Source organism: Pseudomonas sp. GW823-FHT04A03, assembly GCF_058796615.1.
Window position 1 is genome coordinate 311,450 of the sequence record NZ_JBXAIV010000003.1, and the last position, 56,875, is coordinate 368,324.

Genomic DNA, 56,875 nt, shown 5'->3' on the forward strand with positions numbered 1-56,875 from the left:
GGTGCTATGATCCGAACCCTGCGCCGCAAAGAGTAAAAACTCGCCGGTGCATTTCTGGCCGCCCGTGATCGGCCTTGCGCTCACCGCAACAGACCTGATTAGGAGAATCATCATGGCTTTCGAATTGCCGCCGCTGCCTTACGCACACGATGCCCTGCAGCCGCACATTTCCAAGGAAACCCTGGAATTCCACCACGACAAGCACCACAACACCTATGTCGTGAACCTGAACAACCTGGTGCCAGGCACCGAGTTCGAAGGCAAGACCCTGGAAGAAATCGTCAAGACTTCCTCGGGCGGCATCTTCAACAACGCCGCTCAGGTCTGGAACCACACCTTCTACTGGAACTGCCTGGCGCCAAACGCCGGCGGTCAACCAACCGGCGCACTGGCTGAAGCCATCAACGCGGCTTTCGGTTCGTTCGACAAGTTCAAGGAAGAGTTCAGCAAAACCTCGATCGGCACCTTCGGTTCCGGCTGGGGCTGGCTGGTGAAAAAGGCTGACGGTTCCCTGGCTCTGGCCAGCACCATCGGCGCCGGCAACCCGCTGACCAGCGGCGACACCCCGCTGCTGACCTGCGACGTGTGGGAACACGCTTACTACATCGACTACCGTAACCTGCGTCCTAAGTACGTCGAGGCGTTCTGGAACCTGGTCAACTGGAAGTTCGTGGCCGAGCAGTTCGAAGGCAAGACCTTCACCGCTTAAGCTGCACGCCAGACAAAAAACCCGGCATTGCCGGGTTTTTTTATGCCCGCAGAAATCATCGTGGGTGCGTTGCATCACAAACAGGGCCTTTTCCCACACGCAAAGCAGCCCTTCTCGCCTTGCTCCCAAGCCACGGCGGACTAACATCAAAAGAGGAAAAATTGTCAGACTCCCCTCAAGTTGGAGAGCGAAACTACCGACACAGTACAACCAGGGCAAATACTCCAGACAGCAGCATTTCGGCCAAGGCCACGGACAAATTTTCCGCGGCTCGATTGTCCCTTTGACTGCCAACACGGGATTGCCAATACTCATGGCAACTTGACGCTACCCGCACGGAACAAGGAATAACCCTTTGAAGCTGGAACTCAAGAACAGCTTGTCGGTGAAGTTGCTCCGGGTCGTGCTCCTGTCGGCATTGATCGTCGGCGTGGTCTTGAGCTGCGCGCAGATCGTTTTCGATGCCTATAAAACACGCCAGGCCGTCGCCGGCGATGCCGAACGCATCCTCGACATGTTCCGCGATCCCTCAACCCAGGCGGTCTACAGCCTGGACCGGGAGATGGGCATGCAGGTGATCGAAGGCCTGTTCCAGGACGACGCCGTGCGCCAGGCCTCCATCGGCCATCCCAACGAAGCGATGCTCGCGCAGAAATCCCGTGAGCTGCAGCATTCCAACAGTCGCTGGCTGACCGACCTGATCCTCGGCCAGGAACGCACGTTCACCACCCAACTGGTGGGACGCGGCCCCTACAGCGAATATTACGGTGACCTGAGCATCACCCTCGACACGGCCACCTACGGTCAGGGATTCATCGTCAGCTCGGTGATCATCTTTATTTCCGGCGTGTTGCGCGCCCTGGCCATGGGCCTGGTGCTGTACCTGGTCTATCACTGGCTGCTGACCAAACCGCTGTCGCGGATCATCGAACACCTCACCGAGATCAATCCGGACCGCCCCAGCGAACACAAGATTCCGCAGCTCAAGGGTCACGAAAAAAACGAACTCGGTATCTGGATCAACACCGCCAACCAGTTGCTCGAATCCATCGAACGCAATACCCACCTGCGCCACGAAGCGGAAAACAGCCTGTTGCGCATGGCCCAGTACGACTTCCTCACCGGCCTGCCGAACCGCCAGCAATTGCAGCAGCAACTGGACAAGATTCTGGTGGATGCCGGCAAACTGCAGCGTCGGGTTGCGGTGTTGTGTGTCGGACTGGATGACTTCAAAGGCATCAACGAACAATTCAGCTACCAGACCGGCGACCAGTTGCTGCTGGCCCTGGCTGACCGCCTGCGCGCCCACAGCGGTCGCCTCGGCGCCCTCGCCCGTCTCGGCGGCGACCAGTTCGCGCTGGTGCAGGCCGATATCGAACAGCCTTACGAAGCGGCGGAACTGGCGCAAAGCATTCTCGATGACCTGGAAGCGCCGTTCGCCCTCGATCATCAGGAAATCCGTCTGCGCGCGACCATCGGCATCACCCTCTTCCCGGAGGATGGCGACAGCACCGAGAAGCTGTTGCAGAAAGCCGAACAGACCATGACCCTGGCCAAGACCCGCTCGCGCAACCGTTATCAGTTTTATATCGCCAGCGTCGACAGCGAAATGCGCCGCCGTCGCGAATTGGAAAAAGACCTGCGCGATGCCTTGCTGCGCGATCAGTTCTACCTCGTCTATCAGCCACAGATCAGCTACCGCGATCATCGCGTGGTCGGGGTCGAAGCCCTGATCCGCTGGCAGCATCCGGAACACGGTCTGGTGCCACCGGACCTGTTCATCCCGCTGGCCGAGCAGAACGGCACCATCATCGCCATCGGCGAGTGGGTGCTGGATCAGGCCTGCAAGCAACTGCGCGACTGGCACGACCAGGGCTTCGTCGACCTGCGCATGGCGGTCAACCTGTCCACCGTGCAACTGCACCACGCCGAGCTGCCACGGGTGGTCAACAACCTGTTGCAGATGTACCGCCTGCCGCCGCGCAGTCTGGAGCTGGAAGTCACCGAAACCGGCCTGATGGAAGACATCAGCACCGCCGCCCAGCACCTGCTGAGCCTGCGCCGCTCCGGTGCGCTGATCGCCATCGACGATTTCGGCACCGGCTATTCGTCGCTGAGCTATCTCAAGAGTCTGCCGCTGGACAAGATCAAGATCGACAAGAGCTTCGTTCAGGACCTGCTGGACGACGACGATGACGCGACCATCGTTCGTGCCATCATTCAACTGGGCAAGAGCCTGGGCATGCAGGTGATCGCCGAGGGCGTGGAAACCGCCGAACAGGAAACCTACATCATCTCCGAAGGCTGCCACGAAGGTCAGGGCTACCACTACAGCAAGCCGCTGCCGGCGCGCGAGTTGAGCGCTTATCTCAAGCAGGCCCAGCGCAGTAACGCGGCCATCCTCTGAAACCTGCCTGCGAAGCCAGGCAAACCCCTTGATCCGTCGGGCGTGGTCTACGCTGTTGATCCAGCGCAAACCCTGCGCAAATAGGAAATATTTCCAGCTACAACCCTTTACACATAATGCGAAAGATTTGCATTATGTCGCAGCTTTTGCGCACCCCCGCGCCTGTCCACTCAATTACCGAAGCAGGATGTTCGCCATGATTCGTATGCCTCTGGCTACCGCCAGTCTGCTGGCCATCGCTATTTCCCTCGCCGGTTGCGGCGAAGGTAAAGACAAAGAAAAGGCCGCCGCTCCTGCGCCGACTCCGGCTGCGAGCACCGCTGCACCGGCTGCGCCTGCTGCTGCCGGTAAAGTCGACGAAGCCGCCGGCAAAGCCGTTGTCTCGCACTACGCCGACATGGTCTTCGCCGTTTACAGCGATGCCGAATCCACCGCGAAAACCCTGCAAACCGCCATCGACGCGTTCCTCGCCAAGCCGAACGCCGACACCCTGAAAGCCGCCAAGGCTGCCTGGGTTGCCGCCCGCGTTCCTTACCTGCAGAGCGAAGTGTTCCGCTTCGGCAACACCATCATCGACGACTGGGAAGGTCAGGTGAACGCCTGGCCTCTGGACGAAGGCCTGATCGACTACGTCGACAAGTCCTACGAGCACGCACTGGGCAACCCGGGCGCCACTGCCAACATCATCGCCAACACCGAAGTACAGGTCGGCGAAGACAAGGTCGACGTCAAGGACATCACCCCGGAAAAACTCGCCAGCCTGAACGAGCTGGGCGGTTCCGAAGCCAACGTTGCCACCGGCTACCACGCCATCGAATTCCTGCTCTGGGGCCAGGACCTGAACGGCACCGGCCCTGGCGCCGGCAACCGTCCAGCATCGGACTACCTGGAAGGCGCCGGCGCCACCGGCGGTCACAACGACCGTCGTCGTGCCTACCTGAAAGCCGTGACCCAACTGCTGGTCAGCGACCTGGAAGAAATGGTCGGCAACTGGAAGCCGAACGTGGCCGACAACTACCGCGCCACCCTGGAAGCCGAACCGGCTGAAAGCGGCCTGCGCAAAATGCTGTTCGGCATGGGCAGCCTGTCCTTGGGCGAACTGGCCGGCGAGCGCATGAAAGTGTCCCTGGAAGCGAACTCCCCGGAAGACGAACAGGATTGCTTCAGCGACAACACCCACAACTCGCACTTCTACGATGCCAAGGGCATCCGTAACGTGTACCTGGGCGAGTACACCCGTGTCGACGGCACCAAAATGACCGGCGCCAGCCTGTCGTCGCTGGTGGCCAAGGTTGACCCGGCTGCCGACACCGCGCTGAAAGCCGATCTGGCCGCCACCGAAGCCAAGATCCAGGTCATGGTCGATCACGCCAACAAGGGTGAGCACTACGACCAGTTGATCGCGGCCGGCAACACCGCCGGCAACCAGATCGTCCGCGATGCCATCGCTTCGCTGGTCAAGCAGACCGGTTCGATCGAAGCCGCTGCCGGCAAACTGGGCATCAGCGACCTGAACCCGGACAACGCCGATCACGAGTTCTGATCACAGCGTCCGCGTTAAAAAAGGCGACCTTCGGGTCGCCTTTTTCGTTCTGGCTGACCTGACGTGCATCAAGCAAACGATAATTCCTCTTATTCAAACCCCCTCGCCCTGTTAGACTTTGCGCCTTTAAATTCGCCCCTCTTGCAGGAAGTCTGATGCCCTCGCTGCCTCTTCGCTTGTCCGCACTGTTTCTGGCCCTGGGCCTGAGTGCCTGCGATGACGCCCCGCGTTTCACCAAGGCCGAGCCGGGTGAGGCCCGTTCCGGCGGCGCGGCGACCGTGCGCAAGAGCGATCAGAACGCGTTTTCCCTGCCGTCGGCCAACCTGCCGCCCTCGCGGCGGGTGGACTTCAGCGTCGGCAACAGCTTCTTCCGCAGCCCGTGGGTGATCGCGCCGTCGACCACCACGGCCCGCGATGGCCTCGGTCCGCTGTTCAACACCAACGCCTGCCAGAACTGCCACATCAAGGACGGCCGCGGCCATCCGCCGACGCCGGACGCGGCCAACGCGGTGTCGATGCTGGTGCGCCTGTCGATTCCCGATGCGCCGGCCTATGCCAAGGTCATCGAACAGGTGGGCGTGGTGCCCGAGCCGGTGTACGGCGGCCAGTTCCAGGACATGGCCGTCCCCGGCGTCGCGCCGGAAGGCAAGGTGCGGGTCGATTACACGCCGGTGCCGGTCCGCTTCAAGGACGGCACCGAGGTCGAGCTGCGTAAACCAGTCTTGCAGATCACCCAGCTCGGCTACGGCCCGATGCACCCGGACACACGTTTCTCGGCCCGCGTTGCGCCGCCGATGATCGGCCTGGGCCTGCTCGAAGCGATCCCGGAAGAAGCGATCCTCGCCAACGCCGCCGCGCAGGCCAAAGAGAACAACGGCATCAACGGCCGGCCAAACCGGGTCTGGGACGATGAGCAGCAAAAGACCGTCATGGGCCGATTTGGCTGGAAAGCCGGCCAACCGAACCTCAATCAACAAAATGTTCACGCGTTTTCTGGTGATATGGGCCTCACCACCAGCCTGAGACCGTTTGATGACTGCACCGACGCGCAAACCGCCTGCAAACAGGCGCCGAACGGCAATGGCCCGGACGGCGAACCGGAAGTCAGCGACAACATCCTGCGCCTGGTGCTGTTCTACAGCCGCAACCTCGCCGTTCCCGCCCGCCGTGGCGTCAACGATGCGCAAGTGCTGGCCGGCAAGAATCTGTTTTTCCAGGCGGGTTGCCAGTCCTGTCACACGCCGAAATACACCACCGCCGCCAACGCGGCCGAACCTGAACTGGCCAATCAAGTGATTCGCCCATACAGCGATCTGCTGCTGCATGACATGGGCGAAGGCCTGGCGGACAACCGCACCGAATTCCAGGCCTCCGGCCGCGACTGGCGCACCCCGCCGCTGTGGGGCATCGGCCTGACGCAGACGGTCAGCGGCCACACCCAGTTTCTGCATGACGGCCGCGCCCGCAACCTGCTCGAAGCCGTGCTCTGGCACGGCGGCGAAGCGAAGGCGGCGCAGCAACAGGTTTTGTCTTTCAACGTCGAGCAGCGTGCCGCGCTGCTGGCGTTCTTGAACTCACTTTAAACACTTAAAAGAATCGGGAGCCCGACATGTTCCGTCCCAAGCTGTTGTTCACCAGCCTTGCCGCACTGGCCCTCGGCGCGTGCTCGCCGCAGGATCCGCAAGCCGTCACCTCGGCGGCCATCGCCAAATCGGTGATCCTGCCGACCTACACCCGCTGGGTCGAAGCTGACAAGCAACTGGCCGTCAGCGCCCTCGCCTACTGCCAGGGCAAAGAGTCGCTGGACACCGCCCGTGCCGACTTCCTGCACGCGCAGAAAGCCTGGGCCGAGTTGCAACCGCTGTTGATCGGCCCGCTGGCCGAGGGCAACCGTTCGTGGCAGGTGCAGTTCTGGCCGGACAAGAAAAACCTGGTCGGCCGTCAGGTCGAGCAGCTGGTCACCGCGCAGCCGCAGATCGATGCCGCCGCACTGGCCAAGTCCAGCGTCGTGGTTCAAGGCCTGTCCGCTTACGAGTACATCCTGTTCGACGCCAAGCCTGACGTCGCCAACGACGCGCAGAAAGCCAAATACTGCCCACTGCTGGTGGCCATCGGCGAGCGTCAGAAACAACTGGCCGAAGAGATCCTCAGCAGCTGGAACAACACCGACGGCATGCTCGCGCAAATGAGCAAGTTCCCGAACCAGCGCTACGCCGACTCCCACGAAGCGATCGCCGATCTGCTGCGGGTACAGGTCACCGCCCTCGACACCCTGAAGAAAAAGCTCGGTACGCCGATGGGCCGTCAGAGCAAGGGCGTGCCTCAGCCGTTCCAGGCCGATGCATGGCGCAGCCAGTCGTCCATGGAGTCGCTGGAAGCCAGCCTCGCAGCGGCCAAAACCGTCTGGGAAGGCGTCGACAACAAAGGCCTGCGCGGCCTGCTGCCGGCTGAGCAAAAGCCGCTGGCGGACAAAATCGATGCAGCCTACGCGGCGTCGCTCAAACTGTTCGGCAGCACTCAGCGCTCGCTGACCGAAATGCTCAACGATGACGCCGGTCGCCAGCAGCTCAACGACATCTACGACAGCCTCAACGTCGTCCACCGCCTGCACGAAGGCGAGCTGGCCAAGGCGCTGGGCATCCAACTGGGCTTCAACGCCAACGACGGTGACTGATGAGGGCACGTGCCATGCTGCGACGCCAGGCTCTGACTTTAGGTAGTTTGCTGCTGGGAGCAGTGACACTGGGCGGCTGGACGCTGTTCAAACGCAAGGACCAAAGCCCGCTGCTGCTGTCGGCGCGGGACGACACCGACGGCAAGCATTACGCCGTCGGTTATCGGCTGGACGGCACTCAGGTGTTTGCCACCGAAGTCGGCCAGCGCTGCCACGACATCATCAATCACCCGACGCTGCCGATCGCGCTGTTCGTTGCTCGCCGGCCGGGCACCGAGAGCTACCTGATTGACCTGCGCAAAGGTGCATTGCTGCAAACCGTGACGTCGCAGCCGAACCGGCATTTCTACGGACATGCGGTGATCCACCACAGCGGCGACTACCTGTACGCCACCGAAAACGACACCACCGATCCGGGCCGTGGCCTGCTCGGGGTGTACAAATTCGAAGGCGAACGGCTGGTGCACAGCGGCGAGATTTCCACTCACGGTCTCGGCCCGCATCAGGTGTCGTGGATGCCCGACGGTGAAACCCTGGTGGTGGCCAACGGCGGGATCCGCACCGAGGCCGAAAGCCGGGTCGACATGAACCTCGACGCCATGGAACCGAGCCTGGTGCTGATGCAACGCGACGGCACCCTGCTGAGCAAGGAAACCCTCGCCCAGCAGATGAACAGCGTGCGCCATCTGGGGATCGCCAGCGACGGCACCATCGTCGCCGGCCAGCAATTCATGGGGCCTTCCCACGAGCGCTCGGAGCTGCTGGCGATCAAACGTCCCGGCCAGCCGTTCGTGGCGTTCCCGGTGCCGGAGCATCAGTTGCAGTCGATGGGTCATTACACCGCCAGCGTCGCCGTGCACAGCGACCTGCGTCTGGTGGCATTGACCGCACCGCGCGGCAACCGCTTCTTCATCTGGGATCTGGACAGCGGCGAAGTGCGCCTCGACGCACCGTTACCCGACTGCGCCGGCGTCGGTGCGGTGAAGGACGGGTTTGTCGTGACCTCCGGTCAGGGACGTTGCCGCTACTACGATTGCCGCCAGGACGATCTGCTGGCCAAACCGCTGGATTTGCCCGCAGGGCTCTGGGACAACCATCTTCATCTGATGGCCTGAAATTCGCCGCCGACCGTTCGGTCGGCGGCCCCGCTTTTCTCCACCTTCTTCCCTTACACCCGGTAAAAACTGGCAGTTGGAATCCCTGCCGGACTCGGGGTAATGTGCCCGCCTGTCTCGCCTGATTTTCTCCAAGGAACTGGAAATATGCTGCGTCGCCGCATGCTGATCATGTTGGGTGTTGTACTGCTGATCGTTCTGCTTCTCGCCGGTTACAAGGCCTTCTCGATCTATACGATGATCCAGGGCTTTTCGAAACCGAAGCCGCCGATCAGCGTCGCCGTGGCCACGGCCGTCGAGCGCCCGTGGCAGATGCGTCTGCCCACCGTCGGCACGCTGAAGGCACTGCAAGGCGTCGACCTGAGCCTGGAGAACGCCGGCACCGTGACCGAGCTGAAATTCGAATCGGGGCAGAAGGTCAAGGCCGGCCAGCCCTTGCTGCAACTGGACAGCGCCGTCGAAGCGGCCTTCCTCGAAACCGCCAAGGCCGATCTCGGCCTCGCGCAGCTGGATTACGGTCGCGGCAGTCAGCTCGTCGGCAGCAGCGCCATCTCCAAAGGCGAATTCGACCGGCTCTCGGCGCAGTTGCAAAAGAACAAGGCCACGGTCAATCAACTCAACGCGGCGCTGGCGAAAAAACGCATCGTCGCGCCCTTCAGCGGCACCATCGGCATCCGCCTCGTCGACATCGGCGACTACCTCGCCAGCGGCACCAAGATCGCCACCCTGCAGGACCTGAGCAGCCTCTACGCCGATTTCTACGTGCCCGAACAGTCGGTGCCGAAACTGGCCATCGGTCAGCCGGTACAGATCACGGTCGCGGCGTACCCCGGCCAGAGCTTCACCGGCGCCATTACCGCGATCAACCCGATCGTCGAAAGCACCACCCGTAATATTCTGGTGCGCGCCACGCTGGCCAACCCCGACGGCAAGTTGCTGCCGGGCATGTTCACCAGCATCGAGGTGCTGCTGCCGGATCCGCAGAAACACATCGTGGTTCCGGAAAGCGCGATCACCTATACCCTCTACGGAAACTCGACGTACGTGGTCACCCAGAAGAAAGCCGAAGACGGCACCGTCGAGAAAGACGACAAGGGCCAACCGGTGCTGATCGCCGAGCGTCGGTTCGTCGAGACCGGCGAACGCCGCGATGGCCAGGTGATGATCAACAAGGGCGTGCAGAGCGGCGAACAGGTGGTGACGGCCGGCCAGATCAAACTGGACAACGGCGCCCACATTGCCATCAGCGACGACAAGACCCTCGGCGAGCAGAACAGTCCGCCCCGCGCCGACTGATCAAGGAAACCCCATGGCTTTTACCGATCCGTTCATCCGCCGCCCGGTGCTCGCCACCGTGGTCAGCCTGCTGATTGTGCTGCTGGGCTTCCAGGCCTGGAGCAAACTGCCGCTGCGCCAGTATCCGCAAATGGAAAACGCCCTGATCACGGTGACCACCGCATACCCCGGGGCCAACGCCGAAACCATTCAGGGCTACATCACCCAGCCGATGCAACAGAGCCTGGCCAGCGCCGAGGGCATCGACTACATGACCTCGGTCAGTCGCCAGAACTTCTCGGTGATTTCGATCTACGCACGCATCGGCTCCAACAGCGACCGTTTGTTCACCGAACTGCTGGCCAAGGCCAACGAGGTGAAGAACAAGCTGCCTCAGGACGCCGAAGATCCGGTACTGAGCAAGGAGGCCGCCGACGCCTCGGCGCTGATGTACATCAGCTTCTTCAGCAAGGAGCTGAACAACCCGCAGATCACCGACTACCTGTCGCGGGTGATCCAGCCGAAACTCGCAACCCTGCCGGGCATGGCCGAGGCGGAGATTCTCGGTAATCAGGTGTTCGCCATGCGCCTGTGGATCGACCCGGTGAAACTCGCCGGTTTCGGCCTCAGTGCCAGCGACGTGACCAACGCAGTGCGCCAGTACAACTTCCTCTCCGCCGCCGGCGAAGTGAAAGGCGAGTACGTGGTCACCAGCATCAACGCCAACACCGAACTGAAGTCCGCCGAAGCCTTCGGCAAGATCCCGCTCAAGGTCAGCGGCGACAGCCGGGTGTTGCTCAGCGATGTGGCGCGGGTCGAGATGGGCGCGGAAAACTACAACTCGATCAGTTCGTTCGGCGGTACGCCTTCGGTGTACATCGGGATCAAGGCCACGCCCGGGGCCAACCCGCTGGACGTGATCAAGGAAGTGCGCAAGATCATGCCGGAGCTGGAAGCCCAGCTGCCGCCCAACCTCAAGAGCGAAATCGCCTACGACGCCACGCTGTTCATCCAGGCCTCCATCGACGAAGTGGTGAAAACCCTGTTCGAGGCGGTGCTGATCGTGATCGTGGTGGTGTTCCTGTTCCTCGGTGCCCTGCGTTCGGTAGTGATTCCGGTGGTGACCATTCCGCTGTCGATGATCGGCGTGATGTTCTTCATGCAGATGATGGGCTACTCGATCAACCTGCTGACCCTGCTGGCGATGGTGCTGGCCATCGGGTTGGTGGTCGACGACGCGATTGTGGTGGTGGAAAACATCCACCGGCACATCGAGGAAGGCAAGACACCGCTGGACGCCGCGCTCGAAGGCGCACGGGAGATCGCCATGCCGGTGGTGTCGATGACCATCACCCTGGCGGCGGTGTACGCACCGATCGGTTTTCTCACCGGGCTGACGGGGGCGCTGTTCAAGGAGTTTGCATTGACCCTCGCCGGGGCGGTGGTGATCTCCGGCGTCGTCGCCCTGACCCTGTCGCCGATGATGTGCGCCGTGTTGCTGCGCCATGACGAAAACCCCACGGGTCTGGCCCACCGCCTCGACCGGATTTTCGACAGCCTCAAGCGGCGCTATCAGAGCATGCTCCACGGCACGCTAAACACCCGGCCCGTGGTGCTGGTGTTTGCGGTGATCGTGCTGTGCCTGATTCCGGTGCTGCTCAAGTTCACCAAATCGGAACTGGCACCGGATGAGGATCAGGGCATCATCTTCATGATGGCCAACGCCCCGCAACCGACCAACCTCGATTACCTGAACACCTACACCGACGATTTCATCAAGATCTTCAAGGAGTTTCCGGAGTACTACTCCTCGTTCCAGATCAACGGCTATAACGGCGTGCAGAGCGGCATCGGCGGTTTCCTGCTCAAGCCGTGGAACGAGCGCAGTCGCACGCAAATGGAAATCCTCCCCGAAGTACAGGGCAAACTCGAGGGCATTCCGGGCCTGCAGATCTTCGGTTTCAACCTGCCGTCCCTGCCCGGCACCGGTGAAGGCCTGCCGTTCGAGTTCGTGATCAACACCGCCAACGACTACGAGCTGTTGCTGCAAGTGGCCGACCGGATCAAGAAGCGCGCCATGGAGTCGGGCAAGTTCGCTTTTGTCGACCTCGACCTGGCTTTCGACAAACCCGAAGTAGTGGTCGACATCGACCGCGCCAAGGCTGCACAGATGGGCGTGTCGATGCAGGATCTGGGCGGCACCCTCGCGACCTTGCTCGGCGAAGCCGAGATCAACCGGTTCACCATCGAAGGCCGCAGCTACAAGGTCATCGCCCAGGTCGAACGGGCCTACCGCGATAACCCGGACTGGCTGAACAACTACTACGTGAAGAACACCCAGGGCGAACTGTTGCCGCTGTCGACGCTGATCACCGTGACCGACCGCGCGCGACCGCGACAGCTCAACCAGTTCCAGCAACTCAACGCAGCGAAGCTGTCCGGATTCCCGCTGGTGAGCATGGGCGAAGCCATCGACAGCGTGTTGCAGATCGCCCGGGAAGAAGCCCCGGCCGGTTTTGCCTTCGATTACGGTGGTGCCTCCCGGCAGTTCGTCCAGGAAGGCAGCGCGCTGTGGGTAACCTTCGCCCTGGCGCTGGCGATCATTTTCCTGGTGCTGGCGGCGCAGTTCGAAAGCTTCCGCGACCCGTTGGTGATTCTGGTGACCGTGCCGTTGTCGATCTGCGGGGCGCTGATTCCGCTGTTTCTCGGCTGGTCGAGCATGAACATCTACACCCAGGTCGGGCTGGTGACGCTGATCGGGCTGATCAGCAAGCACGGGATCCTGATCGTCGAGTTCGCCAACCAGTTGCGCAAGGAGAAGGGCCTGACACCCCGCGAGGCGGTGGAGGAAGCGGCGGCTATTCGCCTGCGCCCGGTGTTGATGACCACGGCGGCGATGGTGTTCGGTATGGTGCCGTTGATCGTGGCTACCGGCGCCGGTGCGGTCAGTCGTTTCGACATCGGGACGGTGATTGCCACCGGGATGTCGATCGGGACATTGTTCACGCTGTTTGTCCTGCCGTGCGTTTACACCGTGCTGGCGAAACCCGACCACAAGGAATGACGCAATAAAAAAGGCCCCGCATCAGCGAGGCCTTTGGCTCTTGTAGAAAGAGATTTCAATCGATTCAACTCTGCGGCCTCATCCCTTGAGAAAGTCCGAACATGAACAGCAACAGATCATGATCGGGTTGTGTGGCCACGGCGGCTTTCGCCACCCGTGGCATCGGGCAATGCGGGTCGCTCGCCGAGGCGCCGATCACCTGCATGCGTGGCTGTTCCCAGGCCGCCACCGCCAATGATGCAACTGCCAAGGCTCCTACCAGAAACAAACCTCGCGCAATTTCTAGTTTCATCGCTATAAACCTTTGATAGCGCTGCCAAACGCCGTCTCATAAAAGTAGACGAGTTTTTTCCAGTCTGTCGCGCTGAACGACGAGTGGCGGCGCAATTGCTTCATGTCATGGGCAGCCGCGCGATGAGCGGTCAGACGTTGACGGCACTTTTCCAGATCGATCAGGGCGACTTCGACCTTGGCCGAATCACCTTCGCCCGTCACTCGCACAAACACGTGCTTGATGTAGATGCAGCTGTGTTGCCAACGGCCCTTGTGCATGCGCGCCAGGTTTTCGGCGAGGTCCTTGAGCACGCGCTCATAGACGGCTTCGCCATATTGCTCGCGTCCGCCGGCGGCTTCCCATTGCTCAAACTCCTGAAAGCCATCGAGCGACTTGGTTACCAACAGTGCACGCCATTTCAATTCGGGATCGGGCTGGGCACCGCAGAACACAATTTCAGGGACTCTGACGCCGAGCCGGGCAACGCCCGTCAGCGCATCAAGCTCGCGCAACACGGTCGGCCGCCCGAACGGGTGCAACCAGCTGCGATAGATATGTCCGGTCTGGCGTTTGGCATACAGCAGCTGGCCGTCACGCCCCATGACCCGTTGCACACCACTTTCGCCGCCACGGCGCACATTGGGTTCCTCGACCCATTCGCCACGCTGGTTCCAGTAGTAGTCGAAGCGATCCTTGGGAGCGACTTCCGTTTCTGCTGCAAATTGCACTGCCATCCTCTTACCTCTTGCGTAATACGTAAACTCGCCACATGGCATAGAACGGAATGAAGTCCAATTGTTCCTGGATCCGGAATCCCGCGTCTTCGAATTCCTTTTCAACTGTAGCGGCCGGTAACACAAACCGGTTTTGGTAACCCTCCTGCCCACGCGTGCGCTCGGCGCGCTTGCGTTTCCAGGCCTTGAAATTGCCGTCTACCCACAGCGAAATGATCACGCTGTCGCGAGTGACGCGCTCGAATTCGCGCAGAATCGCCCGGCGGTGCTCGGCCTCACCAATGTGATGCAGCAGTCGCATGCAGAAAATGCTGTCGACGGCGTTATCAGGCAAGGCAATGTCGAACGCAGATGTGTGCAAGGGTTGTACCCGTTTCACCACATCCGCCGGTTGTGCCTGCATGGCGGTCTTGATCATCGACTCGGAGTTGTCCGCCCCGATGATCACCCGGTTGGGTTTTTCCGCCAGCATCGGCCAGAAACGCCCCGCGCCACACGGCAAGTCGAGGACCAGCCCCGGCTCACCGACCAGGGTCAGTGCCTTACGGGCCATCTGCTGATCCCGCCAGTTGGACAGGCGACGTCCCAGACCGTCCTGGTGTTTGCGCAGGTATTTCTGCGCATGTTTATCATCGTACTTTTCGGAAAAATCGAGCTTGATCGGGCCGGCCATCACCAGGACTCCTGAATTACTGATGACGCCACCTTAAGCAGCGGCGTGTCAGCGTCAGGTCATCCCTTTGTGAAAAAAACGTCATGTAAATCGGCAATCTATTTCAAGGTTATACAGGAATTAGACAGGTTGGCGGGAGTCCCCGTGTGAGAAGCAATACGTTCATTGTTTGCCGAGATCGACTTCGAAACGGCACCCATTGGGCTCCATCGTGCTTAAGGTGACGCTCCAACCCTGGTTCTCGCAGATGCGCTGAACCAGTGAGAGGCCCAGTCCCAGCCCTTCGCCGCGTTTTTCGTTTCCGCGTACAAAAGGCTGGAACATGGCTTCGCGTTTTTCCTCGGGAATGCCCACGCCCGAGTCCTCGACCACAAAACCGTTGGCATTGAGCGTCAGGCGAATAAACCCTTGCTCGGTGTAGTGCAGCGCGTTACGCAGCAAGTTGCCCATCACGGCATTGAGCAGCGTCGCGTTATAACGGGTGTCGGGCGGATTGCCCGGTTCGAAAACCAGCTGCAAACCCTTGGATTCGATCGGCTCGCGCCACAGGCAGAGCAAGCTGTCGGCCACTTGCGAGAGGTTATGTTGAGGCGCTGCGCCTGCGTCTTCGCGCTGGGCACGCGCGAGCATCAGGAAGGTCTGCACCAGTTCACGCATTTCTTCACTGGCCCGGGCAATGCGTTGAACCTGAGCCCGTCCCCGCTGATCGATACCCGGATTTTCCAGCAGCAGCTCACAGGAGCTGGCCAAGACCATCAGCGGTGTACGCAACTCGTGGCTGACGTCGCTGGTGAACAAGCGCTCGCGCGTCAATGCCTGACGCAAACGACCGAGGGTGGCATCGAACGCTACCGCCAGTTCGCCCACCTCGTCGGCCGCGTAATCCGGCGCCAGCGGAGGTGCCAGTCCGAGCAACTGATCGCGATGGCGCACCTGGCGCGCCAGTCGCACCACCGGGGCCATCACCTTGCGCGCGAGCACCCAGCCAAGGAACACCGCCAGCGCCAGACTGAGCACGAAGCCCACCAGCACCACGGCGAACAGCACGCGCTCGCGCTCTTCGAAATCGCTTTGATCCTGCAGCAGCACATAACGACGACCATCGACCACCTCGACCATCGCGTGGTACGACAGCTGCTCGCGAAAGACTTCATGGAAACCCGAATCCAGGTGCCGCAGGTCCTTGGGCAACTCGAAGTCGCCCGGCCCGCCGCTGAAGTAGAACAGCTGATCCGGCTCCGGCCGGTGGCTCCAGTCCGAAACGTTGTCCATCAGCAGCAGGCGTTGCAGATCCCCGCCCAGCCCGGCGGATATGAGTTTTTCCTCGACCAGGTGCACGGTCGCGACGATGCCCATGGCAAACGCCCCGGCCACCAGCGCACTCATCAGCGCAAAGGCGATGATGATCCGCTGGGCAAGGCTTTGCTTAAACTCCATCGCGGCCCTCGGCCAGGCGGTAACCCACGCCGTGCACGGTGTGCAGCAGTGGCTTGGCGAATGGTTTGTCGATCACCTGGCGCAATTGGTGGACATGGCTGCGCAGGCTGTCACTGTCCGGGCAGTCATCGCCCCACAGCGCTTCTTCGAGAATTTCCCGACGCAGGACATGCGGGCTCTTTTGCATCAGCACAGCCAGCAGTTTGAGGCCGACCGGGTTGAGCTTGAGCAGTTTGCCTTCGCGGGTCACTTCGAGGGTATCGAGGTCGTAGCTCAGATCGCCGACCTGCAGGGCACGACGACCGCCGCCTTGGGTGCGGCGCATCACGGCTTCAACCCGGGCCGCCAGTTCCGAGAGCGCGAACGGCTTGACCAGATAATCGTCGGCCCCGGACTTGAAGCCCTGCAAGCGGTCATCGAGCTGATCGCGGGCAGTGAGCATGATCACCGGCGTATCACGACGGGCGTCTTCACGCAGACGCTTGCACAGGGTGTAGCCGTCGATGCCCGGCAGCATGATGTCGAGCACGATCAAGTCGTAGTGCTCGGTGGCCGCCAGATGCAGGCCCGACAGACCGTCCTGGGCGCAATCGACGGTATAGCCTTTGAGCCCCAGGTAATCGGCCAGATTGGCCAGGATATCGCGGTTGTCTTCGACCAATAGAATTCGCATGGGCACCTCCTCCGTACACGGTAGCGGCCGTCTTGGCCCGCGCAGCTTACGACCATCGCCGACTCAGGGCTAGGGCGGCAAGCCCCACAAATCGAGTCTTTCAACCAAATTCATTCCTTAACAAGTTTTTCACTATCGGTTCACAACCTGACTACAGTGACAACGCGAGACTCTCGCGCCATTAGATATAAGGAATGTAGACAATGGACTTTTTCAAGACGGCGCCAGTGCGCTTTCTGCTGCTGGTCACCGGCGCCTGGCTGGTGGTGTTTCTCCTGACCCGAACCGTGCTGTTGCTGACTCATCTGGATGAGGCCGGCGGCGTGGCATTTTCCATGTTCGGCATCGGCCTGCTGTATGACCTGGGCTTTCTCGCCTATGCCGCGCTGCCGATGGGCCTGTATTTGTTGTTGTGTCCGCCGGCCCTGTGGCGCCGACGCGGTCATCGCTGGTTCCTTCAGGGACTGCTGACGGTCAGTCTGTTCGCCATGCTGTTCACCTCCGTGGCCGAATGGCTGTTCTGGGACGAGTTCGGTGTGCGCTTCAACTTCATCGCCGTCGACTATCTGGTGTATTCCGATGAAGTCCTGAACAACGTGCTGGAGTCCTACCCGATCGGCACGTTGCTGAGCATTCTTGCGCTGCTCGCCGTGGCGCTGAGTTTCGCGTTGCGCAAACCTTTCAACGCGGCGCTGGACGCCCCGCTGCCACCACTGCGCGGTCGCCTGCTCAATGCCCTCGGCCTGTTGGTCGTCGCGGGACTGAGCCTGCAATTGCTCAGTCAGGACGCGCCGCGCGCTCAGGGCGGCAATGCCTATCAGAATGAACTGGCGAGCAATGGCCCGTATCAGTTCTTCGCCGCGTTCCGTAACAACGAACTGGACTATGGCCAGTTCTACAGCAGTCTGTCGCCGGAAAAAGTCGCCGGCCAGATTCGTGCTGAATTGAGCGAACCCAACGCGCGCTTCATCGGCCAGGATCCACAGGACATCCGCCGAATGATCGACAACCCGGGCACCGTGCGTAAACCGAACATCGTGCTGGTTACCATCGAAAGCCTCAGTGCCAAGTACCTGGGCAGCAACGGCGATGAGCGCAACCTGACACCGAATCTGGATGCCTTGCGCAAACAGAGTCTGTATTTCAACAATTTCTACGCCACCGGCACCCGCACCGATCGGGGTCTGGAAGCCATCACGCTAGCCATTCCGCCGACACCGGGCCGTTCGATCGTCAAGCGCATCGGCCGCGAAAGCGGCTTCGCCAGCCTCGGCCAGCAGCTCAGTGCTGTGGGCTACGACAGCGTGTTCGTTTACGGCGGACGCGGTTACTTCGACAACATGAACGCGTTCTTCAGCGGCAACGGCTACCGCGTGGTCGATCAGAGCAGCGTCGATGAATCGGAAATTCACTTCAAGAATGCCTGGGGCATGGCCGACGAGGATCTGTACGAGCAGACGCTGAAACTGGCCGATGCCGATTACGCCAGGCAGCAGCCTTTCCTGTTGCAACTGATGACCACGTCCAACCACCGCCCTTATACCTATCCGGACAACCGGATCGACATCAAGTCCGGCAACGGTCGCGATGGCGCGGTGAAATACACCGACTATGCCATCGGCCAGTTCCTGGAGCAGGCGCGGCAGAAACCGTGGTTCGACAACACGATCTTTATCTTCGTCGCCGACCACACCGCCGGCAGCGCGGGCAAGGAAGACCTGCCGATCAGCAACTATCAGATCCCGCTGTTCATCTATGCGCCGAAGCTGATCGAGCCACGGGAAAACGCGCAACTGGCCAGCCAGATCGATCTCGCGCCGACCCTGCTGGGGTTGCTGAACCTGGATTACCAATCGACGTTCTTCGGTCGCAACCTGCTGCAGGACAACCCGCTGCCACCGCGGGTCGTGGTCGGCAACTATCAACATCTGGGACTGTTCGATGGAAAGGATCTGGCGATCCTCAGTCCGCGCCAAGGCCTGCGCCGGCATGACGATGCGCTGACCGAAAGCCGCGAGTCCAGGGCCGACAGCGACGACCCGCTGATCAGCCGCGCCATCACCTATTACCAAACCGCCAGTTATGGCTTCAAGCAACAGCTGCTTGGCTGGAAGGCGCCCAAGGAGGGTGCCGAGCAAATCAGCGAACGTTAATCGAAGCGCCCCGGGCTGATGCCCCGGGGCGTTTCCCGCTCTGGATATGTCATGTCATCAAGCGTTGTACGCCCTGCCCCTCGCCCGCTGAATTTCTGGTTGTGCCTGGGGATTCCCGCCGTGGCGGCCGTCATTCTGGTTTTGTTGGAGCTGACCGATCTGGACATGGATCTGGCCCGGCTTTTCTATGACCCGGCTGCCGGTGACTTCATTGGCCGCCACAGCTACTTCCTGGAAAACATCCTCCACGACCGCGCCAAACAAGTGGTGATCGCCTTTTCGGTGTTTGCCATCCTCGGGTTCATCGGCGCGTTTTTCATCGATCGGCTCAAACCGTTCAAACGTGAGCTGGGTTGCCTGGTGTTGTCGCTGGGTCTGGCCACCTCGTTTGTCACGCCAGTGAAAGCGGTGACAGCGGTGCAATGCCCATGGAGTCTCGAACAGTTCGGCGGCCACGAAACCTACAGCAAACTGCTGGATCATCGCCCGCCGACCGACAAGCCCGGTCGTTGCTGGCCGGGTGGTCATGCGGCCACCGGTTTTACCTTGTTTGCGCTGTTCTTCGTGCTGCGTGACCGTCGCCCTCGGCTGGCCCGTCAGGCGTTCATCTTCGCCTTCGCACTGGGTTCGGTGTTCTCGATCAGCCGGATGATGCAGGGCGCGCACTTCTTCTCCCACAACGTGTGGACGGCAATCTTCTGCTGGCTGATCTGTCTGGGTTCGTATTACTGGGTTTTGTATCGCCCGGCAGCCAAGGCTGAAGCAAACACGCAGGCCCGTCCGGTCAACGCCTGACCTCTAAGGCGCGGGCAATAAAAAACCCCGTCTGCTCTCGCAGACGGGGTTTTTCGTTACCGGGTAAGGCTGGCTTACATCATGCCGCCCATGCCACCCATGCCGCCCATGTCTGGCATACCGCCGCCAGCTGCACCTTCTTTCTTCGGTGCGTCAGCAACAGCAGCTTCGGTGGTCAGGATCAGACCGCCGATGGAGGCTGCAGCTTGCAGAGCCGAACGGGTTACCTTGGTTGGGTCCAGGATGCCCATTTCGATCATGTCGCCGTATTCGCCGGTAGCAGCGTTGTAGCCGAAGCTGCCTTCGCCGTTCTTGACCTTGTCGACAACCACGCTTGGCTCGTCGCCGGAGTTGGCAACGATCTGGCGCAGCGGCGCTTCAACAGCGCGACGCAGTACAGCGATACCGACGTTCTGGTCAGCGTTGTCGCCTTTCAGTTCGGTCAGGGCTTCCAGAGCGCGGATCAGCGCAACGCCACCGCCAGGTACCACGCCTTCTTCAACGGCTGCGCGGGTTGCGTGCAGGGCGTCTTCAACGCGGGCCTTCTTCTCTTTCATTTCAACTTCGGAACCGGCGCCAACCTTGATCACTGCAACGCCGCCGGACAGCTTGGCCAGACGCTCTTGCAGTTTTTCACGGTCGTAGTCCGAGGAAGTCTCGGCAACCTGTGCACGGATCTGAGCGATACGGGCTTCGATGTCGCCTTGAACGCCAGCACCGTCAACGATGATGGTGTTTTCCTTGGACAGGGTGACGCGCTTGGCGCTACCCAGGTGTTCCAGGGTGGTGCTTTCCAGGCTCAGGCCGATCTCTTCGGAGATCACGGTACCGCCGGTCAGAACGGCGATGTCCTGCAGCATGGCCTTGCGACGGTCGCCGAAGCCTGGAGCCTTGACGGCTGCGACTTTAACGATGCCACGCATGTTGTTCACGACCAGAGTCGCCAGGGCTTCGCCTTCAACGTCTTCGGCAACGATCAGCAGTGGACGGCCGGCTTTGGCAACGGCTTCCAGCACTGGCAGCATTTCGCGGATGTTCGAGATCTTCTTGTCGACCAGCAGGATCAGAGCGCCTTCCAGCTCGGCAACCATGGTGTCCGGCTTGTTGACGAAGTACGGGGACAGGTAGCCACGGTCGAACTGCATGCCTTCTACAACCGACAGTTCGTTTTCCAGGCCCGAGCCTTCTTCAACGGTGATCACGCCTTCTTTACCGACTTTTTCCATGGCTTCGGCAATGATGTCGCCGATGGAGTTGTCGGAGTTGGCGGAGATGGTGCCTACCTGAGCGATAGCCTTGGTGTCAGCGCATGGCTTGGACAGGGCTTTCAGTTCTTTGACGATCGCGATGGTCGCTTTGTCGATACCGCGCTTCAGGTCCATCGGGTTCATGCCGGCAGCGACGGCTTTCAGGCCTTCGTTGACGATCGACTGAGCCAGAACGGTAGCGGTGGTAGTACCGTCACCGGCGTCATCGTTGGCACGGGAGGCAACGTCTTTGACCAGCTGCGCGCCCATGTTTTCGAAACGGTCTTCGAGTTCGATTTCTTTGGCGACGGAAACGCCGTCCTTGGTGATGGTCGGAGCGCCGAAGCTCTTCTCGAGGATCACGTTACGGCCTTTCGGGCCCAGGGTCGCTTTTACCGCGTCAGCCAGGACGTTTACGCCAACCAGCATTTTCTTGCGGGCGGAATCGCCGAATTTAACTTCTTTAGCAGCCATGATCGATATTCCTTAAATACTTTGTAGTAGCGGGAAAATGAGCGGGAAATCAGCCTTCCAGTACAGCGAGAATCTCGTTCTCAGCCATTACCAGCAGGTCTTCGCCGTCGACTTTCACAGTGTTGCTGCCGGAGTAAGGACCGAACACAACCTTGTCGCCGACTTTAACGGCCAGCGCACGCACTTCACCGTTTTCCAGAGTCTTGCCTGGGCCTGCAGCGACGATCACACCGTGGTTGGCTTTTTCAGCAGCCGAACCTGGCAGGACGATACCGCCAGCGGTTTTCTTTTCTTCTTCGCTGCGACGGATAACGACGCGGTCATGCAGAGGACGAAGCTTCATTGTCGATCTCTCCTAATTGTGGTTTTCATCGGCCGGTGTAGTCCCGGCGGGTTTAACGAATCCGGCCTGCGCCGGTTGCGGCTCGTCGAGCGAACCGCGGAAGTCTGTCCGACTCAAAATGTCGGAAACCTTTCGGTGACCGATACATAAGGGCGCATAAGCTTATTACAAGGGCGGGGGCTAAAAAATTTTCACGCACATTGCATGAATTCGCCCCACAAACGAACACGGCACCCGAAGGTGCCGTGTCGATGCAGACGTTACTTGGTGTCGCGGTGTTCGAATTCGCCTTCGATCACATCACCTTCACGACCCAGCGGCTGGCGCGGTGCAGGACCGCCGCGAGGTTGCAGGTCATCGGCGAACGCTCGCTGGCGCATGGCCTGCTCTTCGGCACGCTGGCGCATTTTATTGGCAACCAGTCGACGACTGAACGGCAACAGCAGCACCAGACCGACCACGTCGCTGATGAAGCCCGGCAGGATCAGCAGGCCACCGGCCAGGGCCAGCATCAGGCCTTCGAGCATGGTTTGCGCAGGCAGTTCGCCGCGGTTCAGGCTTTCACGGGCACGCAGTGCGGTGGCCAGCCCGGCGACGCGCAGCACAAACACGCCGAACATCGAGCCGAGAATGATCAGCAGCAGGGCCGGGAAAAATCCGATCGAACCTGCCACTTTGACGAATACGAACAGCTCCAACACCGGGAACAGCAGAAAGAGCAACAAAAAAGGGCGCATCAAAGTTTCCTCAACGCAAGAAATGCCTTGCAGTAAGCCTTAGATGACGTCGCCCTTTCGTGAATTCAAGCGTCGGCCACCGCATTTTTTGGCCAGACCTCGGCGTGAGCCAGTGAAACCAAGGCCTCGCGCACTTGTATCGGCGTATGACAAGGCGCTTGAAACGGCAGCCAGTACAGCGCTTGGCCGATGCGCAGGTGCATGCCTTCGGTGTCGATCCCGGCCAGTTGCGCCGGGACGGTTTTCGGCAGACCGGCGAGGTCGACGTAATGAGCGATGGCCTTGGCGTGGTCGCTGTTCATGTGCTCGACCATGCTGATTTCGGCCTTGCCGGCGAACGGGTTGGCCAGGGTCAGGTGATCGACCCAGTGGATCGCGCCGAAGCCGCCGATGTAGCGATGGCGCACGGGTTTGAGCACCCAGAAATCGAAGTCGTGAGCCTTGTGGTAATTCTGCGAATCGGGGAAATAGCGGTAGTAACGCTCGGCGGCGGCTTCAATGGCGGCGGTGTCTTCGAGTTTTTCCGCCTCGGCCAGATAGGTCAGGCGACCAACGGCTTGCACATCGTCGGCCTCGCGCTCACCCACCAGCAGCGAACATTTCGGATCTTTCTGCAGGTTGTGGGTGTGCTGGGCGATGCGGCTGATCAGGATCAGCGGCCGGCCCTGCAAGTCCAGGCAGTAGGGAACCACGGAGCCGAACGGAAAACCGGGCATCGATTTGGAGTGGGTCGACAGCACGCCACGGTATTCCTTGAGAAGCAATTCTCGGGCATTCTTAGCCGCTTCAACGCTCAATTTATGACTCCTTAAATAGAATCCGTCGAAAAAACGGACGGGCGCATGGGATTTGTCCCACACGCCATCGGGCAGTTCTCATGTGCAACAGGCCCCTGGCCGGTGCAGATCGAGAGGCTACCTATAAGGACCACTCTGACCTGCTCTCGGGGGCATGCGAATGCAACTCAACGACAAAGTAATCATTATCACTGGCGGTTGCCAAGGCTTGGGCCGCTCGATGGCCGAGTATTTCGCAGGCAAGGGCGCGAAGCTGGCGCTGGTCGACCTGAACCAGGAAAAACTCGATGATGCCGTCGCGGCCTGCAAGACCAAGGGTGTCGAGGCACGCAGCTATCTGTGCAACGTCGCCAATGAAGAGCAGGTGACGCACATGGTTGCCCAGGTCGCCGAAGATTTCGGCGCGATCCACGGCCTGATCAACAACGCCGGGATCCTGCGCGACGGCCTGCTGCTCAAGGTCAAGGACGGCGAGATGACCAAGATGAGCCTGGCCCAGTGGCAGGCGGTGATCGACGTCAACCTGACCGGCGTATTCCTTTGCACCCGTGAAGTGGCGGCGAAAATGGTCGAGCTGAAAAACAGCGGCGCGATCATCAACATCTCGTCGATCTCCCGCGCGGGCAACGTCGGCCAGACCAACTACTCCGCCGCCAAGGCCGGCGTCGCCGCGGCGACCGTGACCTGGGCCAAGGAACTGGCGCGCTACGGCATTCGCGTGGCGGGCATCGCACCGGGCTTCATCGAAACCGAAATGACCCTGGGCATGAAGCCCGAAGCGCTGGAAAAAATGACCTCGGGCATTCCGCTCAAGCGCATGGGCAAGCCGGAAGAGATCGCCCATTCGGCGGCCTACATCTTCGAGAACGACTACTACACAGGCCGGATTCTGGAGATGGATGGCGGGTTGCGCATCTGACGTCTGTCGCGCAATGAAAAACGCCCCGGTGCACAGGCACCGGGGCGTTTTTGTTTAAACTACAGGCATCAATCGTCGCTGATGGTGATGTTCGGCATCGCCGGCGAGGCTGCTTCCTGCAACACGATCCGCGCCCCCACATGTCGGGCCAGTTCCTGATAGACCATGGCGATCTGGCTGTCCGGCTCGGAAATCACCGTCGGCTTGCCGCCATCGGCCTGCTCGCGGATCAGCATCGACAGCGGCAACGAGGCCAGCAGCTCGACGCCGAACTGGGTCGCCAGCTTCTCGCCACCGCCCTCACCGAACAGATGCTCGGCATGTCCGCAGTTCGAGCAGATGTGCACGGCCATGTTCTCCACCACGCCCAGCACCGGGATGTTGACCTTGCGGAACATCTCCACGCCTTTGCGTGCGTCGAGAAGCGCCAGATCCTGCGGCGTGGTGACGATCACAGCACCGGCCACCGGGACTTTCTGCGCCAGGGTCAGCTGAATGTCGCCGGTGCCTGGCGGCATGTCGATCACCAGATAATCCAGGTCACCCCAGGCGGTTTGCGTGACCAGTTGCAGCAGCGCGCCGGACACCATCGGCCCGCGCCAGACCATCGGCGTGTTGTCATCGGTCAGGAACGCCATCGACATCACTTCGACGCCATGGGCCTGCAGCGGCACGAACCACTTCTGATCCTTGATCTGCGGACGGGTGCCCTCGGGAATGCCGAACATGATGCCCTGGCTCGGGCCGTAGATATCGGCGTCGAGAATCCCGACCTTCGCGCCTTCGCGAGCCAGTGCCAGTGCCAGGTTGGCAGCGGTGGTGGATTTGCCCACGCCGCCCTTGCCTGATGCCACCGCGACCACGTTCTTGACGTTGGCCAGTCCCGGAATCTGCGCCTGGGCCTTGTGCGCGGCGATCACGCTGTTGATCTCGACCTTGGCCGACACCACGCCGTCGAGATTTTCGATGGCCAGTTGCAGCAATTGTGCCCAGCCGCTCTTGAACAGACCGGCGGCATAACCGATTTCCAGCTGCACGCTGACGCGATCGCCGGTGATTTCGATGTTGCGCACGCAACCGGCGCTGACCGGATCCTGGTTCAGATAAGGGTCGGTGTATTGGCTGAGGACGGCTTCCACCGCTGCGCGAGTGACGGCACTCATGGGCAACTCCGATAACAAGACTGGGAAAAGATGGCGGGTATCCTACCCCTTCTGTCCTCCGGACGGCATGTCCGGCAACGATTTGCAGAGGTGAAATATCTTTCCCGGCGCTTTATAGTGGCCGACCTCCGTTTCATCAAGTAGCGAAGCCCCACATGTCCGAACCACGCAAGATTCTCGTCACCAGCGCCCTGCCCTACGCCAACGGTTCGATCCACCTTGGCCATATGCTGGAATACATCCAGACCGATATGTGGGTGCGCTTCCAGAAGCATCGTGGCAATCAGTGCATCTATGTCTGCGCCGACGACGCCCACGGTTCGGCGATCATGCTGCGCGCGGAAAAGGAAGGCATCACCCCGGAACAACTGATCGCCAACGTCCAGGCTGAACACAGCGCCGACTTTGCCGAGTTCCTGGTGGACTTCGACAACTTCCACTCCACTCACGCCGAAGAAAACCGTGAGCTGTCGAGCCAGATCTACCTGAAACTGCGTGACGCCGGGCACATCGCCCAGCGTTCGATCACCCAGTATTTCGACCCGGAAAAGAAAATGTTCCTGGCCGACCGCTTCATCAAGGGCACCTGCCCGAAATGCGGCACCGAAGACCAGTACGGCGACAACTGCGAAAAATGCGGTGCAACCTACGCACCAACCGACCTGAAGGATCCGAAGTCGGCAATCTCCGGCGCCACCCCGGTGCTCAAGGATTCCCAGCACTTCTTCTTCAAGCTGCCGGACTTCCAGGAAATGCTGCAGGCCTGGACCCGCAGCGGCACCCTGCAGGACGCCGTGGCCAACAAGATCGCCGAATGGCTGGACGCCGGCCTGCAACAGTGGGACATCTCCCGCGATGCGCCGTACTTCGGCTTCGAGATCCCGGGCGAGCCAGGCAAGTATTTCTACGTGTGGCTGGACGCGCCGATCGGCTACATGGCCAGCTTCAAGAACCTGTGCAACCGTACGCCGGAGCTGGACTTCGACGCGTTCTGGGGCAAGGACTCCACCGCCGAGCTGTACCACTTCATCGGCAAGGACATCGTCAACTTCCACGCCCTGTTCTGGCCGGCGATGCTCGAAGGCGCGGGTTTCCGCAAGCCGACCGGGATCAACGTGCACGGCTACCTGACCGTCAACGGTCAGAAGATGTCCAAGTCCCGCGGCACCTTCATCAAGGCCCGTACGTACCTGGATCACCTGTCGCCGGAATACCTGCGCTACTACTACGCGGCCAAACTCGGCCGTGGCGTGGACGACCTCGACCTGAACCTCGAAGACTTCGTGCAGAAGGTCAACTCCGACCTGGTCGGCAAAGTGGTCAACATCGCCAGCCGTTGCGCCGGTTTCATCCAGAAGGGCAACGCCGGTCTGCTGGTGGACACCAACGCCGCGCCGGAACTGACCGATGCATTCCTGGCCGCGGCACCTAGCATCGCCGACGCCTATGAGGCCCGCGACTTCGCCCGTGCCATGCGCGAAACCATGGCTTTGGCCGACCGCGCCAACGCCTGGATCGCAGACAAGGCGCCATGGTCGCTGAACAAGCAGGAAGGCAAGCAGGATGAAGTCCAGGCGGTCTGCGCCACGGCGATCAACCTGTTCCGTCAGCTGGTGATCTTCCTCAAACCGGTGCTGCCGCTGCTGGCCGCCGATGCCGAGGCGTTCCTCAACGTCGCACCGCTGACCTGGAACGACCACACCACCCTGCTGGCCAACCACCAGTTGAACGAATTCAAACCGTTGATGACCCGCATCGACCCGGTAAAAGTGCAAGCCATGACCGACGCCTCGAAAGAAGACCTGACCGCCAGCCAGACCGACACCGGCGCCGCTGCGCCTGCCGGCAATGGCGAACTGGCCAAGGATCCGCTGTCGCCGGAAATCGACTTCGACACCTTCGCCGCAGTCGACCTGCGCGTCGCGCTGATCGTCAAGGCCGAACACGTTGAAGGCGCGGACAAGCTGCTGCGCCTGACCCTCGACATCGGTGACGAGCAACGCAATGTGTTCTCCGGGATCAAAAGCGCTTACCCGGATCCGTCCAAGCTCGACGGTCGCCTGACCATGATGATCGCCAACCTCAAGCCACGGAAAATGAAGTTCGGCATCTCCGAAGGCATGGTGATGGCGGCCGGCCCTGGCGGTGAAGAAATCTACCTGCTGAGCCCGGACAGCGGCGCCAAGCCGGGTCAGCGCATCAAGTAAGGTTTCGCCCTGACAGATCCCACAGGCGTGCTCCGTGCGCCTGTGGGATTTTTCATATCTGGCCCGCCCTCCACGGCTGCCGGATAATGCCTAACCTTAAGTGACACACGCCCGTTCCTGCCGGCAGAACCATGACCGAACTCGTGCTTACGCTCTTCAGTGCTGCGCTGATCAACAACTTTGTGTTGCACTGGCCGCTGGGCGTCGATCCGCTGCTGGCCGGCGAACGCCGTCAGGTGCATGCGCTGGGGCTGGCAACGTTGTGTCTGATGCTGATTGTCGGCGTGGCGGGTTACGCGATCTGGCATTGGCTGCTGGTGCCGTTGCAACTGGAATTCCTGCGCCTGTTTGTATTTCTGCCGTTGAGCGTCCTGCTGATCGCGCCGCTGCTGAAGCTGTTGGCGCGCTGGCGACCCGCGCTGCCATTCGATGGCTTGTGGCCGCTGCTGCTGGGCAATGCCGGTGTGCTGGGGCTGACGCTGATCAACGCGCAAGCAGACAAAGGCCTGTTTCATGCGACAGCGCTGAGCCTTGGCGCCGGCCTGGGTTTCTGGCTGGTGTTAAGCCTGTTCAGCGATTTGCGTGAACGCACGGCCGACAACGATATTCCCCTGCCCTTTCGTGGCCTGCCGATCCTGTTGATCGGCGCTGGACTAATGGCCGTGGCTTTTCTCGGATTCAGTGGACTGATCAAAACATGAGTCTGATTCAACGCATCGATGCCCTGCTGCCGCAGACCCAATGCGGCAAGTGCGGCCATCCCGGATGCAAACCCTACGCTGAAGGCATCGCCGACGGCGAGCCGATCAACAAGTGCCCGCCAGGTGGCGACGAAACCATCGCGGCGCTGGCCGAACTGTTGAAAATTCCGGTGCTGGAGCTGGACATCAGTCGCGGTTCGGCGCCGCCGCAAGTGGCCTACATCCGCGAAGCCGAATGCATCGGCTGCACCAAGTGCATCCAGGCCTGCCCGATCGACGCCATCGTCGGCGCGGCGAAGCTGATGCACACGGTGCTCATCGACGAGTGCACCGGTTGCGATCTGTGCGTGGCGCCCTGCCCGGTCGACTGCATCGAGATGCATCCGTTGCCGCCGGGCACGCTGCCGGTGGTGGGTGGCCTGACGGCCAGCCTTGAGGAACAGCAGGCGCGTGCGGCCAAGCGCGATCACGCCCGGCAGCGCTTCGAACGACGCAATGCTCGCCTGCAACGCGAAGAACAGCAGAAGCAGGCCGAACGCGAAGCCCGGGCGCAGCGCGCGGCACAGGCCGAAGTCGCCACCACCACGCTCGATCCGGTGCAGGCGGCGCTCGAACGGGTGCGCGCACAAAAAGCCGCGACCGCCGATGCTGCGCTGAAAAAAGCCAAGATCGACGTGGCCATGAGCCGGGCGCAATTGAACAAGTCGCTCAAGGCGTTCGGTCATCCGCCGACCTTCGATCAGCAATCGCAACTGATCGTCCTGCAACAACAGTTCGAAGCGGCCGAACAGGCACTGGCGAAACTGGAAAGCAGCGCGGCACCTGCGCCGGTCGTGGCCGCCCCGGCGAAGGACGCCGACCTGAAACGGGCGAAAATCCAGTTGGCAATGCGCCGCGCCGAGCTGAAAAAGGCCCAAACCGCAGAGGCTCCGCCAACCGAGATCGCCTTACTGGAACAAGCGCTGCGTGACGCCGAACAGGCCCTGCACAACGCCGAAGCCGCCAGCGATCAACCGGCGCCGGAGCTTGTGCGTGTCGAGAAACGTCCGATCGACGACCGGCTGCGTCAGCTGAAAACCGAACTGGCCTACGCTCGCGCCGACCTGAACAAACTGCAACGGCGCGACGGTACGCCCGCCGACATCCTCGAAAAGGCCCGCGCCCGCCTGCAAGAAGCAGAGCGGCAGGTACAAGCCCATGTCATCCATTGAAACCAGAGACGAGCGCCTGCAACAGACAATGAAGCTGGTTTTGCTGGCGACATTGCCGGGATTACTGGCGTTGTTCTGGTTTTATGGTTGGGGCGTGTTGATCAACCTGATCCTGTCCGTCATCACGGCTTTGGGCGTTGAAGCCGCCGTGACACAGCTGCGTCGGCAGCCGCTTCAAGCCACATTGACCGATGGCAGCGCGGTGGTCAGCGCCACGCTGCTGGCAATTGCCCTGCCGCCTTACTGCCCTTGGTGGCTGACGGTCACGGCGATCGCCTCGGGCCTGTTACTGGGCAAACATCTGTACGGTGGTGTTGGCAGAAACCCGTTCAATCCGGCCATGCTCGGCTTTGCCTTGGCGATGGTGATGTTTCCTCAGCCGATGACCCATTGGCCGGCACATGGCCTGGATCTGACGGCGGCTTTTGGCCAGGTGTTCAACCCGGGCGCGCAGCCGGATGCCTGGGTTCAGGCCACCGCGCTGGACAGTCTGCGCATCAATAAAAGCCTGACCATGGACGAACTGTTTGCCGGCAATCCGGCATTCGGGCGCTTCGGCGGGCACGGCGTTGAATGGGTGAACCTGGCGTTCCTCGCCGGTGGGTTGTTTTTGTTGCAGCGTCGAGTGTTTGGCTGGCACGCGCCGGTCGGCATGCTCGCCAGCCTGTTCGTGATCAGCCTGTTGTGCTGGAACGGTTCGGGATCCGACTCCCACGGCTCGCCACTGTTTCACCTGCTGAGTGGCGCGACCATGCTGGGAGCGTTCTTTATCGTCACAGAACCAGTGTCGGGGGCAAAAAGTCCGCTCGCCCGCCTGCTGTTCGGCGTGGGCGTGGGGTTGCTGACTTACGTGATTCGCACCTGGGGCGGTTACCCCGACGGCGTGGCGTTTGCGGTGCTGTTGATGAACCTGTGCGTGCCGGCGCTGGAGCGCTTGGCGGTGGCTCGTCAGGCGCAGGTGGCGCCATGAACCGCACGAGCAGCCTGATCACACTGGCGTTCATTACCGCGCTGGGTATCGGCGTGACATGGCTGGTGCAACGCTGCAACGCACCGCAGATCGCCGCCGAACAGCGTCTGCTTGAAAGTCGTAAATTGCTGGACGTGCTGCCGGTCGACGCTTACGACAATCAGCCGCTTGAACAACCTCTGACGTTGACCGACATCAACCTGAGCCACAGTTTGTTGCTGGGCGGTTATCGGGCGAGCAAAAGCGGCCAACCCGTGGCAGTCCTGTTGCGCAGCCAGGCCCAAGGTTACGCCGGCAATATCGAGTTGCTGATTGCCATAGACGCCAACGGCCGTTTGCTCGGTGTGAAAACCCTTGAGCAGAACGAAACGCCTTCACTGGGTGGGCATATCGGCGATTGGCCAAATAGCTGGCTTCAGACCTTTAGCGGGAAATCGAGCAACCAACCGACGGACGCCGGATGGGCGCTGAAAAAGGATCAGGGAGAATTCGACCAGATCGCGGGTGCAACCATTACGTCTCGCGCGGCCATCAACGCCATCCACGATGCCCTGCGTTACTTTGATGAACACCGGACGACCCTGCGCGGGAGCACGCCATGAATACGTCAGCGACTCTGGCGAACTCGATGATGCTGGTGTTGTTGATCGGTGCCACCGACTCTGTGGCGGGCGCGCTGGCGACTCTGTTGATGTTCGCGGTTGTCGTGGGCATTTACGGTTTGTGCATGGCACCGCTGCGTTCGCGCCTGAGCAGCGAGAGCCTGTTGCCGGTCAGCCTGGTACTGGCCGCGACCCTGGCAGGCTGCGCCGATATTGTTCTGCAACGCAGTGCGCTGCAGTGGCATCAACTGATCAGTGTTTATGCCGGGCTGATTGGCTTGCAGTGCGTCGTGCTGGAGCACAATGGATTTTTTCTCCGGCCTGTCCGTAATCGAGTGAAACTGTGCGGCCTGTTTGCCGCGCTGATGATTGTGCTCGCAGTGTTGCGTGAGCTGATCGGTCAGGGCAGCATCGGCCATCATTTGTCGGAACATTGGCAAGGTTTGATTCTGTTCGGCGATGGCCTGCATTTCGCAATGCTGGCTCCCGGCGCCTTCATATTGCTTGGACTGATACTGGCCGCCCGTCAGGCCTGGACTCGCCCCTGCGACCTACCCGAGGAAACGCATCACCCATGAATGCCGCAAAACGTCTGGAGATATTCCGCAGGCTTCACGAGGACAACCCCGAGCCCAAGACCGAATTGGCCTACTCCTCGCCTTTCGAACTGTTGATTGCGGTGATTCTGTCCGCGCAATCCACGGACGTCGGGGTGAACAAGGCGACAGCGAAGCTGTTCCCGGTGGCAAACACGCCGGCGGCCATTCACGCCTTGGGCGTCGAAGGGTTGTCCGAGTACATCAAGACCATCGGCCTCTATAACAGCAAGGCCAAAAACGTAATCGAGACCTGCCGCCTGCTGGTCGAGTTGCACAATGGCGAAGTGCCGCAGACGCGCGAAGAACTGGAAGCCTTGCCCGGCGTTGGCCGCAAGACCGCCAACGTCGTACTTAACACCGCGTTCCGCCAGCTGACCATGGCGGTTGACACCCACATCTTCCGGGTCAGCAACCGCACCGGCATTGCACCGGGTAAAAATGTGGTCGAGGTGGAAAAGAAGCTGATGAAGTTTGTGCCAAAGGAATACCTGCTCGACTCGCACCACTGGCTCATTCTTCACGGCCGCTACGTGTGTCTGGCGCGCAAACCCCGTTGCGGCAGCTGTCGGATCGAAGATCTGTGCGATTACAAGCACAAAACTTCCGACGATTGAGCGGCTATTGGTTTTATTGATTTATCGATTGAAAAAATCTTTTTTACCATCTGCTGGAATATCGATATAAGGAGCGCCAAAGGCAGTCTTAGCCTGGAGTTGACCTTATGAGCACCAGCAAAGAGCAATTGGAAGCGGATGACGACTTTATCGCCACGGAGGCCGATGATGCCGAACCTGTGGTTGAAGTCGCCAAGACCAACTTGAGCAAACGCCGAACCATCGACAATCTGCTTGAGGAGCGCCGACTGCAGAAGCAATTGGCCGATTACGATTTTGATCTCTGACATTTGAAAGCCTCCCGAAACGGAGGCTTTTCTCTTTCTGTCACACGCTGATTCCGATCCGCCCATGATCCGTCAGCCACTGAAACCCTCAGACCAGGCCGTTTCGCTGCGCCAGTTCGATCAGATCCACCAGCGAGCGCGCATTGAGCTTCAATAACAAGCGGGTCTTGTAGGTACTCACGGTCTTGTTGCTGAGGAACATACCGTCGGCAATTTCCTTGTTGGTCTTGCCGCGCGCCAGTTGCTGCAACACCATCATTTCCCGTCCGGACAGCCGATCAACCATGTCCGCCTCGCTGGCATTTCCCAGGCTGGTTCGCACGGTGTGCAACGCCTGGTTCGGAAAATAGCTGTATCCGGACAGTACCGCCTTGATTGCACTCAGCAACTCCGTCAGATCCTGTTGCTTGCAAACATATCCCGCCGCCCCCGACTGCATGCAGCGCATAGAGAAGTGTCCCGGTGACTGGGACGTCAGCACGAGTACTTTCAACGGCATTGCACTGGTCGTAAGACGCGCGATGACTTCCAGTCCATCCAGCTTCGGTATACCGATATCCAGAATGACGATATCCGGCATCTGGTCACGAGCCAGTTGTAACGCGTCCACGCCATTATCGGTTTCTGCAATGACTTCGTAGCCATGACGTTCCATCAGCATACGTACCGCAAGACGAATGACGGGGTGATCATCCACGATCAGCACTTTATTCATGGGCAAGTCCAGTTTCGCTGTTCGAATTTTTAGAACCGGCACAATAACGTAGTCATTTCACCCATGGCATGGATAAGTTCCTCTTTACCAGCACCGAGAGACGCCTCCTACAGGCAATAAAGATTATTCCTACAGAAAAGACTCACTTACAGAAAATCATGAATTCACATCAGGAAGTTCTGCGTCTGCCACGTCCTGCTTCAGAGCCTTCACGACAGGCTGAAAAAACTCCGGAACAAAGATCAACGATCAGATATTAAAAACAACTGAAACAACTTACACATATCCCACCCCCGAAATTTAATATAAACACCAGTCACCGACAGTCCTTTTTACCCGGCAACTTAAACACGACCAATCAATTCAACCCAGACGACGAGAAAGACCATTCATGAGTAGAGACCATGCTAAAAATCAACAGGAAGATCCCCAACCCCATCACCGTCATTGCCATCTTCGCTTTTATATCGGAGACCTCCGCCGCCGTGTCATTGCCGTTCCTTAACAATAATGAGCGGGAGCTCTACGTCTGGTTTCTGATCAGTTTTCCGTTCTACTTGTTATTTCTGTTCTTCATCACGCTGAACTTCAACTATCGCTCTCTGTATGCTCCATCCGACTTTGACAACGACAAGAACTTCCTCAAGGCTTTCGAAGAAGAAATTACTCTTCCAACCGAGGTTTCTCCCACTCAACCAAACGTCGAGTTACACGCTGTCAAACTACCCAGACCGTTGGACAGGGTGTACATCATCGACATTCGACAGATACACACGAGTTCGGGAATAGAGGTGCTATTGGAAAAATTCCCACATCCAAACAAGCATTCGCTGAGATTATTCCTTTTTTTAACCGACGCTGTGTCAGATGTTTTACTTAAGGACAATATCGAAACCCTGGCCAAACAAACAAAGAGAAGCCAAGGAACAACGTTCTGTATTGTCTACGACACGCATTCGTTGACCACATCGGTATTGGGAAAGATTTGAAAGGGGATAAAACGCGGAGCAAGACATCCATGCAATGCACGATGTACAGCCGATGAGGGCACTAACGTTGACCGATATCGATCAAGTCAAAGGAAGAACATCCAAAAAAACGGCCTTGTCGCTACGACAAGGCCGTTTTTTCACATCAGGCCCGAAGGACTCAGAACAGCTTGCGGCCCTTGTTGGCAGCAATGCGCATGCGTAGCGCGTTGAGCTTGATGAAGCCTGCCGCGTCGGCCTGGTTGTAGGCGCCGCCGTCTTCTTCGAAGGTCGCGATGTTGGCGTCGAACAGCGAATCGTCGGACTTGCGGCCGGTTACGATGACGTTGCCCTTGTACAGCTTCAGACGCACAACGCCGTTCACGTTGACCTGGGAGGCGTCGATCATCTGTTGCAGCATCAGACGCTCAGGGCTCCACCAGTAACCGGTGTAGATCAGGCTGGCGTACTTCGGCATCAGCTCGTCTTTCAAGTGAGCGACTTCGCGGTCCAGGGTGATCGACTCGATGGCGCGGTGAGCGCGCAGCATGATGGTGCCGCCCGGAGTTTCGTAGCAGCCACGGGACTTCATGCCGACGTAACGGTTCTCGACGATGTCCAGGCGGCCGATGCCGTGCTCGCCACCGATCTTGTTCAGCGTCGCCAGTACGGTGGCCGGGGTCATTTCAACGCCGTCCAGCGCAACGATGTCGCCGTTGCGGTAGGTCAGTTCCAGGTACTGCGGGGTGTCGGGAGCCTTCTCCGGGGAGACGGTCCAGCGCCACATGTCTTCTTCGTGCTCGGTCCAGGTGTCTTCCAGCACGCCGCCTTCATAGGAGATGTGCAGCAGGTTGGCGTCCATCGAGTACGGGGATTTCTTCTTGCCGTGACGCTCGATCGGGATCGCGTGCTTCTCGGCGTAGTCCATCAGTTTCTCGCGGGACAGCAGGTCCCACTCGCGCCAAGGGGCGATCACTTTCACGCCTGGCTTGAGTGCGTATGCACCCAGTTCAAAACGGACCTGGTCGTTACCCTTGCCGGTCGCGCCGTGGGAAATGGCGTCGGCGCCGGTTTCGTTGGCGATTTCGATCAGACGCTTGGCGATCAGCGGACGCGCGATGGAAGTACCCAGCAGGTACTCGCCTTCGTAAACGGTGTTGGCGCGGAACATCGGGAACACGAAGTCACGCACGAATTCTTCGCGCAGGTCGTCGATGTAGATTTCTTTGACGCCCATGGCCTGCGCCTTGGCGCGAGCCGGCTCGACCTCTTCGCCCTGACCCAGGTCAGCGGTGAAGGTCACGACTTCACAGTTATAAGTATCCTGCAGCCACTTGAGGATCACCGAAGTGTCCAGGCCGCCGGAATACGCCAGAACGACCTTGTTTACGTCCGCCATGCCATCACTCCACGGGGTTCTACGGAAAGCCGAGGAGTCTACCGCCCAAACGCGATAATTTACAGAGGCGCGACAGCTTAAGACGACAAAGCGACAGAATCTGTCGAGAGGGCGACGATGACCGACAGGTCAGGAAGTCGCCGCAGTGTTGGCAGGCGTGCTGGCCTGAGGCGCCGGAGCAGTAGTCGGTGCCACCCGCGCCAAGTGCACGTTGACCCGACGGTTCTTGGCCCGGTTGGCGGCATTGGTGTTCGGCACCAGAGGATAACGCTCACCATGGAAACGCACGGTGATCTGCGATTCCTGGATGCCGTTGGCCTTGAAGAAGTCGACCACGGCCAGCGCGCGGCGGCGCGACAGTTCGCGATTGGTCAGGCGATTACCGCTGTTGTCCGAGTGGCCGTCGAGTTCGATGTGATTGACCGTCGGATCGGCCTTCATGTACTCGAGCATCACTTGCAGCTTGGCCTTGGCGGCGGCGTCCAATTCGATGCCTTCGCCGGGGAAGCCGATCTGCGATTGTTTGACCTGATCGAAATTCTGCGGAAGCAGTTTCGCCACGCAGGTCTGATAGTCATTGAACGCCTTGCTGAACTTGACCGGCAACAGGCGCACTTCCGACACCCGACCATCGCCCGATGCCCGGCGTACCACCGGGCTGCGACCGTCCATAAGCCCACTGATCAACTGGCCGGCCTGGGACTGAGAACTGTTGAACAGCACGTTGCCGCTGCCCAGTCGAACCGTGCCCAGATTGATGTCGCCACGTCCCGGCTGCCACGGCGCGGCCGCCGCCAGCAAGGTCGCCGAACCGCCGCCGAGCATGGCGTTGTAGGCGTTCAGGCGAAAGGTCGCCTGCTCGCCGGCCTTGCGCACGAATTGCCCCGAGCCGAAGTCGGTGATCGGCTGCGTCAGGCGGCACTCGAACTTGTCGCCCTCGACCGTCCACTCAATGTTCTCCAGACGGGTCTGGTAGGTCAGTGCCATCGCAGGAAGGCTGGCAAACACACTGAGCAAGGCTAAATATCGCTGGCGCACGGGAGGCTCCATTGGCTTCTACAACAAAAAAGACCGAGACATACATCTTTACGGCATACCTATGGGATATCGGACGCTCGTCGCAAAACTTGATAGCGAGTGCCTGCAAGAGTCTTTTCCGGTAGCATTCGCCTCAGTTTGACCCGCCTGGAATCCCCTCATGTCCGACCGCCTGACCCTGCTGCGTCCCGACGACTGGCACATTCATCTTCGCGATGGTGCCGTGTTGACCAATACCGTTGCGGATGTCGCGCGCACCTTTGGTCGCGCCATCATCATGCCCAACCTGGTACCTCCGGTGCGCAACGCCGCTGAAGCCGACGGCTATCGCCAGCGGATTCTCGCTGCCCGCCCGGCCGGCAGTCGTTTCGAGCCGCTGATGGTGCTGTACCTCACCGACCGCACCCAGCCCGAAGAAATCCGTGAGGCCAAGGCCAGCGGTTTCGTGCACGCCGCCAAGCTGTACCCGGCCGGCGCCACCACCAACTCCGATTCCGGGGTCACCAGCATCGACAAGATTTTCCCGGCGCTGGAAGCCATGGCCGAAGTCGGCATGCCGCTGTTGATCCACGGTGAAGTCACCCGTGGCGACGTCGACGTGTTCGACCGCGAAAAAATCTTCATCGATGAGCACATGCGCCGCGTGGTCGAGCGTTTCCCGACGCTGAAAGTGGTGTTCGAACACATCACCACCGGCGATGCCGTGCAGTTCGTCAACGAGGCTTCGGCCAACGTCGGCGCAACCATCACCGCGCATCACCTGCTCTATAACCGCAACCACATGCTGGTGGGCGGGATCCGGCCGCACTTCTACTGCCTGCCGATCCTCAAGCGCAACACGCACCAGGAAGCCCTGCTCGACGCCGCCACCAGTGGCAGCGCGAAGTTCTTCCTCGGTACAGACTCCGCACCACACGCCCAGCACGCCAAGGAAGCCGCCTGCGGCTGCGCCGGCTGCTACACCGCGTACGCCGCCATCGAGCTGTATGCCGAAGCCTTTGAACAGCGCAATGCGCTGGACAAGCTCGAAGCCTTCGCCAGCCTCAACGGCCCGCGTTTCTACGGCCTGCCGGCAAACACCGATCGCATCACCCTGGTTCGTGACGAATGGACCGCCCCGACCAGCCTGCCGTTCGGCGAGCTGACCGTTATCCCGCTGCGCGCCGGTGAAAAACTGCGCTGGCGCCTGCTGGAGGAACACGCGTGAGTGAAGACCATTTCGACGACGAACTGGACGGTCAAGGTGGCGGCGGTTCGCGCCATCCAATGGCAGCACGCTTTCGCGGCTACCTGCCGGTTGTCGTCGACGTAGAAACCGGTGGTTTCAACTCGGCCACCGACGCTCTGCTGGAGATTGCCGCGACCACCATCGCCATGGATGAAAAGGGTTTCGTCTACCCGGATCACACCTACTTCTTCCGCGTCGAGCCGTTCGAAGGCGCCAACGTTGAAGCAGCGGCACTGGAGTTCACCGGGATCAAGCTCGATCACCCGTTGCGCATGGCCGTCAGCGAAGAAACAGCGCTGACCGACATCTTCCGCGGTGTGCGCAAGGCCTTGAAGGCCAACGGCTGCAAGCGGGCGATCCTGGTCGGCCACAACAGCAGCTTCGACCTGGGCTTCCTCAACGCTGCCGTCGCGCGGCTGGACATGAAGCGCAACCCGTTCCACCCGTTCTCCAGCTTCGATACCGCGACCCTCGCCGGTCTGGCTTACGGTCAAACCGTATTGGCCAAGGCCTGTCAGGCAGCCGACATCGACTTCGACGGCCGTGAGGCGCACTCCGCGCGTTACGACACCGAGAAGACGGCCGAGCTGTTCTGCGGCATCGTCAACCGCTGGAAACAGATGGGCGGCTGGGAAGACTTCGACGACTGATCCTCGTCAAGTTTCTTCCGAGCATGAAAAAACCGGCCACATGGGCCGGTTTTTTGTACCTCGACGTTGCGCCTTACAGGGCAGCAGCGTTCTCGGTCAGGTAAGCCGCAACGCCTTCTGGCGAAGCGTTCATGCCTTTGTCGCCTTTTTTCCAGTTGGCAGGGCAGACTTCGCCGTGCTCTTCGTGGAATTGCAGAGCGTCGACCAGACGGATCAGCTCTTCCATGTTACGGCCCAGCGGCAGGTCGTTGATGATCTGCGAGCGGACAACGCCTTTGTCGTCGATCAGGAACGCGCCACGGAAAGCCACGCCGCCTTCGGATTCAACGTCGTAGGCCTTGGCGATGTCGTGCTTCATGTCGGCAGCCATGGTGTATTTCACCTGACCGATGCCACCATTGTTGACCGGGGTGTTGCGCCAGGCATTGTGGGTGAAGTGCGAGTCGATCGACACGGCGATCACTTCTACGTTGCGTGCCTTGAAGTCGGCCATGCGGTTGTCCAGAGCGATCAGCTCGGACGGGCAGACGAAGGTGAAGTCCAGCGGGTAGAAGAACACCAGGCCGTATTTGCCTTTGATGGCCGAGGACAGGGTGAAGCTGTCAACGATCTCGCCATTGCCGAGTACGGCCGGGACGGTGAAGTCAGGGGCTTGTTTGCCTACGAGTACGCTCATTGATATCTCCTGGTGTAAAAACTTGAAGTTCAGGGTTCGGGCCAGCCTGCCACCCTCAGGCGACAGCCCTGTGACACGAACCCCCTTCGCAAGGGCCGACCATCATACACTGCGTTTTTCGACTGTCCTTAAAGGTTTTTCGCGAAATCCCGGCTGGCATCCGGCCATGCACCACCGTTCGTCAGTCACAGCCGTTGGCGATGAAAACCATTGGGAAAGCACTTTGACAATCATTCTCGTTAACATTAAGATCCATCGCAATTGAGTCACAACCAGCGACGGTTCTCACTTATGTATGTTTGCCTCTGCACTGGCGTCACCGACGGACAGATCCGCGAAGCGATCTATGAAGGTTGCTGCAGCTATAAAGAAGTCCGTCAGGCCACCGGCGTAGCCAGCCAATGCGGCAAATGTGCGTGCCTGGCGAAGGAAGTGGTTCGCGAAACCCTGACCAAGCTGCAAACCGCCCAGGCTGCGATCCCCTACCCGGCAGAATTTACCGCCGCGTAATTATCCCGAATTCGAAGAACCGGACTTATGTCCGGTTTTTTTATGCCTGAAAATCAACTGCTTAGCGTCTAGACGCGGAACACAAACATTCTTATTCCGATTAATTTTCATTTATTATTCAATAACTTAGGTTTGACACTTATAAATACCAAGCTCAAACTCTGCCTTATATACCGCTACTTAGGGCAGGACTCCCATCATGAAAGGCGACGTAACAGTCATCCAGCATCTCAACAAGATCCTTGCCAATGAGCTGGTCGCGATCAATCAGTACTTCCTGCATGCGCGCATGTATGAAGATTGGGGCCTGAACAAGCTCGGCAAGCACGAGTACAAAGAATCCATCGACGAGATGAAGCACGCGGACAAGCTGATCAAGCGCATCCTGTTCCTCGAAGGCCTGCCGAACGTGCAGGACCTGGGCAAGCTGCACATCGGCGAGCACACCAAGGAAATGCTGGAGTGCGACCTGCGTATCGAGAAGACCGGCCATGCCGACCTTAAGGTTGCCATCGCCCATTGCGAATCCGTTGGTGACTTTGGCAGCCGCGAACTGCTGGAAGACATCCTTGAATCCGAAGAAGAACATATCGACTGGCTGGAAACCCAACTGGGCCTGATCGATAAAGTCGGTCTTGAGAACTATCTGCAATCGCAGATGGGCGAAGACGAGTAATTAGCCAGCGCTAAACTCGAGACACTAAAAAGCCCCGCCCTCTTTCGAGAGGCGGGGCTTTTTATTGCCCGGACTTCAGACTCGCCGAAATCCGGGCAGAAGCCAATCAGGCTTCGGACTTGGCCGCAGCAGCCTTGGCGGATGCTTCCTTGACCAGATTCTGCAGCTCACCGTTGGCGAACATTTCAGCCATGATGTCGCTGCCACCGACCAGTTCACCGCCGACCCACAGTTGCGGGAAGGTCGGCCAGTTGGCGTACTTCGGCAAGTTGGCACGGATTTCCGGGTTCTGCAGGATGTCGACGTAGGCGAACTTCTCGCCACAGCCCATCACGGCCTGCGCAGCTTTCGCGGAGAAGCCACACTGCGGGGCATTCGGCGAGCCTTTCATGTAAAGCAGAATGGTGTTGTTGGCAATCTGCTCTTTAATCGTTTCGATGATATCCATGGAGCACCTCGGCTGAACTTTCCGACTCATGGGTCGGCACGGTGGCGCATTGTAACGGAATCCCGAGCGCCCTGCTCGGTCTCCCCGACAGACTTGCTTACGCCGCCGCCACCGTCACCGGCACGCCATTGAGCGCCGCATTGCCTGACAGCTCGTCGAGCTGGCATTCATCAGTCAGGTCATTGGCGCTGGAACCGGGCTGACCGCTGGCGATCGCCATCTGCACACCCGGGCGGGCATGACCCCAACCGTGCGGCAGACTGACCACGCCCTTCATCATGTCCGCGCTGCCCAGCACTTCGACCTCGATCTGCCCGACCCGCGAACTCACGCGCACAAGCTGACCATCACTGAGCCCGCGACTGGCGAGATCGTCCGGGTTCATCAACAGCTGATGACGCGGCTTGCCCTTCACCAGTCGATGGTAATTGTGCATCCACGAATTGTTGCTGCGCACATGACGGCGGCCGATCATCAACAACTCATCGGCGGCCGGCGCCTGCAAAGCGGCGAACCGCGCCAGGTCAGCCAGGATTTCCGGCGGCGCCGCCTGAACTCGTAGATTGGCGGTCTTCAATCGCGATGTCAGGTTGGGTTTGAGCGCTCCCAGGTCAACACCATGCGGATGATCGAACAGCGTCGCAAGCGACAATTTTTGCTCGGATGCATCGCCATACAAGCCCATGCGCAACCCCATGTCGATCATCTTCGCCGGCGGCATCGTCGGTTTCAGCTCCTTGCCGGTCTTCGCGGCAAAGGCCTTGGCCAGCCCGACGAAGATCTCCCAGTCGTGCAGCGCCCCTTCGGGTTTGGCGAGGATCGCCCGGTTGAACCGGGTGACGTTGCGCACCGCGAACAGGTTGAAGGTGGTGTCGTAGTGATCGTTTTCCAGCGCCGAGGTCGACGGCAGGATCAGGTCGGCATAGCGCGTGGTTTCGTTGATGTACAGATCGACGCTGACCATGAACTCCAGCCCGTCCAGCGCCTGCTCCAGTTGCCGGCCATTGGGCGTGGACAAAACCGGATTGCCGGCCACGGTAATCAGCGCGCGGATCTGCCCTTCACCTTCGGTGAGCATTTCTTCAGCCAGCGCCGAAACCGGCAACTCGCCGCCGTATTCAGGACGCCCGGACACGCGGCTCTGCCATTTATTGAAGTGCCCGCCCGAAGTCGAGGCCACGAGATCCACCGCAGGCTCGGTGCACAAGGCACCGCCGACGCGGTCGAGGTTGCCGGTCACCAGATTGATCAACTGCACGACCCAATGGCAAAGCGTGCCGAAGGCCTGAGTGGAAACCCCCATCCGGCCATAACAAACGGCGCTTGGCGCGGCGGCGAAATCCCGGGCCAGCTGGCGGATCTGTTCGGCGGGAACGGCGCACAACGGGCTCATGGCTTCAGCGGTGAACCCTGCCACCGCCGCGCGCACGTCGTCCAGACCGTCCACCGGCAGATGACTGCCAGACGTCAGCCCTTCACTGAACAGCGTATTGAGCACACCAAACAGCAACGCCGCATCGCCACCCGGACGCACGAACAAATGCTGATCGGCCATCGCCGCCGTCTCGCTGCGCCGTGGATCGACCACCACCACTTTGCCGCCGCGGGCCTGGATCGCCTTCAGACGCTTCTCCACATCCGGCACGGTCATGATGCTGCCGTTGGATGCCAGCGGATTACCGCCCAGGATCAGCATGAAATCGGTGTGATCGATGTCCGGGATCGGCAGCAGCAGGCCGTGGCCGTACATCAGGTAGCTGGTCAGGTGATGGGGCAGTTGATCGACCGACGTCGCCGAATAGCGGTTGCGGGTTTTCAACAGGCCGAGGAAGTAGTTGCTGTGGGTCATCAGCCCGTAGTTATGCACGCTGGGGTTGCCCTGATACACGGCGACCGCGTTCTGCCCATGACGCTCCTGAATCGCCAAGAGCTTTTCAGCGACCAGCTCGAACGCTTCGTCCCACTCGATGGGCAGCCATTCGCTGCCGACCCGGCGCATCGGCTGGCGCAAGCGATCCGGATCATTCTGGATATCTTGCAGCGCCACGGCTTTGGGGCAGATGTGCCCACGACTGAACGTGTCCAGGGCATCCCCCTTGATCGAGGTGATCTGCACCTGGCCGTCGGTTTCGGTGGTTTCGATGGTCAAGCCGCAGATGGCTTCACACAGGTGGCAGGCACGGTGATGGAGAGTCTTGGTCATGGCCAGTCTCTGTCTTGTTCTGGGCAGGCAATCACGCCTGCGGGAACAAAACTATGGCCCGCGACCCGGTGCAGCGCCAGCGACGTTCGTCTTGTGAATCGGCGGCCATCAGGCCCGCCGATAGACGCGTCAGTTCGCCGGAAGCTGGGGCGGTGCGGCCAGCTGGATTTCCTGGATGGTCTCGATCTGCTCGTGGGCGACGTGGACGCCGGTGAGTTCGCCGATCAGTCGCCAATGCTCGTCGAGCCCGGCGCTGATGGTCGCCATGCGGTCGATCATCTGCCGACTGGCGGCCTTGACCACGTCGTCATCGCTGCGCAGCAGTTCGAAGGACATCGAGGTCATCGAGGCGGTGAGGTGGGTCAATGAGCGTGCCGTGTGGCCCAGCAGTTCCATTAACAGTTTTTCTTTCGATTCCATGCGGAGGCTTCCTGCGTCGCTCATGATTTATTTATAACCCAGCACTTTGCTTTAGCAAATGTTTCAACCTGCGCATCCGACCAAGCGAACCGGTGGCTCACAGGTCGCAAACCGACCAGGGCTGTGCCATCCCCGCCGCGCCTGATTGCCAAGCCCGGTGGGGCCAGTGTACAAATGCCTCGCTGCCCCCTCGAAAACTGACCGGAAATCACAGTGTTCGCACTGTTATCACCCCGGCGCATTTCTGCTAAAACCGTAGCCTATTGGAAAAACGCGACATTTAGTGTCAATATCGCGCCTTCCCCTATTTCGTCGCCCCCGTGCGGCTTACGCCGCAGGTCTCGCCCGTTGTTCCGATAAACAAGGCTTTGAGCATCTGCGGTTTGTAGCAAAAAGGTAGTCAATGATGAGCGCAAGGCACTTTCTCTCCCTGATGGATTGCACGCCCGAAGAGCTGGTCAGCGTGATCCGTCGAGGCGTTGAGCTCAAGGACCTGCGTAACCGCGGCGTACTGTTCGAGCCTCTGAAAAACCGCGTGCTGGGGATGATCTTCGAGAAATCCTCGACCCGTACCCGGATCTCCTTCGAGGCCGGCATGATCCAGCTCGGCGGCCAAGCGATCTTCCTGTCCCCGCGCGACACCCAGCTGGGTCGTGGCGAGCCGATCGGCGACTGCGCCATCGTCATGTCGAGCATGCTCGATGCGGTGATGATCCGTACCTTTGCCCACAGCACCCTGACCGAATTCGCCGCCAATTCCCGCGTGCCGGTGATCAACGGCCTGTCCGATGACCTGCACCCGTGCCAGTTGCTGGCCGACATGCAGACCTTCCTCGAACACCGCGGCTCGATCCAGGGCAAGACCGTGGCCTGGATCGGCGACGGCAACAACATGTGCAACAGCTATATAGAAGCGGCGATCCAGTTCGACTTCCAGTTGCGCGTGGCCTGCCCGGAAGGCTATGAGCCAAACCCTGAATTCGTGGCCAAGGCCGGTGACCGCGTGACCATCGTCCGCGACCCGCAAGACGCCGTGCGCGGCGCGCATCTGGTGAGCACCGACGTCTGGACCTCCATGGGCCAGGAAGAGGAAACCGCCAAGCGCCTCAAGCTGTTCGCGCCGTACCAAGTCACCCGCGCCCTGCTCGACCTGGCGGCCGAGGACGTGTTATTCCTGCACTGTCTGCCCGCCCACCGCGGCGAAGAAATCAGCCTCGACCTGCTTGATGACCCGCGCTCCGTCGCCTGGGATCAGGCAGAAAACCGACTCCACGCACAGAAGGCCCTGCTTGAGTTCCTTGTTGAACCGGCATATCACCACGCATGAGCCATGAATTACTGCTGAACCTGCGCAACCTCGCTTGCGGCTATCAAGATCAACGTGTGGTGCAGAACCTCAATCTGCACCTCAACGCCGGCGACATCGGTTGCCTGCTCGGCTCCTCGGGCTGCGGCAAGACCACCACCCTGCGTGCGATTGCCGGTTTCGAACCGGTGCACGAAGGGGAAATTTCTCTCGGCGGTGAAGTGATCTCCAGCGCCGGTTTCACCCTCGCCCCGGAAAAACGCCGGATCGGCATGGTGTTCCAGGACTACGCGCTGTTCCCGCACCTGAGTGTCGCGGACAACATCGCCTTCGGTATCCGCAAGCACCCGAACAAGGAACGCGTGACCGAAGAGCTGCTGGAACTGGTCAACCTGAAAAACCTCGGCAAGCGCTTCCCGCACGAACTGTCCGGGGGCCAGCAGCAACGTGTCGCTCTCGCCCGCGCTTTGGCGCCTGAGCCGCAACTGCTGCTGCTCGACGAGCCGTTCTCCAACCTCGATGGCGAGTTGCGCCGCAAGCTCAGCCATGAAGTGCGCGACATCCTCAAGGCCCGTGGCACCAGCGCGATTCTGGTGACGCACGACCAGGAAGAAGCCTTTGCCGTCAGCGATCACGTCGGCGTGTTCAAGGAAGGCCGGCTGGAGCAGTGGGACACGCCCTACAACCTCTATCACGAGCCGGCGACGCCGTTTGTGGCCAGCTTCATCGGTCAGGGTTATTTCATTCGCGGCCAGCTCGGCAGCCCGGAATCGGTGCACACCGAACTCGGTGAACTGCGCGGCAATCGCGCCTACACCTGGCCGACCGGTGGCGCGGTGGATGTGCTGCTGCGTCCGGACGACATCGTTTATGCACCGGACAGTGGGCTGAAAGCACGGATCGTCGGCAAGACCTTCCTCGGCGCTTCGACCCTGTATCGCCTGCAACTGCCGACCGGCGCACAGCTGGAATCGATCTTCCCGAGCCATGCCGATCATCAGGTGGGGGCGGATGTCGGGATTCGTGTGGCGGCGGAACATCTGGTGCTGTTCCAGGCCTCCGGCAGCACCGCAGCGCAGATTCCGGCGGTGGAAAACGGCGTTCGCCGTTACAGCACCGCGCACTGATCTCTGCACAAACAATGAGGGAGCCTGATGGCTCCCTTATTTTTTGGCTTCAGCCCAGCATCAATGTGCCGCTGGCCACCAGCGTCGCATTCCCGCCGATCTTCACCCGCTCGCCTTCCAGCCGACAAAACAGCTCCCCGCCCCGCGCCGAACGCTGGCATGCAGTGAGGCTGGATTTGCCCAGACGTTTCGACCAGTAGGGAATCAGGCTGCAATGGGTCGACCCCGTCACCGGGTCTTCATTGATGCCGATGGCCGGGGCGAAATAGCGCGAGACAAAATCATGCTGATTGCCCCGAGCCGTGACGATGGCGCCGAGCCAAGGCAGTTTGGCCAGGGCAACCATGTCCGGCGTGCAATCGAGCACCGCCTGCTCGGACTCCAGCACCACGAACAGCTCGTTGGAACTCAGGACATCCACCGCCTGAACATTCAGCGCCCGCTCGATCTCCACGGTGACGCCTTTCTCCACCGCTTCGATGGCCGGAAAATCCAGCCACAACCTGTCACCTTCGCGGCTGACGCTCAACGGCCCGGACTTGCAGGTGAAGTCCAGACGCTCGGCACTTTCCTTATAGATCTCGAACAGCACATAGGCACTGGCCAGGGTCGCGTGACCACACAGCGGCACCTCGGTGGTCGGCGTGAACCAGCGGATGTGCCACGCCTGCCCTTCGCGCACCAGAAACGCGGTTTCCGCCAGATTGTGCTCGGCGGCGATCTTCTGCATCAGCTCATCCGCGAGCCACGCGTCGAGCCGATAGACCATTGCCGGGTTGCCACTGAACGGCCGATCACTGAACGCGTCGACCTGATGAAACTCGAGCTGCATAACCTTCTCCCTGTGTCAGTCGAACGAGCATGCAGCGCCGGCCGGATCAGCGCCAGTGACAGTACCGGCCAATTTTCTTCATACAGACGTCAATGGCGACCGATGTCGGCAAATTTCGCCTGGGTGTGCTCTGCCAGGACCGCCGGCGCCAGCTCAACTTCCAGTCCGCGCCGACCCGCGCTGACATAAATGGTCGCAAAAGGCTGGGCCGAGTTATCGATGAAGGTACGCAGGCGTTTTTTCTGCCCCAGCGGGCTGATGCCGCCGAGCAGGTAACCGGTGGAACGTTGTGCCACGGCCGGGTCGGCCATTTCGACTTTTTTCACGCCGGCGGCGTGGGCAAGCCCCTTGAGGTCGAGACTTCCGACGACCGGCACCACCGCCACCAGCAACTCACCTTTCTCACTGGCCGCCAGCAGCGTCTTGAACACCTGCGCCGGATCGAGCCCCAGTTTTTCCGCGGCCTCCAGGCCATACGACGCGGCCTTCGGGTCATGTTCGTAACTGTGCACGCGATGTTCGGCACGAACTTTTTTCAACAAGTCCAACGCAGGGGTCATGGCAGCTCCGGGTTCGGCAGTGGCAAAAAAAACCTGCGGCGAATTTTAGGCCATCGCTGTGCAAAAGGCTCTACCACGCGCCACGTTTCCCGGGGTTTGCAGGCCGATAACAATCGTGCGAGACGGGTGACCCGCAGGATCATTCACGCGACTGATAGTTTATTTGTGACTGACGGTTCACTTTCGACCTTTGACAGGTTTGTTTCTTGTCTATATTTTTTCGAATCTGAATAATGTAAGAATTATCGTCATCGCAGCACCCAGCAGTAAACCGGGAACAGGATGGGGATCCTGCCTCGGCGAAAATCGCGCCTTGCCCTGTCGGCAACGCGCCAGACAACAACAAAAACCGAGGTTTTCAATGACAACTGCGTTACAGCAACCTTCGCTCTCGAGCCAGTGCCTGGCCGAGTTTCTGGGTACTGCACTCCTGATCTTTTTCGGTACTGGTTGTGTCGCCGCGCTCAAGGTCGCGGGCGCCAGCTTCGGCCTGTGGGAAATCAGCATCATCTGGGGCGTCGGCGTGAGCATGGCGATCTACCTCACCGCCGGCGTTTCCGGTGCGCACCTGAACCCTGCCGTCAGTATTGCCCTGAGCATTTTCGCCGACTTCGAAAAGCGCAAACTGCCGTTTTACATTCTGGCCCAGGTCGCCGGCGCCTTCTGCGGCGCGCTGTTGGTTTACACGCTGTACAACAACCTCTTCTTCGATTTCGAACAAACTCACCATATGGTTCGTGGCACTGAAGCCAGCCTTGAACTGGCGTCAGTGTTCTCCACCTTCCCGAACCCTGCGCTGTCGACTGCCCAGGCGTTCCTGGTCGAGGTGATCATCACCGCGATCCTGATGGGCGTGATCATGTCCCTGACCGACGACAACAACGGTCTGCCGAAAGGCCCGCTGGCGCCGCTGCTGATCGGTCTGCTGATTGCCGTGATCGGCAGCTCGATGGGCCCGCTGACCGGTTTCGCGATGAACCCGGCTCGCGACTTCGGTCCGAAACTGATGACTTTCTTCGCGGGCTGGGGTGAAATTTCCTTCACCGGCGCACGTGAAATCCCGTACTTCCTGATTCCGATTTTTGCACCGATTGTCGGTGCCTGCCTCGGCGCTGCCGGGTATCGCGGGCTGATTGCCCGTCACCTGACCGGCGCCACACCTGCTACAAAGGATGCAGAACCGGCCATTGACGGCAAACCAAGAACTTCTTGAAACAGTCGGCGCGGGCTCCTGCCCTTATAGAGCCCGCGCCACGGCCCACTCTCCCTTATTTCGTCCAAGGCAATCGACATGACCGACATTCAGAATAAGAACTACATCATTGCCCTCGATCAGGGTACGACCAGCTCCCGCGCGATCATTTTCGACCGCGACGCGAACGTGGTCTGCACCGCACAGCGCGAATTCGCCCAGCATTACCCGCAAGCCGGCTGGGTCGAACACGACCCGATGGAAATCTTCGCCACCCAGAGCGCAGTGATGGTCGAAGCGCTGGCCCAGGCCGGCCTGCACCACGATCAGGTCGCCGCCATCGGCATCACCAACCAGCGTGAAACCACCGTGGTCTGGGACAAGACCACCGGCCGCCCGGTGTACAACGCGATCGTCTGGCAATGCCGCCGCAGCACCGAGATCTGCCAGCAGCTCAAGCGCGACGGTCATGAAGACTACATCCGCGACACCACCGGCCTGGTCACCGACCCGTACTTCTCCGGCACCAAACTGAAGTGGATCCTCGACAACGTCGAAGGCAGCCGCGAGCGCGCGCGCAACGGCGAACTGCTGTTCGGCACCGTCGACAGCTGGCTGATCTGGAAATTTACCGGCGGCAAGGTCCACGTCACCGACTACACCAACGCCTCGCGCACCATGCTCTTCAACATCCACTCGCTGGAGTGGGACGCGAAGATGCTGGAGATCCTCGACATCCCGCGCGAAATGCTGCCGGAAGTCAAAGCCTCCTCGGAAATCTACGGCCGCACCAAAAGCGGCATCGCCATCGGCGGTATCGCCGGCGACCAGCAGGCCGCGCTGTTCGGCCAGATGTGCGTCGAGCCGGGCCAGGCGAAAAACACCTACGGCACCGGTTGCTTCCTGCTGATGAACACCGGCGACAAAGCGGTGAAATCCCAGCACGGCATGCTGACCACCATCGCTTGCGGTCCACGCGGCGAAGTGGCTTACGCACTGGAAGGCGCAGTGTTCAACGGCGGTTCGACCGTGCAGTGGCTGCGCGATGAACTGAAAATCATCAACGACGCCCACGACACCGAATACTTCGCCAATAAAGTGAAGGACAGCAACGGCGTCTATCTGGTGCCAGCCTTCACCGGCCTTGGTGCTCCCTACTGGGACCCGTATGCCCGTGGCGCCCTGTTCGGCCTGACCCGTGGTGTGCGTGTGGATCACATCATCCGCGCTGCGCTGGAATCGATTGCCTACCAGACCCGCGACGTCCTCGACGCCATGCAACAGGACTCCGGCGAACGCCTCAAGGCCCTGCGCGTGGACGGTGGTGCTGTAGCGAACAACTTCCTCATGCAGTTCCAGGCCGACATCCTCGGCACTCAGGTCGAGCGTCCGAAAATGCGCGAAACCACGGCGCTGGGCGCAGCTTATCTGGCCGGCCTGGCCTGCGGTTTCTGGGGCAGCCTGGAAGAACTGCGCGGCAAGGCGGTGATCGAGCGCGAGTTCGAACCGAGCCTCGACGAAGCAGCAAAAGAGAAGCTCTATAAAGGCTGGAAAAAAGCCGTCAGCCGTACCCGTGACTGGGAACGTGAAGACGCTGAATAAGCCAAGCTGAGTACTCGTAACCTGTTGTAACTGGTAGGGAGGAGATTCCTGCGGCATCATGGGCAAATTTTGCACGGCAGCCCAAAGGAAGCCCCATGAATCTGCCTCCCCGTCAGCAGCAAATCCTCGAGCTGGTCCGCGAACGCGGCTATGTGAGCATCGAGGAAATGGCCACGCTGTTCGTTGTTACCCCGCAAACCATCCGCCGCGATATCAATCAGCTGGCGGAAGCCAATCTGCTGCGTCGTTACCATGGCGGCGCCGCTTATGATTCCAGCGTCGAAAACACTGCCTACGCGATGCGCGCCGATCAGATGCGCGATGAAAAGCAACGCATTGGCGAAGCCATCGCCGCGCAGATTCCCGATCACGCCTCGCTGTTCATCAATATCGGTACCACTACCGAATCGATTGCCCGCGCCCTGCTCAATCACAGCCACCTGAAGATCATCACCAACAACCTGCACGTCGCCTCGATGCTCAGTGCCAAGGATGATTTCGATGTGCTGCTGACCGGCGGCAACGTGCGTCGCGACGGCGGCGTGGTGGGTCAGGCGAGCGTGGACTTCATCAACCAGTTCAAGGTCGACTTTGCGCTGGTGGGTATCAGCGGTATCGACGAAGACGGCAGCCTGCTCGACTTCGATTACCAGGAAGTCCGGGTGTCCCAGGCGATCATCGCCAATGCCCGGCAGGTGATCCTGGCGGCGGACTCCAGCAAGTTCGGCCGTAACGCCATGATCCGCCTCGGCCCGATCAGCCTGATCGATTGCCTGGTGACCGATCAGCAGCCGGTGCCAGCCCTGGCGCAACTGCTGAGCCAGCACAAGATTCGTCTGGAAGTCGTTTAACCCTCCTCCCGCATAAGGCGCCCGCACCGGCGCCTTATGCGCATCTGATGTTCGAATATTTTCCTTTCCCGGCCCTTCGATGAGTTTTTTCAATCGAAGTCGACTGGCTGCGCGCGTCTTTATGGGCTACCATTTTCGCAAATGAACATTAATGTTCGATTTCCAAGACAGAAAATCAAAAGAGCCCGAGGCCAGCCGATGTCCACATCTACCTTGCGTACGCCCCCTATCTCCGAGATCTACGACATCGCCGTCATCGGCGGCGGGATCAATGGCGTGGGGATCGCAGCGGATGCCGCCGGTCGCGGTCTTTCGGTGTTCCTTTGCGAAAAGGACGATCTGGCCAGCCACACCTCGTCGGCCAGCAGCAAGCTGATCCACGGTGGCCTGCGCTACCTCGAACATTACGAATTCCGTCTGGTACGTGAAGCCCTGGCCGAACGCGAAGTGCTGCTGGCCAAGGCCCCGCACATCGTCAAGCCGATGCGCTTCGTGCTGCCGCACCGCCCACACCTGCGCCCGGCGTGGATGATCCGCGCGGGCCTGTTCCTTTATGACCACCTCGGCAAGCGCGAAAAACTCGCAGGCTCGAAAAGCCTGAAGTTCGGCGCCGACAGCGCACTGAAAAGCGAAATCAGCAAAGGCTTCGAATACTCCGACTGCTGGGTCGACGACGCCCGCCTCGTGGTACTGAACGCCATGGCCGCCCGTGAAAAAGGCGCGCACATTCACACCCAGACCCGTTGCGTCAGCGCCCGCCGCGCCAAGGGCCTGTGGCACCTGAACCTGGAGCGCGCCGACGGCAGCCTGTTTTCGATCACCGCCAAAGCGCTGGTGAACGCCGCTGGTCCGTGGGTCGCCAAGTTCATCCGTGACGACCTGAAGATGGAGTCGCCGTACGGCATCCGCCTGATCCAGGGCAGTCACATCATCGTGCCGAAGCTGTACGAAGGCGATCACGCGCACATCCTGCAAAACGAAGATCAGCGCATCGTTTTCACCATTCCGTACCTGAACAACCTGACCCTGATCGGCACCACCGACCGCGAGTACACCGGCGATCCGGCCAAAGTGGCGATCACCGACGGCGAAACCGATTACCTGCTCAAAGTGGTCAACGCACACTTCAAGAAGCAGATCAGCCGTGACGACATCCTGCACACCTACTCGGGCGTACGTCCGCTGTGCAACGACGAATCCGACAACCCGTCGGCCGTGACCCGCGACTACACCCTGGCGCTGTCCGGCAGCACCGAAGAAGCGCCGCTGTTGTCGGTGTTCGGCGGCAAGCTGACCACCTACCGCAAGCTCGCCGAGTCGGCGATGGCGCAGCTGATGCCGTACTTCACCCAGATGCGCCCGAGCTGGACGGCCACCGCCACCCTGCCCGGCGGCGAGGACATGACCACGCCGCAAGCCTTGAGCGCGCTGATCCGCGACAAGTTTGACTTCGTGCCGACCGAAATTGCACGCCGCTGGGCCACCACCTACGGCAGCCGTACCTGGCGCATGCTCGAAGGCGTCGACACCCTGGCCGACATGGGCGAACACATCGGCGGCGGGCTCTACACCCGTGAAGTCGACTACCTGTGCACCGAAGAATGGGCCACCACCGCGCACGATATTCTGTGGCGTCGCAGCAAACTGGGCCTGTTCACCACGCCGGCCGAGCAAGAGCGACTGTCGGCATACCTGAACAAGGTCGAGCAGAACCGCAGCAAGATCGAAGCGGCCTGATTCGTTCGTCGCTGAACGAAAAGCCCCTGAATCGAAAGATTCAGGGGCTTTTTGCATTCAGGCTGAAACAGCGCGCGACGAGGACGTTCGGTTTTCCGAACGCGACCTGGCAGTCAATTCGGTTAACCGGATCAGATTGACGAAAAACCACCATCACAAAACTTTAATAACGTTATAAATCAATGAATTAACGTGCAGCGACTGGTCTGGCACGACTCATGCTCTACACTCCTTCGACGAATGCCTGTTGCGCCAACACAACAGGAGCCGTCAGGCATTCGAAGTACAAAGGGCCCGCTCAACCGGCTCCATAAAAAAAACAATGTCGAGGAAAATTTGATGCGCATCGTTCCCCATATCCTGGGCGCAGCCATTGCTGCCGCTCTGATCAGCACACCAGTTTTCGCTGCCGAACTCACCGGCACCCTTAAGAAGATCAAAGAGTCCGGCGTCATCACCCTGGGCCACCGTGACGCTTCCATTCCTTTCTCCTACATCGCTGACGCTTCCGGCAAGCCGGTCGGCTACTCCCACGATATCCAGCTGGCCATCGTCGAAGCGATCAAGAAAGACCTCGACCTGCCAAATCTGCAGGTCAAATACAACCTCGTCACCTCGCAAACCCGTATCCCGCTGGTGCAGAACGGCACCGTGGACGTCGAGTGCGGCTCCACCACCAACAACGTCGAGCGTCAGCAACAGGTCGACTTCTCCGTCGGCATCTTCGAAATCGGTACCCGTCTGCTGTCCAAGGCCGACTCCAAGTACAAGGATTTCGACGATCTGAAAGGCAAGAACGTCGTGACCACCGCCGGCACCACGTCCGAGCGCATCCTCAAGGCGATGAACGCCGACAAGCAGATGGGCATGAACGTGATCTCCGCCAAGGACCACGGTGAATCCTTCCAGATGCTGGAATCGGGTCGTGCCGTTGCGTTCATGATGGACGACGCCCTGCTGGCCGGCGAAGCCGCCAAAGCCAAGAAAGCCTCCGACTGGGCCGTGACCGGTACTCCACAGTCGTATGAAATCTATGGCTGCATGATGCGCAAAGGCGACGAGCCGTTCAAAAAGGCTGTCGACGACGCCATCAAGGCGACCTACGCCTCGGGCGCGATCAACAAGATCTACGAAAAATGGTTCATGCAGCCGATTCCTCCAAAAGGCCTGAACCTGAACTTCCCGATGAGCGACGAGCTCAAGGCCCTGATCGCCAATCCGACCGACAAAGCGGCTGACGACAAGAAATCCTGATTTCTGACTAACCTTATCCCCTGAGGAGGCGCCTGCCTTTTCAGGGGATGGTCACTCCCTGCTGGCATTTTCTGGAAACACTCGAACCGGTGGCTGTCGAGCCGATCGCGTGTGCCTGATTTTCACAATCAGGGCGGGAACGGAGCTTCCCCAGGCGGGCACTTGTACATCGATCGAATCGAGGGGAGACCCTAATGAATTACAACTGGGACTGGGGCGTGTTCTTCAAGTCCACCGGCGTGGGCAGCGAGACCTATCTCGACTGGTTCATCTCCGGTCTGGGCTGGACCATCGCCATCGCCATCGTGGCCTGGATCATCGCCCTGCTGCTCGGCTCGCTGCTGGGCATCATGCGCACCGTGCCGAACCGCATCGTGTCGGGCATCGCGACCTGCTACGTCGAACTGTTCCGTAACGTGCCGCTGCTGGTTCAGCTGTTCATCTGGTACTTCCTGGTGCCCGATCTGCTGCCGCCGGATCTGCAGGAGTGGTACAAGCAGGATCTGAACCCGACCACCTCGGCCTACCTGAGTGTTGTCGTGTGCTTGGGCCTGTTCACCGCCGCCCGTGTCTGCGAACAGGTTCGCACCGGTATCCAGGCGCTGCCACGCGGCCAGGAATCCGCCGCCCGCGCCATGGGTTTCAAGCTGCCGCAGATCTACTGGAACGTGCTGCTGCCCCAGGCCTACCGGATCATCATTCCGCCGCTCACCTCGGAATTCCTGAACGTGTTCAAGAACTCCTCCGTGGCATCCCTGATCGGTCTGATGGAGCTGCTGGCGCAAACCAAACAGACCGCCGAATTCTCGGCCAACCTGTTTGAAGCCTTCACCCTGGCGACCCTGATCTACTTCACCCTCAACATGAGCCTGATGCTGCTGATGCGCATGGTCGAGAAGAAAGTCGCCGTGCCCGGCCTGATCTCCGTGGGGGGTAAATAATGGAATTCGATTTCAGTGGCATCGTTCCGGCCATTCCCGGCCTGTGGAACGGCATGCTGATGACCCTCAAGCTGATGGCGCTGGGCGTGGTCGGCGGGATCATCCTCGGCACCATCCTCGCGCTGATGCGCCTGTCCCACAGCAAACTGCTGTCGCGGGTGGCCGGTGCTTACGTCAACTATTTCCGCTCGATCCCGCTGCTGCTGGTGATCACCTGGTTCTACCTGGCCGTGCCGTTCGTGCTGCGCTGGATCACCGGCGAAGACACCCCGATCGGCGCGTTCACCTCGTGCATCGTGGCGTTCATGATGTTCGAAGCGGCGTACTTCTGCGAAATCGTCCGGGCCGGCGTGCAGTCGATCCCGAAAGGCCAGATGGGCGCGGCGCAGGCACTGGGCATGACCTACGGCCAGATGATGCGCCTGATCATCCTGCCTCAGGCGTTCCGCAAGATGACCCCGCTGCTGCTGCAGCAGAGCATCATCCTGTTCCAGGACACCTCGCTGGTCTACACCGTGGGCCTGGTGGACTTCCTCAACGCCTCGCGCGCCAGTGGCGACATCATTGGCCGCTCGAATGAGTTCCTGATCTTCGCAGGTCTCGTGTACTTCACCATCAGCTTTGCCGCCTCGGTGCTGGTCAAGCGTCTGCAAAAAAGGTTCGCCGTATGATCTCTATCAAGAACATCAACAAGTGGTATGGGGACTTCCAGGTGCTGACCGATTGCAGCACCGAGGTCAAAAAAGGTGAAGTGATCGTGGTCTGCGGTCCGTCCGGTTCGGGCAAGTCGACCCTGATCAAGTGCGTCAACGCGCTGGAGCCGTTCCAGAAAGGCGACATCGTGGTCGACGGCACGTCGATTGCCGATCCGAAGACCAACCTGCCGAAACTGCGCTCGCGCGTCGGCATGGTGTTCCAGCACTTCGAACTGTTCCCGCACCTGACCATCACCGAAAACCTGACCATCGCGCAGATCAAGGTGCTGGGGCGCAGCAAGGAAGAGGCGACCAAGAAAGGCCTGCAACTGCTTGAGCGCGTAGGCCTGTCGGCTCATGCCCACAAGCACCCCGGCCAACTGTCCGGCGGTCAGCAACAGCGTGTGGCGATCGCCCGTGCGCTGGCGATGGACCCGATTGTCATGCTGTTCGACGAACCGACCTCGGCGCTGGACCCGGAAATGGTCAACGAAGTGCTCGACGTAATGGTGCAGCTGGCCCACGAAGGCATGACCATGATGTGCGTGACCCACGAAATGGGCTTCGCCCGTAAAGTGGCCGACCGTGTGATCTTCATGGACGCCGGCAAGATCATCGAAGACTGCAAGAAAGAAGAGTTCTTTGGCGACATCAGCCAACGCTCCGAACGCGCGCAGCATTTCCTCGAGAAAATCCTGCAGCACTAAAAACGGCTGCATTCCCCGACATCCTCTGTCGGGGAATGCAGGTGGTTGACCCAAGGCATCTGTGATGAAATGCGACCCCACTCTCTATCGCGCCACGCCGCCATCACTTGCCGTGAAACCCCGTCTGATCCGCCACCTGTTCCTGCCGCCGCTGGTCATCGCCCTGATGATCGGACTGGGTTACATCGGTTTCTGGACCAGCGAACACTTCGGCATCCGCAGCCTCGGCGAAAACGGCCAGCGCCAGCTGGAACTGCACGCCCGCGCGGTCGAAAGCGAGATCAGCAAATACACCTACCTGCCCAGCCTGCTGGAACTCGAATCGAGCGTTTCGCAGTTGCTGGACGACCCGACCCCGGAACACCGGCAAACGGTCAACGATTACCTTGAAGGCCTGAACCGGCGCAGTCGCAGTCGGGCCATCTACGTCATGGACACCACCGGCCGCGTCATGGCCACCAGTAACTGGCGCGACGTCGACAGTTATCTCGGTGAAGACCTGTCGTTCCGCGCCTACTTCCAGAATGCCATCCGCGGCCAGCCCGGACGTTTCTACGGGATCGGCAGCACCAACGGCGAACCCGGTTATTACCTGGCCCACGGCCTCGAAGAACACGGCAAGATCATCGGCGTCGCAGTGGTCAAGGTGCGCCTGGAAGCCATGGAAGAACGCTGGCAGCGGGCGCGTCTCGAAGCGTTCGTCAGCGATGAAAACGGCATCATCATTCTGTCCAGCGATCCGG

General features: G+C 60.1%; 54 protein-coding genes (1 of these 54 only partly in view). 35 read left to right on the top strand and 19 right to left on the bottom strand.

Features of this window, described 5'->3' with window-relative positions:
• Positions 1-112 precede the first annotated feature (112 nt).
• From AC1Q9F_RS11260 to AC1Q9F_RS11295, 8 genes are all read left to right on the top strand, one after another.
• Entirely contained in the window at positions 113-709 is a 597-nt protein-coding gene (locus tag AC1Q9F_RS11260) for a superoxide dismutase (RefSeq protein WP_003227660.1), read from the top strand.
• A gap of 355 nt (positions 710-1,064) precedes the next feature.
• Complete coding sequence (locus tag AC1Q9F_RS11265) at positions 1,065-3,116, top strand: putative bifunctional diguanylate cyclase/phosphodiesterase (protein ID WP_492619907.1); 2,052 nt, start codon at positions 1,065-1,067, stop codon at positions 3,114-3,116.
• A 196-nt stretch (positions 3,117-3,312) separates the two neighbouring features.
• The gene (locus AC1Q9F_RS11270; protein WP_007953245.1) at positions 3,313-4,659 is read left to right on the top strand and encodes an imelysin family protein; all 1,347 of its coding nucleotides are present in this window, start codon (positions 3,313-3,315) and stop codon (positions 4,657-4,659) included.
• 155 nt (positions 4,660-4,814) lie between these two features.
• Positions 4,815-6,242 (top strand): di-heme oxidoreductase family protein, encoded by a 1,428-nt coding sequence (locus AC1Q9F_RS11275; protein WP_492619906.1) that lies wholly within the window; start codon positions 4,815-4,817, stop codon positions 6,240-6,242.
• A gap of 26 nt (positions 6,243-6,268) precedes the next feature.
• Positions 6,269-7,333 carry an imelysin family protein gene (locus tag AC1Q9F_RS11280; RefSeq protein ID WP_007953243.1) on the top strand — a complete coding sequence of 355 codons (1,065 nt, stop codon included), beginning with the start codon at positions 6,269-6,271 and terminating at the stop codon, positions 7,331-7,333.
• A 14-nt stretch (positions 7,334-7,347) separates the two neighbouring features.
• Positions 7,348-8,448 carry a DUF1513 domain-containing protein gene (locus tag AC1Q9F_RS11285; protein WP_492619905.1) on the top strand — a complete coding sequence of 367 codons (1,101 nt, stop codon included), beginning with the start codon at positions 7,348-7,350 and terminating at the stop codon, positions 8,446-8,448.
• Between the two features lie 147 nt (positions 8,449-8,595).
• Positions 8,596-9,744: an efflux RND transporter periplasmic adaptor subunit gene (locus tag AC1Q9F_RS11290; protein ID WP_492619904.1), complete on the top strand. Its 1,149-nt coding sequence runs from the start codon at positions 8,596-8,598 to the stop codon at positions 9,742-9,744.
• A 13-nt stretch (positions 9,745-9,757) separates the two neighbouring features.
• The gene (locus AC1Q9F_RS11295) at positions 9,758-12,787 is read left to right on the top strand and encodes a multidrug efflux RND transporter permease subunit (RefSeq protein ID WP_492619903.1); all 3,030 of its coding nucleotides are present in this window, start codon (positions 9,758-9,760) and stop codon (positions 12,785-12,787) included.
• Positions 12,788-12,851: 64 nt separating this feature from the next.
• On the opposite strand, the gene AC1Q9F_RS11300 is transcribed toward AC1Q9F_RS11295, so the two are convergent.
• The 5 genes from AC1Q9F_RS11300 to colR all read right to left on the bottom strand — a co-directional run bounded on the left by AC1Q9F_RS11300 (position 12,852) and on the right by colR (position 16,578).
• On the bottom strand, positions 12,852-13,079 hold the full coding sequence (locus tag AC1Q9F_RS11300) for a hypothetical protein (RefSeq protein WP_011335717.1): 228 nt from the start codon (positions 13,077-13,079) through the stop codon (positions 12,852-12,854).
• Between the two features lie 2 nt (positions 13,080-13,081).
• Complete coding sequence (locus tag AC1Q9F_RS11305; RefSeq protein ID WP_207983807.1) at positions 13,082-13,795, bottom strand: lipopolysaccharide kinase InaA family protein; 714 nt, start codon at positions 13,793-13,795, stop codon at positions 13,082-13,084.
• 4 nt (positions 13,796-13,799) lie between these two features.
• Complete coding sequence (locus AC1Q9F_RS11310; protein WP_207983808.1) at positions 13,800-14,468, bottom strand: class I SAM-dependent methyltransferase; 669 nt, start codon at positions 14,466-14,468, stop codon at positions 13,800-13,802.
• Between the two features lie 162 nt (positions 14,469-14,630).
• The gene (locus AC1Q9F_RS11315; RefSeq protein ID WP_207983809.1) at positions 14,631-15,905 is read right to left on the bottom strand and encodes a sensor histidine kinase; all 1,275 of its coding nucleotides are present in this window, start codon (positions 15,903-15,905) and stop codon (positions 14,631-14,633) included.
• Positions 15,895-16,578: a two-component system response regulator ColR gene (colR, locus tag AC1Q9F_RS11320; protein ID WP_007953224.1), complete on the bottom strand. Its 684-nt coding sequence runs from the start codon at positions 16,576-16,578 to the stop codon at positions 15,895-15,897. Before colR ends, AC1Q9F_RS11315 begins: the two co-directional genes overlap by 11 nt.
• Positions 16,579-16,781: 203 nt before the next feature.
• Here colR and AC1Q9F_RS11325 point away from each other — a divergent pair, with 203 nt between their 5' ends.
• Together AC1Q9F_RS11325 and AC1Q9F_RS11330 are read left to right on the top strand one after the other, a co-directional pair.
• Positions 16,782-18,731, top strand: coding sequence for an LTA synthase family protein (locus AC1Q9F_RS11325; protein WP_492619902.1), 1,950 nt, complete (start codon positions 16,782-16,784; stop codon positions 18,729-18,731).
• 51 nt (positions 18,732-18,782) lie between these two features.
• Positions 18,783-19,526 carry a phosphatase PAP2 family protein gene (locus AC1Q9F_RS11330; protein WP_492619901.1) on the top strand — a complete coding sequence of 248 codons (744 nt, stop codon included), beginning with the start codon at positions 18,783-18,785 and terminating at the stop codon, positions 19,524-19,526.
• A gap of 74 nt (positions 19,527-19,600) precedes the next feature.
• Here the strand turns inward: AC1Q9F_RS11330 and groL are convergent, their stop codons facing one another.
• From groL to AC1Q9F_RS11350, 4 genes are all read right to left on the bottom strand, one after another.
• Positions 19,601-21,247, bottom strand: a complete 1,647-nt coding sequence (groL, locus tag AC1Q9F_RS11335; protein WP_007953220.1) for a chaperonin GroEL — start codon at positions 21,245-21,247, stop codon at positions 19,601-19,603.
• A 49-nt stretch (positions 21,248-21,296) separates the two neighbouring features.
• Positions 21,297-21,590, bottom strand: coding sequence for a co-chaperone GroES (locus AC1Q9F_RS11340; RefSeq protein ID WP_003227685.1), 294 nt, complete (start codon positions 21,588-21,590; stop codon positions 21,297-21,299).
• A gap of 260 nt (positions 21,591-21,850) precedes the next feature.
• Positions 21,851-22,327 carry an FxsA family protein gene (locus AC1Q9F_RS11345; RefSeq protein WP_007953217.1) on the bottom strand — a complete coding sequence of 159 codons (477 nt, stop codon included), beginning with the start codon at positions 22,325-22,327 and terminating at the stop codon, positions 21,851-21,853.
• 65 nt (positions 22,328-22,392) lie between these two features.
• A complete protein-coding gene (locus AC1Q9F_RS11350; RefSeq protein ID WP_492619900.1) occupies positions 22,393-23,124 on the bottom strand; it encodes a HugZ family pyridoxamine 5'-phosphate oxidase in 732 nt (243 codons plus the stop codon).
• 160 nt (positions 23,125-23,284) lie between these two features.
• Between AC1Q9F_RS11350 and AC1Q9F_RS11355 the strand changes: the two genes are divergently transcribed.
• Positions 23,285-24,043, top strand: a complete 759-nt coding sequence (locus AC1Q9F_RS11355) for an SDR family oxidoreductase (RefSeq protein WP_492619899.1) — start codon at positions 23,285-23,287, stop codon at positions 24,041-24,043.
• A 68-nt stretch (positions 24,044-24,111) separates the two neighbouring features.
• On the opposite strand, the gene apbC is transcribed toward AC1Q9F_RS11355, so the two are convergent.
• On the bottom strand, positions 24,112-25,206 hold the full coding sequence (apbC, locus tag AC1Q9F_RS11360; RefSeq protein ID WP_207983815.1) for an iron-sulfur cluster carrier protein ApbC: 1,095 nt from the start codon (positions 25,204-25,206) through the stop codon (positions 24,112-24,114).
• 155 nt (positions 25,207-25,361) lie between these two features.
• Here apbC and metG point away from each other — a divergent pair, with 155 nt between their 5' ends.
• The 8 genes from metG to AC1Q9F_RS11400 all read left to right on the top strand — a co-directional run bounded on the left by metG (position 25,362) and on the right by AC1Q9F_RS11400 (position 32,397).
• Positions 25,362-27,413, top strand: coding sequence for a methionine--tRNA ligase (gene metG, locus AC1Q9F_RS11365; protein WP_492619898.1), 2,052 nt, complete (start codon positions 25,362-25,364; stop codon positions 27,411-27,413).
• 131 nt (positions 27,414-27,544) lie between these two features.
• Positions 27,545-28,114, top strand: coding sequence for an electron transport complex protein RnfA (locus AC1Q9F_RS11370; RefSeq protein ID WP_492619897.1), 570 nt, complete (start codon positions 27,545-27,547; stop codon positions 28,112-28,114).
• The gene (rsxB, locus tag AC1Q9F_RS11375; protein WP_492619896.1) at positions 28,111-29,325 is read left to right on the top strand and encodes an electron transport complex subunit RsxB; all 1,215 of its coding nucleotides are present in this window, start codon (positions 28,111-28,113) and stop codon (positions 29,323-29,325) included. Before AC1Q9F_RS11370 ends, rsxB begins: the two co-directional genes overlap by 4 nt.
• Positions 29,312-30,295 carry an RnfABCDGE type electron transport complex subunit D gene (locus tag AC1Q9F_RS11380; protein WP_492619895.1) on the top strand — a complete coding sequence of 328 codons (984 nt, stop codon included), beginning with the start codon at positions 29,312-29,314 and terminating at the stop codon, positions 30,293-30,295. The genes rsxB and AC1Q9F_RS11380 overlap by 14 nt, the downstream gene beginning before the upstream one ends.
• Positions 30,292-30,897, top strand: coding sequence for an RnfABCDGE type electron transport complex subunit G (locus AC1Q9F_RS11385; RefSeq protein WP_207983820.1), 606 nt, complete (start codon positions 30,292-30,294; stop codon positions 30,895-30,897). Before AC1Q9F_RS11380 ends, AC1Q9F_RS11385 begins: the two co-directional genes overlap by 4 nt.
• Positions 30,894-31,475, top strand: coding sequence for an Rnf-Nqr domain containing protein (locus AC1Q9F_RS11390; RefSeq protein ID WP_207983821.1), 582 nt, complete (start codon positions 30,894-30,896; stop codon positions 31,473-31,475). The genes AC1Q9F_RS11385 and AC1Q9F_RS11390 overlap by 4 nt, the downstream gene beginning before the upstream one ends.
• The gene (gene nth / locus AC1Q9F_RS11395) at positions 31,472-32,110 is read left to right on the top strand and encodes an endonuclease III (RefSeq protein ID WP_007953205.1); all 639 of its coding nucleotides are present in this window, start codon (positions 31,472-31,474) and stop codon (positions 32,108-32,110) included. The genes AC1Q9F_RS11390 and nth overlap by 4 nt, the downstream gene beginning before the upstream one ends.
• Before the next feature lie 107 nt (positions 32,111-32,217).
• Positions 32,218-32,397 (top strand): PA3496 family putative envelope integrity protein, encoded by a 180-nt coding sequence (locus AC1Q9F_RS11400; RefSeq protein ID WP_007953204.1) that lies wholly within the window; start codon positions 32,218-32,220, stop codon positions 32,395-32,397.
• Between the two features lie 88 nt (positions 32,398-32,485).
• On the opposite strand, the gene AC1Q9F_RS11405 is transcribed toward AC1Q9F_RS11400, so the two are convergent.
• The gene (locus AC1Q9F_RS11405; RefSeq protein ID WP_007953203.1) at positions 32,486-33,112 is read right to left on the bottom strand and encodes a response regulator transcription factor; all 627 of its coding nucleotides are present in this window, start codon (positions 33,110-33,112) and stop codon (positions 32,486-32,488) included.
• A gap of 404 nt (positions 33,113-33,516) precedes the next feature.
• On the opposite strand from AC1Q9F_RS11405, the gene AC1Q9F_RS11410 reads away from it, so the two are divergent.
• On the top strand, positions 33,517-34,101 hold the full coding sequence (locus AC1Q9F_RS11410) for a hypothetical protein (protein WP_492619894.1): 585 nt from the start codon (positions 33,517-33,519) through the stop codon (positions 34,099-34,101).
• Between the two features lie 160 nt (positions 34,102-34,261).
• Here the strand turns inward: AC1Q9F_RS11410 and AC1Q9F_RS11415 are convergent, their stop codons facing one another.
• Together AC1Q9F_RS11415 and AC1Q9F_RS11420 are read right to left on the bottom strand one after the other, a co-directional pair.
• Positions 34,262-35,479 carry an argininosuccinate synthase gene (locus AC1Q9F_RS11415; protein WP_007953201.1) on the bottom strand — a complete coding sequence of 406 codons (1,218 nt, stop codon included), beginning with the start codon at positions 35,477-35,479 and terminating at the stop codon, positions 34,262-34,264.
• 129 nt (positions 35,480-35,608) lie between these two features.
• Positions 35,609-36,517, bottom strand: a complete 909-nt coding sequence (locus tag AC1Q9F_RS11420; RefSeq protein ID WP_007953200.1) for a flagellar protein MotY — start codon at positions 36,515-36,517, stop codon at positions 35,609-35,611.
• Positions 36,518-36,677: 160 nt separating this feature from the next.
• On the opposite strand from AC1Q9F_RS11420, the gene pyrC reads away from it, so the two are divergent.
• On the top strand, positions 36,678-37,724 hold the full coding sequence (gene pyrC, locus AC1Q9F_RS11425) for a dihydroorotase (RefSeq protein ID WP_039765844.1): 1,047 nt from the start codon (positions 36,678-36,680) through the stop codon (positions 37,722-37,724).
• Positions 37,721-38,395 (top strand): ribonuclease T, encoded by a 675-nt coding sequence (rnt, locus tag AC1Q9F_RS11430; protein ID WP_007953196.1) that lies wholly within the window; start codon positions 37,721-37,723, stop codon positions 38,393-38,395. Before pyrC ends, rnt begins: the two co-directional genes overlap by 4 nt.
• A 73-nt stretch (positions 38,396-38,468) precedes the next feature.
• On the opposite strand, the gene AC1Q9F_RS11435 is transcribed toward rnt, so the two are convergent.
• Positions 38,469-39,071, bottom strand: coding sequence for a peroxiredoxin (locus tag AC1Q9F_RS11435; protein ID WP_003227723.1), 603 nt, complete (start codon positions 39,069-39,071; stop codon positions 38,469-38,471).
• 291 nt (positions 39,072-39,362) lie between these two features.
• Between AC1Q9F_RS11435 and AC1Q9F_RS11440 the strand changes: the two genes are divergently transcribed.
• A complete protein-coding gene (locus AC1Q9F_RS11440; protein WP_007953193.1) occupies positions 39,363-39,581 on the top strand; it encodes a bacterioferritin-associated ferredoxin in 219 nt (72 codons plus the stop codon).
• A gap of 199 nt (positions 39,582-39,780) precedes the next feature.
• Positions 39,781-40,257, top strand: coding sequence for a bacterioferritin (gene bfr / locus AC1Q9F_RS11445; RefSeq protein ID WP_007953192.1), 477 nt, complete (start codon positions 39,781-39,783; stop codon positions 40,255-40,257).
• Between the two features lie 106 nt (positions 40,258-40,363).
• On the opposite strand, the gene grxD is transcribed toward bfr, so the two are convergent.
• The 3 genes from grxD to plzR all read right to left on the bottom strand — a co-directional run bounded on the left by grxD (position 40,364) and on the right by plzR (position 43,328).
• Positions 40,364-40,705 (bottom strand): Grx4 family monothiol glutaredoxin, encoded by a 342-nt coding sequence (gene grxD, locus AC1Q9F_RS11450; protein ID WP_492619893.1) that lies wholly within the window; start codon positions 40,703-40,705, stop codon positions 40,364-40,366.
• 97 nt (positions 40,706-40,802) lie between these two features.
• On the bottom strand, positions 40,803-42,908 hold the full coding sequence (locus AC1Q9F_RS11455) for a molybdopterin oxidoreductase family protein (protein ID WP_492619892.1): 2,106 nt from the start codon (positions 42,906-42,908) through the stop codon (positions 40,803-40,805).
• Positions 42,909-43,037: 129 nt separating this feature from the next.
• Positions 43,038-43,328, bottom strand: coding sequence for a PlzR type 4 pili assembly inhibitor (gene plzR / locus AC1Q9F_RS11460; protein ID WP_007953190.1), 291 nt, complete (start codon positions 43,326-43,328; stop codon positions 43,038-43,040).
• Positions 43,329-43,734: 406 nt separating this feature from the next.
• Between plzR and argF the strand changes: the two genes are divergently transcribed.
• Both argF and AC1Q9F_RS11470 read left to right on the top strand, forming a co-directional pair.
• Positions 43,735-44,655, top strand: coding sequence for an ornithine carbamoyltransferase (gene argF / locus AC1Q9F_RS11465; protein ID WP_115079058.1), 921 nt, complete (start codon positions 43,735-43,737; stop codon positions 44,653-44,655).
• Positions 44,652-45,761 carry an ABC transporter ATP-binding protein gene (locus tag AC1Q9F_RS11470; protein WP_492619891.1) on the top strand — a complete coding sequence of 370 codons (1,110 nt, stop codon included), beginning with the start codon at positions 44,652-44,654 and terminating at the stop codon, positions 45,759-45,761. The genes argF and AC1Q9F_RS11470 overlap by 4 nt, the downstream gene beginning before the upstream one ends.
• A gap of 49 nt (positions 45,762-45,810) precedes the next feature.
• Here AC1Q9F_RS11470 and AC1Q9F_RS11475 read toward each other — a convergent pair whose 3' ends face one another.
• Together AC1Q9F_RS11475 and ybaK are read right to left on the bottom strand one after the other, a co-directional pair.
• Positions 45,811-46,593: a PhzF family phenazine biosynthesis protein gene (locus AC1Q9F_RS11475; RefSeq protein WP_492619890.1), complete on the bottom strand. Its 783-nt coding sequence runs from the start codon at positions 46,591-46,593 to the stop codon at positions 45,811-45,813.
• Between the two features lie 89 nt (positions 46,594-46,682).
• Positions 46,683-47,153 (bottom strand): Cys-tRNA(Pro) deacylase, encoded by a 471-nt coding sequence (gene ybaK / locus AC1Q9F_RS11480; protein WP_492619889.1) that lies wholly within the window; start codon positions 47,151-47,153, stop codon positions 46,683-46,685.
• A gap of 361 nt (positions 47,154-47,514) precedes the next feature.
• Here ybaK and AC1Q9F_RS11485 point away from each other — a divergent pair, with 361 nt between their 5' ends.
• From AC1Q9F_RS11485 to aauS, 9 genes are all read left to right on the top strand, one after another.
• Positions 47,515-48,366, top strand: a complete 852-nt coding sequence (locus AC1Q9F_RS11485; protein ID WP_492619888.1) for an MIP/aquaporin family protein — start codon at positions 47,515-47,517, stop codon at positions 48,364-48,366.
• 78 nt (positions 48,367-48,444) lie between these two features.
• Positions 48,445-49,947 carry a glycerol kinase GlpK gene (glpK, locus tag AC1Q9F_RS11490; protein ID WP_492619887.1) on the top strand — a complete coding sequence of 501 codons (1,503 nt, stop codon included), beginning with the start codon at positions 48,445-48,447 and terminating at the stop codon, positions 49,945-49,947.
• 95 nt (positions 49,948-50,042) lie between these two features.
• Positions 50,043-50,798, top strand: coding sequence for a DeoR/GlpR family transcriptional regulator (locus AC1Q9F_RS11495; protein ID WP_007953179.1), 756 nt, complete (start codon positions 50,043-50,045; stop codon positions 50,796-50,798).
• Between the two features lie 198 nt (positions 50,799-50,996).
• Complete coding sequence (gene glpD, locus AC1Q9F_RS11500) at positions 50,997-52,535, top strand: glycerol-3-phosphate dehydrogenase (protein WP_492619886.1); 1,539 nt, start codon at positions 50,997-50,999, stop codon at positions 52,533-52,535.
• A 339-nt stretch (positions 52,536-52,874) separates the two neighbouring features.
• Positions 52,875-53,789, top strand: coding sequence for a glutamate/aspartate ABC transporter substrate-binding protein (locus AC1Q9F_RS11505; RefSeq protein ID WP_492619885.1), 915 nt, complete (start codon positions 52,875-52,877; stop codon positions 53,787-53,789).
• 194 nt (positions 53,790-53,983) lie between these two features.
• A complete protein-coding gene (locus AC1Q9F_RS11510; RefSeq protein WP_007953174.1) occupies positions 53,984-54,730 on the top strand; it encodes an amino acid ABC transporter permease in 747 nt (248 codons plus the stop codon).
• Positions 54,730-55,401 carry an amino acid ABC transporter permease gene (locus AC1Q9F_RS11515; RefSeq protein ID WP_273899170.1) on the top strand — a complete coding sequence of 224 codons (672 nt, stop codon included), beginning with the start codon at positions 54,730-54,732 and terminating at the stop codon, positions 55,399-55,401. The genes AC1Q9F_RS11510 and AC1Q9F_RS11515 overlap by 1 nt, the downstream gene beginning before the upstream one ends.
• The gene (locus AC1Q9F_RS11520; RefSeq protein ID WP_007953170.1) at positions 55,398-56,132 is read left to right on the top strand and encodes an amino acid ABC transporter ATP-binding protein; all 735 of its coding nucleotides are present in this window, start codon (positions 55,398-55,400) and stop codon (positions 56,130-56,132) included. The genes AC1Q9F_RS11515 and AC1Q9F_RS11520 overlap by 4 nt, the downstream gene beginning before the upstream one ends.
• A gap of 64 nt (positions 56,133-56,196) precedes the next feature.
• Positions 56,197-56,875: the beginning of a two-component sensor histidine kinase AauS gene (gene aauS, locus AC1Q9F_RS11525; protein ID WP_492619884.1), read on the top strand. It continues 1,235 nt past the right edge of the window; only the first 679 of its 1,914 coding nucleotides appear in the window; it begins with the start codon at positions 56,197-56,199; the stop codon falls past the right edge of the window.

Bases quoted from the DNA above. Each gene is read 5' to 3' on its own strand.
- AC1Q9F_RS11260 (WP_003227660.1), top strand. From the start codon at position 113: ATGGCTTTCGAATTGCCGCCGCTGCCTTACGCACACGATGCCCTGCAG.
- AC1Q9F_RS11270 (WP_007953245.1), top strand. From the start codon at position 3,313: ATGATTCGTATGCCTCTGGCTACCGCCAGTCTGCTGGCCATCGCTATT.
- AC1Q9F_RS11275 (WP_492619906.1), top strand. From the start codon at position 4,815: ATGCCCTCGCTGCCTCTTCGCTTGTCCGCACTGTTTCTGGCCCTGGGC.
- AC1Q9F_RS11280 (WP_007953243.1), top strand. From the start codon at position 6,269: ATGTTCCGTCCCAAGCTGTTGTTCACCAGCCTTGCCGCACTGGCCCTC.
- AC1Q9F_RS11285 (WP_492619905.1), top strand. From the start codon at position 7,348: ATGCTGCGACGCCAGGCTCTGACTTTAGGTAGTTTGCTGCTGGGAGCA.
- AC1Q9F_RS11290 (WP_492619904.1), top strand. From the start codon at position 8,596: ATGCTGCGTCGCCGCATGCTGATCATGTTGGGTGTTGTACTGCTGATC.
- AC1Q9F_RS11295 (WP_492619903.1), top strand. From the start codon at position 9,758: ATGGCTTTTACCGATCCGTTCATCCGCCGCCCGGTGCTCGCCACCGTG.
- AC1Q9F_RS11300 (WP_011335717.1), bottom strand. From the start codon at position 13,079: ATGAAACTAGAAATTGCGCGAGGTTTGTTTCTGGTAGGAGCCTTGGCA.
- AC1Q9F_RS11305 (WP_207983807.1), bottom strand. From the start codon at position 13,795: ATGGCAGTGCAATTTGCAGCAGAAACGGAAGTCGCTCCCAAGGATCGC.
- AC1Q9F_RS11310 (WP_207983808.1), bottom strand. From the start codon at position 14,468: ATGGCCGGCCCGATCAAGCTCGATTTTTCCGAAAAGTACGATGATAAA.
- AC1Q9F_RS11315 (WP_207983809.1), bottom strand. From the start codon at position 15,905: ATGGAGTTTAAGCAAAGCCTTGCCCAGCGGATCATCATCGCCTTTGCG.
- colR (WP_007953224.1), bottom strand. From the start codon at position 16,578: ATGCGAATTCTATTGGTCGAAGACAACCGCGATATCCTGGCCAATCTG.
- AC1Q9F_RS11325 (WP_492619902.1), top strand. From the start codon at position 16,782: ATGGACTTTTTCAAGACGGCGCCAGTGCGCTTTCTGCTGCTGGTCACC.
- AC1Q9F_RS11330 (WP_492619901.1), top strand. From the start codon at position 18,783: ATGTCATCAAGCGTTGTACGCCCTGCCCCTCGCCCGCTGAATTTCTGG.
- groL (WP_007953220.1), bottom strand. From the start codon at position 21,247: ATGGCTGCTAAAGAAGTTAAATTCGGCGATTCCGCCCGCAAGAAAATG.
- AC1Q9F_RS11340 (WP_003227685.1), bottom strand. From the start codon at position 21,590: ATGAAGCTTCGTCCTCTGCATGACCGCGTCGTTATCCGTCGCAGCGAA.
- AC1Q9F_RS11345 (WP_007953217.1), bottom strand. From the start codon at position 22,327: ATGCGCCCTTTTTTGTTGCTCTTTCTGCTGTTCCCGGTGTTGGAGCTG.
- AC1Q9F_RS11355 (WP_492619899.1), top strand. From the start codon at position 23,285: ATGCAACTCAACGACAAAGTAATCATTATCACTGGCGGTTGCCAAGGC.
- apbC (WP_207983815.1), bottom strand. From the start codon at position 25,206: ATGAGTGCCGTCACTCGCGCAGCGGTGGAAGCCGTCCTCAGCCAATAC.
- metG (WP_492619898.1), top strand. From the start codon at position 25,362: ATGTCCGAACCACGCAAGATTCTCGTCACCAGCGCCCTGCCCTACGCC.
- AC1Q9F_RS11370 (WP_492619897.1), top strand. From the start codon at position 27,545: ATGACCGAACTCGTGCTTACGCTCTTCAGTGCTGCGCTGATCAACAAC.
- rsxB (WP_492619896.1), top strand. From the start codon at position 28,111: ATGAGTCTGATTCAACGCATCGATGCCCTGCTGCCGCAGACCCAATGC.
- AC1Q9F_RS11380 (WP_492619895.1), top strand. From the start codon at position 29,312: ATGTCATCCATTGAAACCAGAGACGAGCGCCTGCAACAGACAATGAAG.
- AC1Q9F_RS11385 (WP_207983820.1), top strand. From the start codon at position 30,292: ATGAACCGCACGAGCAGCCTGATCACACTGGCGTTCATTACCGCGCTG.
- AC1Q9F_RS11390 (WP_207983821.1), top strand. From the start codon at position 30,894: ATGAATACGTCAGCGACTCTGGCGAACTCGATGATGCTGGTGTTGTTG.
- nth (WP_007953205.1), top strand. From the start codon at position 31,472: ATGAATGCCGCAAAACGTCTGGAGATATTCCGCAGGCTTCACGAGGAC.
- AC1Q9F_RS11400 (WP_007953204.1), top strand. From the start codon at position 32,218: ATGAGCACCAGCAAAGAGCAATTGGAAGCGGATGACGACTTTATCGCC.
- AC1Q9F_RS11405 (WP_007953203.1), bottom strand. From the start codon at position 33,112: ATGAATAAAGTGCTGATCGTGGATGATCACCCCGTCATTCGTCTTGCG.
- AC1Q9F_RS11410 (WP_492619894.1), top strand. From the start codon at position 33,517: ATGCTAAAAATCAACAGGAAGATCCCCAACCCCATCACCGTCATTGCC.
- AC1Q9F_RS11415 (WP_007953201.1), bottom strand. From the start codon at position 35,479: ATGGCGGACGTAAACAAGGTCGTTCTGGCGTATTCCGGCGGCCTGGAC.
- pyrC (WP_039765844.1), top strand. From the start codon at position 36,678: ATGTCCGACCGCCTGACCCTGCTGCGTCCCGACGACTGGCACATTCAT.
- AC1Q9F_RS11435 (WP_003227723.1), bottom strand. From the start codon at position 39,071: ATGAGCGTACTCGTAGGCAAACAAGCCCCTGACTTCACCGTCCCGGCC.
- AC1Q9F_RS11440 (WP_007953193.1), top strand. From the start codon at position 39,363: ATGTATGTTTGCCTCTGCACTGGCGTCACCGACGGACAGATCCGCGAA.
- bfr (WP_007953192.1), top strand. From the start codon at position 39,781: ATGAAAGGCGACGTAACAGTCATCCAGCATCTCAACAAGATCCTTGCC.
- grxD (WP_492619893.1), bottom strand. From the start codon at position 40,705: ATGGATATCATCGAAACGATTAAAGAGCAGATTGCCAACAACACCATT.
- AC1Q9F_RS11455 (WP_492619892.1), bottom strand. From the start codon at position 42,908: ATGACCAAGACTCTCCATCACCGTGCCTGCCACCTGTGTGAAGCCATC.
- plzR (WP_007953190.1), bottom strand. From the start codon at position 43,328: ATGGAATCGAAAGAAAAACTGTTAATGGAACTGCTGGGCCACACGGCA.
- argF (WP_115079058.1), top strand. From the start codon at position 43,735: ATGAGCGCAAGGCACTTTCTCTCCCTGATGGATTGCACGCCCGAAGAG.
- AC1Q9F_RS11470 (WP_492619891.1), top strand. From the start codon at position 44,652: ATGAGCCATGAATTACTGCTGAACCTGCGCAACCTCGCTTGCGGCTAT.
- AC1Q9F_RS11475 (WP_492619890.1), bottom strand. From the start codon at position 46,593: ATGCAGCTCGAGTTTCATCAGGTCGACGCGTTCAGTGATCGGCCGTTC.
- ybaK (WP_492619889.1), bottom strand. From the start codon at position 47,153: ATGACCCCTGCGTTGGACTTGTTGAAAAAAGTTCGTGCCGAACATCGC.
- AC1Q9F_RS11485 (WP_492619888.1), top strand. From the start codon at position 47,515: ATGACAACTGCGTTACAGCAACCTTCGCTCTCGAGCCAGTGCCTGGCC.
- glpK (WP_492619887.1), top strand. From the start codon at position 48,445: ATGACCGACATTCAGAATAAGAACTACATCATTGCCCTCGATCAGGGT.
- AC1Q9F_RS11495 (WP_007953179.1), top strand. From the start codon at position 50,043: ATGAATCTGCCTCCCCGTCAGCAGCAAATCCTCGAGCTGGTCCGCGAA.
- glpD (WP_492619886.1), top strand. From the start codon at position 50,997: ATGTCCACATCTACCTTGCGTACGCCCCCTATCTCCGAGATCTACGAC.
- AC1Q9F_RS11505 (WP_492619885.1), top strand. From the start codon at position 52,875: ATGCGCATCGTTCCCCATATCCTGGGCGCAGCCATTGCTGCCGCTCTG.
- AC1Q9F_RS11510 (WP_007953174.1), top strand. From the start codon at position 53,984: ATGAATTACAACTGGGACTGGGGCGTGTTCTTCAAGTCCACCGGCGTG.
- AC1Q9F_RS11515 (WP_273899170.1), top strand. From the start codon at position 54,730: ATGGAATTCGATTTCAGTGGCATCGTTCCGGCCATTCCCGGCCTGTGG.
- AC1Q9F_RS11520 (WP_007953170.1), top strand. From the start codon at position 55,398: ATGATCTCTATCAAGAACATCAACAAGTGGTATGGGGACTTCCAGGTG.